Here is a 57671-nt window from a genome sequence, read left to right on the forward strand (position 1 = left end):
CCGCGCCGGTCGTCCAGGGCGATCTTCGCCGCGACGACCGCGCACAACAGACCGGTCGCCACCGCCGGAAGCTCGTAGCGGTAGTTGACGATCATGGCCAGGACGAACAACCCCAGCTGGTAGGTCCACGCGGTGACCGCCAGCCAGCCAACTACGGACGAGGCGCCGCCGCGACGAAGCAGGTACGCGGCTGCGAACATCGCGAGCAGCAGATACACGAACGGTCGGTGCGGCCACCGCCCGTCGAGCTGCTCGTTGGAGGTGAAGGCCTTCTGATAATCGAGGAGCGCGCGGTTCAGCGTCATGAAGGTCGGCGCATACCCCTTGGTGTTGGGATCGATCCCCGGGTGATAGATGAACGTGGGGGCGCGCGTCACGGCCAGTTGTCGCAGCCAGGCGTCCCAGCGCACGCCGAGGTACGTCCACGGGTGGTCCAGGATCGCCGTCCGCCATGCTTCCTGTATGTCCTCCAGTTGCTGCTCGTCGTGCGGGACCGGCGTGGCGGCTGTCGGACCGAAGAACATCGCGTTCGCGCCGTCGAGAGTAGACTGCGCTGCCAGCACCTCCACGTCGCCGGAGCGGAAGACCGAGCGGGGGATCAGCGACCTGCCTTCGCGCTCGGACATGAGCGCGAGGTCGAACAGGAACAGTTGCTGCTCCGGCGCATTCTGCTTGACCCCTGCCGCGCGGACGATGACGACCTGCGAGAGTGCGAGCGTTAGGGCGAGTCCACCTCCGACGGCGCTTACGATCACCAGTCGCATGACGGGGCCTCGTGACGCCAGCCGGGGCCCGAGCACCATCGCCGTGGCGATCGCGAAGGCGACTGCCACGCCCGTCAGGGCGTTCTGCCGGACGGCGAGGCAAAAGAACCCGACGACGAGGACCCCGATGAGCGACCTGCGTCGCAAAGGCTCGGGCCCGCGGTGTGCAAGCGCGAGAAGGCCGAAGGCGAGCACCGACAGCGACAGGTACCACGTGTCGCGACCCAGAAGACCCATTCCGCCCAGAACCGGCGGAGACAGCATGACCAGGCTCGAGGTCAACGACGCGCCGAGAGGCCCGAAGCCGACCCTGGCGATCAGATAAGCGCCGACGAGGAAGGTTCCGATCTGCAGTGCGAGGATCCATCCGACACCCACCCCCAACGGCCAGACGAGCTTCCAGAGCCAGAGCAGGATGGGAGCGTGCTGATCGTTGATGGGGATCTCGCCCTGCGCCTGCTGCAGCATGTAGAACGAGTCCGCGCTCATGTGGCTCGGCCAGAAAGCCAGGCAGGCAAGGAGCCAGGCGACGATCAGCGGCGAGCGCGACGCGAGATACCTGCCCGCCGTCGCGGTCATGGTGTGCCGCCCTTCAGCGGGCATGGCCAATCCGCTGCGGCCGGCGAGCGAGGACCAGGTACTGCGCGCCGACGGGCGTCCGTGCGAGCGGCGTCTCCAACCGCCGCAGGCCGCGCAGGGCGCTCGGGAACACGAACTGGAAGTCGGTGCGGACGATCTCGAGGCCGTTGCGTCGCAGGAGCTTCCTGGCCACCGGAGCGCTAAGCGTCTGGGCGTCACGGTCGAACGGGATCCGCCGCATGATCAGTCGTGTCCCGGGGTTCCACGGGTTGTTCTCCCAGAACGCGAAGAGGCCCCCGGGCCGCAGGGACCGACGCACATAGGTGACCGCCGAGTCTCGTTCCTCCGGGGGGGATGTGATGGAAGACCCCGTTGCAGTAGGCGAGGTCGAACATCTCCTCGAGAGGCTCTTCGAGCGGGATGAACGCTGTGCCCGGCGAGGCGAAGTCGCGGCGTGCCACGTCGAGCAGCCCTCGGGAGACATCGGTGCCAACGACCGACTCGACCCCGTCGAGTCCGAGCAGCAACGGGGTCGTCGATCCTGTCCCACAGCCGAAATCCAGCGCTGCGCTGGGATGGTGCCCGAGTTGGAGCAGGCGACGCGCCGTCCACGTGACCCGCGCCTGGGCGAAGTAAGCGCCATCTTCCCCGGACAGGCTGATCCCCTTTTCGAGGGCCGCCTCGTAGTCATCGGCGAACTCATCGAACTCCGCCGGGCGGTTCATCGACGGGAGAGGCCCAGGACGCTGATGAAGAAGCCCGACAGCACGGTCTGCAGGCCAAGCGCCGTCAGCGTGACGCCAGGCACCACCAGACGCATGGTGTCCGCGTAATTGAGCTGCCCGAAGTCCCCAAGTCGCCATTCGTTGACGGCGACGAGGAGCAGGCCGATCCCGATGACGATCGCGACTGCCCCGACGAGGAGCGCGCGCTCGAGGGTCAGGATGCGCCCGACCTGATCGATCCGGGGGTCAGGGGGCAGCAGGCGCTCGCTGATCGCGAACACCTTCGTGGACAGCGCGAACAGGATCGACTGATACCCGCAGATCAGAGCGAGGCTCGAGACGAGGAGGGTGTGCGCATCGAAGTCGACGCCGAACGCCTCCAAACGGGGGAGCGCGAGGGCGTATCCAAGAGTGCCGAGCAGCAGCAGAAGCAGGCCGGGGAGCAGGAACAGCCATCGCGGGCTGTACAGGAGGAAGAACCGCAGCGTGCGCCACCCGTCGCGGAACGTGCGCAGATGGGGAGCATGCGCCTTCCGTCCGTCGGGATGAAGGGTGATCGGGACCTCGGCGATGTCGGCGCGCGTAATGCTCGACTTGATGATCATCTCCGTCGCGAACTCCATGCCCGTGCACCGCTGCTCCAACGAGGTGTAGTGCTCCTTGGTGAACCCGCGCATCCCGCAGTAGATGTCGTTGATGGGTGCGCGGAACCAGGTCCGGGCCATCCAGGAGAACATTGGGTTCCCCCAGCGGCGGTGCAGCACGGGCATGGCCCCCGGGAGCACGGTGCCGCCGCCTCGCGGCAGGCGGCAGCCCTGTACGAGGTCGTGGCCGTTGCGGAGCGCGTCGACGAACTTCGGGAGCTCGAGGAAGTCGTAGCTGTCGTCGGCGTCTCCCATCAGCACAAACCGGCCGCGGGCTGCGGTGATCCCACCCATCAATGCGCTTCCATAGCCGCGTGCGTGCACGTCGACGACACGAGCGCCCAGCTCACGCGCGATGTCCTGGCTCCCGTCGGTGCTGCCGTTGTCCGCCACGATAATCTCGGCCACCACACCGTGCGACTCGACCGCCTGCTGGGCCTTGCGAATGCAGGTCTCAAGCGTGTCCGCCTCGTTGAGGCATGGCATGACGACTGATAGCTCCGGCGGGGCGGCGCCTTCCATCGCGGGCGCGAGTCGCTCGAGGCTTTCGCCTACGGTGAGGTTCTGATCTGGGTGGATTCAAGTGGTCGTCGCAACGCCTCGATGTGAGGAGTCGCGATGGGACGGCCGGCTGGGTGGATGACGGAATTGACGGGGCGATCACCGATGAAGTCGCCGGGGCATCCGTCGCATCGTCGCGAGGTAGAGCTGTGGTTCTGGCGTGAGATCGCCAAGGGGCTGAGCAGCGAGGACGCCGCGGCGGCGGTTGGGGTCTCTTCGGCTGCTGGCAGCCGGTGGTTCCGAGAACGTGGCGGGATGGCCACGCTGCTGCGCGACCCGGCGACATGCCGGTACCTGTGTTTCGCTGAGCGCGAGGAGATCGCGTTGCTGCGTGCCGAGGGCCGCGGGGTGCGCGAGATCGCCAGGGAGATCGGTCGGTCGCCGTCGACGATCTCCAGGGAGCTGCGCCGCAACGCCGCGACCCGGGGCGGCAAGCTGGAGTACCGCGCGTCGGTGGCTCAGTGGAAGGCTGAGCTCTTGGCCGCCCGGCCTAAGACCGCGAAGCTCGCCGCCAACGAGCCGCTGCGTGAGTACGTGCAGCAGCGGCTCGCTGGAGAGATCTGCCGGCCCGACGGTGCCGTGTGCGGACCGCAGACTGCGCCGTGGAAGGGCCGCAACAAGCCGCATCGTGGAGACCGTCGGTGGGCGCATGCGTGGAGTCCTGAGCAGATCGCCGCGCGGCTGCGCGTGGACTTCCCGGATGATCCGAGCATGCGCATCTCGCACGAGGCGATCTACCAGTCGCTGTTCGTGCAGAGCCGAGGCGCGCTGAAGCGCGAGCTCGTCGCGTGTCTGCGTACCGGCCGCGCGCTCAGGGTTCCTCGCGCCCGTGTCGGTCAGCGCAGCAAGGGCCACATCACCGACGAGGTGATGATCACCGAGCGCCCGGCCGAAGCCGATGATCGGGCAGTACCCGGGCACTGGGAAGGCGACTTGATTATCGGCACCGGCCGCTCGGCGATCGGCACCCTGGTCGAGCGCAGCAGCCGCTTCACGATGCTGTTGCACTTGCCTGCCCCTGAGGGGGCGGGCAAGCGGCTCAAGCACGGGCCGGCCGTCACGGGCGCCGGCGCCGAGCAAGTCCGGGACGCGATCGCGGCCCAGCTCGCTGGGCTGCCCGAGCAGCTGCGCCGCTCGTTGACCTGGGACCAGGGCAAGGAGCTCGCGCAGCACGCTCGCCTGAAGATCGACACCGGCCTTCAGGTGTACTTCTGCGACCCGCAGAGCCCGTGGCAGCGCGGAACCAACGAGAACACCAACGGGCTGCTCAGGCAGTACTTCCCGCGGGGCACCGATCTCGCCCGGCACAGCCTCGAAGACCTCGCCGCGGTCGCCGACGCGCTCAACAGCCGGCCCCGAAAGACACTCGGCTGGAAGACCCCAGCCGAGGTCCTCGACGAGCACCTCGCCGCCGCAGAGTCAAGTCGCGTGTTGTGGTGTAGCTCGCTCGTCGGGTACATCGCGGCGTGTCAGGCCGTGTGGAGGGGGCTCTTCTCCTCTCGGATCGCGTTGGGGGTGTCGCTGAGGTGAGCCCGGAGGGCGAGCCGAGGCGAGACCCCCAACGCGTGCAGCCTCCAGCGGAGGGGGTCAGGCCGCAAGGCTCGCGACCTCCAGGTCGTGGACCTCGTCGGCGTCCTCGATGGGGCCCGCCAGGACGACCGCCATCGACTCTTCGGAGAGGTAGCGCCGGCAGGTCAGCCACTCGTCGTTCTGCTCGATCAGGACGGCGCCGCAGAGCCGGATCGCGGACGCGTCGTTGGGGAAGATCCCGACGACATCCGAACGCCTGCCGATCTCCTTGTTGACCCGTTCCAGCGGGTTGGTCGAGCGCAGCTTGCTCCAGTGCGCTTTCGGGAACGCGTAGAACGCCAGGAGGTCCTCTTCGGCAGCATCGAGCAGCTCGCAGACCTTCGGAGCGACCGGTGCGAGGCGATCGAGCAGTTCGCCGACGCGGCGGCGCGCCTCGGTGCCGTCGGCGGCCTGGAAGACCTCGCGCAGGCCAGCGCTGATCAGGCCGCGCTCGTTGCGGCGGCAGTGGCCGTGCATGTTGCGGACGAAGTGCACGGTGCAGCGCTGCCACGGCGCGTCCAGGACCTGCGCGATCGCCGCCTTCAGGCCTTCGTGGTGGTCGCTGATCGCGAGCTGCACCCCGTGCAGCCCACGGGCTTTCAGCGAGCGCAGGAACGCCACCCAGAACGGGCCCGACTCGACCTGGCCGATATCCAGGCCGATCACCTCCCGCACCCCGTCCTGATTGACCGCGTAGGCGACCACCAGCGCCTTCGAGACAACCCGGCCGCGCTCGCGGACCTTGACGTGCTTGGCATCCAGCCACAGGTACGGATAGGCGTCCGTGAGCTCGCGCTCACGGAACTCGGCCACCAGCTCGTCCAGATCACGACAGAGCCGGCTGACGCGGTCCTTGCTCATCGCCCCGATCCCCAGCTGCTCCACCAGCCGATCGACCTTGCGGGTGCTGACGCCGTTGACGTAGGCCTCCATCACCACGCTCACGATCGCCTGCTCACACCGGCTCCGAGGCTCCAGGAAGCTCGGGAAGTACGACGGCCCGGACCGCGTCCTGGGGATCGCCAGCTCGATGCTCCCCACCCGGGTGTCCCACGCCCGCTGGCGGTACCCGTTGAGATTCGCGACGCGGTCCTCGGACCGCTCACCGCGGCCCGCCCCGGTCAGCTGCGCGACCTCGGCCTCCATCAACTCACGCACGACCAGCGCGACCGCGTCGCGCAACAGATCTCCGTGCTCGCCGCTCATCGCTCGCGCAACGACATCGGCAGGGGTCATCATCCGGTCCTCGGCCATCGTGGTGCTCCATTCATCGATCCTGTGGAAGGGACCGACGAGCATGGACACCACGGTGGTCGGACTACGTCCGGACCCGGTGTCCTCCTACACCACTTCTACCGACGTGACCCGCCGCAGCCTGACGCGCCCCGCCTTCTCTGAGCAAGGAGGGGGGCCGTCACGGGCCGCGCGCGTGGCTATCGCCGCTGCGGCCTCGCCCTACGGGCTCGGCCTCCGCGACGACAGCCACGCGATGCGCTTCCAGCAGGACGCGGGGGCGCTACGGTTCGTTCACCAAAAGCCTGGTGTTGCGACGACCCCTTGAGTCCGGGCTGTCATTCCCATTCGCTTCGTCGAGCGTCCCCGGTTGTGAGTGTCACATACTCTTCCGGCGAAAGGTCGGCTGCATGATCCCCGCGGAAGTCATCTCGCTCGACCGCTTCCGGAGGCTCGGCGGACCCCGATGATGCACGCGCGTGCCAAGCGCCTCGCCCTCCTCGCGTGCATCCTCGGCTCGGCGGTCGTGTTCGTGGACTCGACGGTGGTGAACGTCGCGCTGCCCGCGTTGCAGGAGGATCTCGACGCGTCGCTCGCCGGGCAGCAGTGGGTCGTGGAGTCCTACCTGCTGACGTTGAGCGCGCTCATCCTCACCGGCGGCTCGCTGGGCGACCTGTTCGGCCGACGTCGCGTCTTCGCGCTCGGCATCGGCGGGTTCGGCGTCACGAGCGTCCTGTGCGCGATCGCGCCGACGGTGGAGACGCTCATCGCCGCGCGCACGCTGCAGGGCGTGGCGGGGGCGCTGCTGGTGCCGAGCACGCTGGCGATCCTCACCGAGATCCATCGCGACCCGCACGAGCGTGGTGCGGCGATCGGGTCGTGGACGGCGTGGACGAGTGGCGCGATCGCGCTCGGCCCGCCGCTCGGCGGCCTGCTGGTCGATGCGGTGTCCTGGCGGCTGATCTTCGCCATCAACGTGCCGGTGGTGGCGGTCACGCTGTGGTTGACGTTGCGGCACGTCCCGGCGCTGGCCCCGCGCACGACGGACGGTCGGCACGTCGACGTGGTCGGCTCGGCGCTCGCCGCGTTCGGCCTCGGCGGGGTGGTGCTGGGGATGATCGAGCAGCCGGTGCACGGCTGGGGCGACCCGCTGGTGTGGGCACCGCTCGGGCTCGGTGTCGCGCTGCTCGCCGGCTTCGTGGCGTACGAGCGTCGCACGCCGAACCCGATGCTGCCGCTGTCGCTGTTCGCCGAGCGGGGCTTCGCGGCCGCGAACGCCACGACGCTGACGGTGTACGCCGGCCTCGGGGCGGCGACGTTCTTCGTCGCGTTGTTCCTGCAGCAGGTGGCGGGCTACGACGCGGTGGAGGGCGGACTCGCCCTGACGCCCGTGACGCTGATGATGGTGACGTTGTCGCGCCGCTGGGGGGCGCTCGCGGAGCGGGTCGGCGCGCGGCTGCTGATGACGGCGGGCCCGGCGATCATGGCCGCGGGGATGCTCCTCTACCTGCGGGTCGACGAGCGCGGCGACTACCTGGCGGACGTGCTGCCCGCGGTCCTCGTCTTCGGCCTCGGGCTGTCGATGACCGTCGCGCCGCTGACGGCGGCGGTCCTCGGGGCGGTCGACGACCGGCACGCCGGGGTCGCCAGCGGGGTGAACAACGCGATCGCGCGGGTCGCGGGACTGCTCGCGATCGCGGGCGTCGGTGCGGTCGTGTCGGGCCGGCTCGGGGCGGCGACCTTCGGGGACGCGGCGCCCGCCGACGCGCTCGACGCCTTCCACGCAGGGATGGTGGTGAGCGCCGCGTTGCTGGTGCTGGGCGCGCTGACCGCCCTGCTGGCGCTGCGGCCGGGCGCCGCCGCGCGCTGAGGTCCGGCACAATCCGTGGTCGTGCGCGACCGTCTTCTCGCCTTCCAGGAACGCCATCCGATCACGCCCGAGCGCTACACGAGGATCGCGTTCGCGGCGCTCGTGCTGCTGTCGCTCATCGTGTTCACGGGCGCGGCGGTGCGGCTCACCGGCTCCGGCCTGGGCTGCCCGACGTGGCCGAAGTGCACGGAGACCTCGGTCCACTCGTCGCTCGACACGCACGGCGTGATCGAGTTCGGCAACCGGCTGCTGACGTTCGTGGTGTCCGCCGGGACGGTCGCCGCCTGGCTGGGCGTGTTCCTCGTGAAGCCCGCCCGCCCGGACCTGAAGTACCTGGCGCTGTCGCTCCCGCTCGGCGTGGTGCTGCAGGCGGTCATCGGCGGCCTGTCGGTCCTGTTCCAGCTCGCGCCGGGCTGGGTCATGACCCACTACCTCGTCTCGATGGTCCTGCTGATCTGGGCGTTCGACCTGTGGTGGCGCTCCTCGCGCTCGCCGGAGGAGGTCCGGGCCGCGGGCACCGACCGCACGCTCGTGATCGGGATGCGCGTCCTGTACGTGATGGCGTTCGTCGCGATCGCGCTGGGGACCATCTCGACGGCGGCCGGCCCGCACGCGGGCGCCTCGGGCACCGGGGAGTTCGTCGGCCGCTTCGACTGGTTCGGCGACGACACGCTGCGGCTGATCATCCACGTGCACGGCGTCGTCGTGACCGTGCTCGGCCTGCTCACGATCGCCGCGTGGTTCCGCGCCCGCACGCACGGCTCGCAGGAGCTGCGTACGACGCTGCTGCTCACGCTCGCGCTGATGGCCGCGCAGGGCGTCCTGGGCATCGTGCAGTACCAGCTCGAGCTGCCGGCCGAGCTCGTCTGGGTCCACGTGGCGCTCGCGACGCTCACCTGGGTGGGATTCGTGCACGGGCGTGCCGCCGCCGGCCGGCTGCCGGAGCGCGCGCCCGCGGCGCGCGAGATGGTCGGCCAGACCGCCTGACCACAAGAGCGTCTATGCGCCCACTTGCGGGCGGGGACCCCAACTCTTCGCCCGTTCGTGCGTTGGTGCTGCCGGGACCGGATGAACGACCTCCTGACGTTGACCGAGCGCCATGACGGCGACACCGTGGTCCTCGCCCTGCGCGGCGAGGCCGATCTGCTGACCGCGCCGCCGGTCGGCGACCGCGTGCGCGAGCTCGTCGAGGCGGGGGAGGAGCACCTCCAGGTCGACCTCACGGAGCTGAGCTTCCTGGACTCCACCGCGGTCGGCGTGCTGCTGCGCGCCCGGCGCGAGTCGGTCGACGCCGGGGCCTCGTTCGACCTCGTCTGCCCCGAGGGCCCGGCGCACCGCGTGCTCGACCTGCTCGGGCTGCTCCCCGCCTTCGGGCTCGCCGTCTAGGACGACCAGCCCCGCGCGCGGTCCTGTGCCAGCGCCCGCCAGAGCGCGAGGATCTCGCCGAGCGCGCGCGCCATCTCCCACGGGATGAGCCGGCCGCCGGCCACGTCGGCCCACGCGCGCAGCGGCTCCTCGACGATCTCCTCGCTGCGGAACCCCGGCGTCGCCAGCAGCCGCCCGAGCAGCTCGACGTCGAACGCCCAGCGGGTGCGGAACGGCCGGGCGAGCGCCGCCTCGAGCGCCGGGGTGCGGCGCAGCGCCTTGGCGCCGCACTGCGTGTCGTAGACCGGCAGGTCGAGCGCGAGCGACGCGACCGTCGCGTACACCCGCCCGAGGTAGTGGCGGCTGGCGGAGCGGCGGATGTCGCGGCCGAGCAGCGCGACGCGCGAGGCCAGCAGCACCGAGGTGTCCGGGCTGCGGTCCAGCAGGTCGAGCAGGCGCAGCATCTCCTCTCCGGGGGTGGCGAAGTCCGCGTCGAAGTAGGCGAGCCGCTGCGCGCCCGTGTCGAGTGCGGCGAGCAGTCCGTGGCGGACCGCCTCGCCCTTCCCGCGGTTGCGCGCGAGCGTCAGCGCGCGGACGTGCGGGCTGTCGGCGGCCAGCTCGGCGAGCAGTGCGGGGGTGCCGTCGGTGCTGCCGCTGTCCACGAGCAGGACGTCCGCGCTGTGGGTGAGCGCGAGGACGCCGTCGCGGGGCAGCCGTCGCGCCTCGTCGAAGCAGGGGATGACGATGGTCGCCCGGGCGGGGTCCGCCGGGGGCACGCCCTAGAGGACCGCGCCGACGATCGACGGCGCCAGCTGGACGGCCGCGAGGAGCAGCGCTCCGGTGAGCCCTCCGAGGACGACCGGGATCATCGCGGTGCGGCGCCGTCTCCAGGCGCGACGAGACCGCTCTCGGCGAGAGAAGGCGCTTGCGTAGATGTGCATGGGCCTGGCCATGGACGACACCCTCGTGCGCGATGAAACGTAGGGCGGCCCGCGGACGCAAGGATCGTTCGGCCCCGACCCCGCAAACTCCGCGGTACCGTTGACCGGGAAGACGACCACCGTCAGTGCTTGGGGGCAGGCATGGACAGCAGCAGGACCGGCGACGGCACCGACCGTCGACCGAGCGAGACCGCGCGGACGACCGTCGCCGCCCGCGTCCTCGGGGTGAGCCCGAACACGCTGCGCTCCTGGGAGCGGCGCTTCGGCGTCCCGGTCGCGCGGCGCAGCCCCGGCGGGCACCGCGTCTACGACCTCGGGGAGCTCGAGGCGCTGGCCGTCGGCCTCCAGGAAACCGGGGACATCCGGGCCGCGGTCGCCCGCACCCGCGCGATGGCGAGCACCACGCCGGCCCGCCAGGTGCTGACCGCGGCGCTGCGACGGTTCGCCGACGACGCGATCATCGACCAGCTCGAGCGCCAGAGCGTGCTGCGCGGGGTGGAGGCGACGCTCGACGAGCTGGTGGTGCCGGCGGTCGAGGCGCTCGAGGACGGGTCGGCGGAGCTCGAGCACGCCGGGCGGGTGGTCCGCCGCTGGTGCGAGCTCGTCGCGCGGCTCCAGCCGCCGGTGCGCCCGGACGCGCCGCGAGTGCTCGTGCAGGAGGGCGCCCCGGCGACGGTCGCGGTCGCCACCTCGGCGGTGCTGGCCCTCGCGGTGCGCCGGGTCGGGCTGCAGCCGCTCGTGCTGACCGTGGCGACCGGGCCGGAGGGCTGGGCGCGCGCGGTGCGCGTCACGCAGGCCCGGGCGGTCGTCCTCGGCGGACGCGACCGCGGCCGCCTCACGGCGATCGCGGAGCGCCTCGCGTCGGCGGCGCGCCCGCCCGCCCTGTGCCTGACGCACGGGGCGGTGCTGGACGCGGACCTCGATGTCGTCCGGCTGCCGCCCGGGACGGCGGCGGCGGCCCAGGCGCTCGCGGCGCTGCCGGGGCCGCCGACCGCGACGTCCCCGGGGGACGCCGCGGTCGCCTGACCGGGAGCCGTTCCCCGCCTACGCCTCGGCGCGGACCGGGGCCGTGGCGGGCTCGAGCGCGACCTCGAGCACCTCGCCGATCGTCATGACCGGGTGGAACGTCATCTGCTCGCGAACGTCCTGCGGCACGTCGTCGAGGTCGCCGCGGTTGCGCTCGGGCAGGATCACGTCGGTGATGCCGGCCGCGTGCGCGGCGAGCACCTTCTGCTTGAGCCCGCCGATCGGCAGCACCCGGCCCTGCAGCGTCACCTCGCCGGTCATGCCGACCGTGTGCTTCACCGGCCGGCCGCTGAGCAGCGACGCCAGCGCGGTCACCATCGTGACGCCCGCGCTCGGCCCGTCCTTGGGGATCGCGCCGGCCGGGACGTGCACGTGGAACTCGCGGTCCACGAACGCGTCGTCGGAGATGCCGAGCTCGTCGGCGTGCCCGCGCACGTAGGTGAGCGCGATCCGCGCGGACTCCTTCATCACGTCACCGAGCTGCCCGGTCAGCGTCAGCCCGCCGAGGCCCTTGCCGGCCATCTCCGTCGCCTCGACGAACAGCACGTCGCCGCCGACACCGGTGACCGCCAGGCCGGTCGCGACGCCCGGCACCGCGGTGCGGGCGGCCGCCTCCTGGAAGACCTTCTGGCGGCCCAGCGCCTCCCGGATCTGCTCGAGGTCGATCGTGATCGCGTCGGCCTCCTCCTGCTCCTGCGCGGTGCGGGAGGCGATCCGCGTGGCGGTCTTGCGCAGCAGCGTGCCGAGCTCGCGCTCGAGCTGCCGGACCCCGGCCTCGCGGGTGTACTCGGCGACGATCGTCCGCAGCAGGTCCTCGGTGATCGCGACCTCGCCCTCGCGCAGCCCGTTGCGCTCCCGCTGGCGCGGGAACAGGTAGTCGCGGGCGATCGCGGTCTTCTCCATGACGGTATAGCCGTCGAAGCGGATGACCTCCATGCGGTCCAGGAGCGGACCGGGGATGGTCTCCGCCTGGTTGGCGGTGGCGACGAACAGGACCTGGGAGAGGTCGAGCTCGAGGTCGAGGTAGTGGTCGCGGAAGGTCGAGTTCTGCGCCGGGTCGAGCACCTCGAGCAGCGCCGCGGTCGGGTCGCCGCGGTAGTCGGCGCCGACCTTGTCGATCTCGTCGAGCAGGATCACCGGGTTCATCGTCTTCGCGTCGCGCAGGGCGCGGACCAGCCGGCCCGGCAGGGCGCCGATGTACGTCCGGCGGTGGCCGCGGATCTCGGCCTCGTCCCGCACGCCGCCCAGCGACATGCGGACGAACTCGCGGCCCGTGGCCTTGGCGATCGACTCGCCGATCGACGTCTTGCCCGTGCCGGGGGGCCGATCAGGGTGAGGATCGCGCCCGACTTCTTGTCGGACTCGATCCCGCGTTCCCGCCGGAGCTTCTCGATCGCCACGTACTCGACGATGCGGTCCTTGACGTCGTCGAGCCCGAAGTGGTCGCCGTCGAGCGTCTCGCGCGTGAACTGCGGGTCGAGCTTCTCCTCGCTGGTGACGCCCCACGGGACGGCGATGAGCCAGTCGAGGTAGGTGCGGATCATCTGCGCCTCGGAGCCGCCGCCCTCACCGGCGCGCTCGAGCCGGGCGAGCTCCTTCTCGGCCTGCTCGCGGACGTGCTCGGGCATGTCGGACTCGTCGATCTTGCGCCGGTACTCGTCGACGAACGACGCGTCGTCCTCGCCGAGCTCGCGGCGGATCGACTCCATCTGCTTGCGCAGCAGGTACTCGCGCTGCTGCTTCTGGGCGCCGGACTCGACGTCCTCGCGGATGCGCCGACGGATCTGCAGCTGCGTGAGCCGCTCGCGCTGGTACTCGAGCGCCAGCTCGAGCCGCTCGGTGACGTCGGTGGTCTCGAGCAGCTTCACCTTCTGCTCGAAGGTCAGGTCGGGCGCGTAGCCGGAGGTGTCGGCCAGGGCGCCGGGCTCGGCGATCGAGCGGACGAAGCCGGCGATGCGGCCGTCGTCGCCGCGCAGCTCGAGCAGCTCGTCGACGACGGCGCGGTACTCGCGCTCGAGGTCGCGGGTCCTGCCGTCGACGGGCGTGGCGTCGGGGGACTCGGTGACCTCGGCGCGCAGCTTGCCCATCGGGTCGTTGTGCGCGGCGCCGATGATGCCGCGGGAGATGCCCTCGAGGACCGCGCCGCGCGCGCCTCCGGGGAGCCGGACGCTGTCGCGGACGGCGGCGATGGTGCCGACGGAGGCGTACTCGCCCTCGTGGCGGGGGACGAGCAGGACGCGGTCCTCGTCGCCGACGTCGACCGGGAGGGTGACGTCCATCGTCGGGAAGATGACCGTGTCGTCGAGCGGGATGAGCAGAAGAGACGCCATGTTGTACGGATCCTTTGAGGAGTTCAACCGTTGCTTGCGCAAACGGTACCACAGTGCGTATAGTGATCTGCGTCGAACGGACTGAGATCGTCTGCTTGCTGCGCTGAAGGTAGCAGGGAGGGGTGACCGGCTCCGCGACAGGATTCCCGCGCCGCTCGCGGAACGTGTGTCGAGCCTCACGGAGTCCTCACGTAACGCGACGCACGTACCGACGTTGAATGAGAGCCATGCACGCCTTCCACGCCCACGAGACCCTCAAGGAGCTGCGCGCCGAGCGCGACGCCGTGGTCGCGGGCGCCGTGACCCTGGACGGCCCGACCCTCGCGGAGCTCGACGAGATGATCCGCGAGGCCGAGGTCCACTGGGTCGGTGCCGCGGTCACCGAGATCGCCACGCTCCGCGCGCAGCTGTCCGGCCCGCAGGTCGGCTGACGCCGACCCAGGCCCGACCGACCGGTCGGTCGCCCTCAGCGCGCGGCGACGCGCGTCACGCCCGTGATCGTCCCCTGGTAGAGGACGCGTCCGGGCACGATCGTCGGCGCCAGCTGCAGGGTGTCCGCCGCCGCGCCCCGCCCGATCGTGCGACGCGCCGCGACCTCGCCCGTCTCGGCGTCCAGCGCCACCGCGTCGTAGGAGTCGAGCAGCCCCGGTGCGCCTCCGGGCACGAACGGCCGACGGTCGATCGTGTACAGCAGGCCGTCCCCTGTGCTCAGGCGCGGCACGGCCGAGGAGCGCACGCGGTTCTGCCACCGCACGTCGCACCCCACGCCACCCGGGCGCAGGTCCACCCGCGTCATCCCGCCGGTGAAGTCGGCGGTCGCGGGCCGCGCGGGCTCGACGCCCGAAGGCTGCGCGGGGTACGGGTAGCCGTAGGTCGAGGCGACGAAGATCGACCGGCCCGAGCCGACCGGCGAGTTCTCCGTGCCTGACAGGCCGCCGGTGAGCACGGGGATGTCGCACACGATCCGCGGCCGCTTGGCGCCGCGCCGCCCCCGGGCGGTCGGCCGGGCGCGCGCGGCCGTGTCGAAGACCAGCAGCCGCTCGTTCGGGGCGCCGTTGTCCGTGATCGCCAGGTAGCGGGCGCCGTCGCGCGGGCCGAAGAAGGTCGGCGTGGCGCCGGTCCCGCGGCTCAGCTGCCCCGGCTTGCGCGCCGGGCCCCGGTCGTAGGCGGCGCGCCACACGATCTTCGCGCGCCCGTCGCGCGTCGCGGTCAGCAGGTACAGCGCGTGGTCGGTCGCGATCGCGGTCGCCCCGGGGGCCGTCGCGATCGAGTTCGCGACGATCTCGCCCTCGCCCAGGCGCAGGGTCTGGACCTCCTCGGTCCGCGGGTCGACGAAGCCGACGACGCCCCGCGCCGTGGCGAACCACACCCGCCCGCGCCAGTCCGGCGCCGAGCCGACCACGCCGCCGCACGCCTCCGGGCACAGCCGCTCGAGCGTCCGGCCCACCGGGATCGAGGATGCGATCCGCAGCCCCGGTCCGTCGTGCGCGACGCGCAGGAGGTTCGCCTGCCCGTCGAAGACCACGACCCGGTCCTCGTGGTCGAGGTACGGGTAGACGCCGCCGAAGACGTTCCCCGAGGCCGACAGCGCCAGGGACGCCACGGGCGCGCCGGTCGCCGGGTCGAGCTCGTACACCGTCGGGCGCCGGGTCGTGATCGCGGTGCACAGCGCCAGCGGGACCCCGTCGCGGCCCTGCAGCACGGTCGGGCACGCGGCGCCGAGCGTCTGCGCCCGGACGTCCAACGGCCCCGTCCCGGGTCCCGGGAAGGGCGTGGCGTCGGACTGCGCGCTGTCGCCGTGCATCGTCGCCGCGCCGGTCGGGGCGGTGAACGGGTTCGGTGGAGCGAACGGGCCGAAGGCGGCCGAGGCGCCGGGGGCGCAGACGAGTAGGCCGAGCGTCGCGAGCAGGGCCGGAGTCAGGAGCAGGAAGCGCACCCCTCCATGAATACAACAAAACCGATCTGAATTACTGGTAAGCGGGCTCAGCCGCCGCGGCGCCGGCGCAGCGCGCGCCAGCCGTTGCCCACGATCGCGTGGGCCAGGGTGACGGGCGCCGGCTCGCGCAGGTCGGGGTTGCGACCCGCGCCGATGCGGTGCAGCTGCCGGGTGTGCCAGTAGAGGTCGACCAGCCCGTCGAGCTGCTTGTGCCCGAGCTTCTTGTCACCGGCCCGGATGCTCGTGCGTGACCCGTCCAGCAGCCCGGCGGGACCGTCCGTGTCGACCGCGAGCGGGCGTCCGATCCCCACGACGTCGATCGCCCCGGAGGCCAGCGCGTCGCGCATCGCCCCGACGTTGCGGAAGCCGCCCGTGAGCATCAGCGGGATCGCCGTGCGCTCGCGGACCTGCTCGGCGTAGTCGAGGAAGTACGCCTCGCGCTGCTGCGTCGAGGTCGCCGCCTCCAGCCCGACCATGGCGGGTGCCTCGTAGGTGCCGCCGCTGATCTCCAGCAGGTCGATGCCCTCCGCGCCGAGCGCCTCGACGACCGCCATCGACTCCTCCTGCGTGAACCCCCCGCGCTGGAAGTCCGCCGAGTTGAGCTTCACGCCGACCGCGAAGCCCGGCGAGACCGCCGCGCGGATCGCGCGCACCACCTCGAGCAGGAAGCGCATCCGCTTCTCCGGCGTGCCGCCCCAGTCGTCCGTGCGCTGGTTGGCCAGCGGCGAGAGGAACTGGCTGACGAGGTAGCCGTGCGCGCCGTGCACCTGCATCCCGTCGAAGCCCGCGCGCTCCAGCACCGCCGAGGTCGTCGCGAACCGCGCCACGACGTCCTCGATCTCCGCGCCGGTCAGCTCGCGCGGGGTGACCGAGCCCGGCACCTTCGGGCGCACCGGGGACGGGCCGACCGGGTGCTTGCCGGCGATCCGCAGCGCCTGCCGGCCCGGATGGTTGACCTGCGCCCAGACCTTCGCGCCCCCGGAACGCGCCGCCGTCGCCCAGCGCGTCAGCGCTGCGAGGTCGCGGTCGTCGTCGATCACGACGTTGTGCGGCTCGCCGAGGTGGTCGCGGTGCACCATCACGTTGCCGGTGATCAGCAGCCCGGTGCCGCGGCGACCCCAGCGCTCGTAGAGCCGCTCCAGCGCGGGCGTGGGGCGGTTGCGACGGTCGCCGAGCTGCTCGCTCATCGCCGCCTTCGCGAAGCGGTTCGCGAGCTCCTGGCCGTTGGGGAGCCGCAGCGGCGCGGCGAGCGGGTCGGCGCTCCCGGTGCTCGCGGGATCGTGCGCGGTGTCGGTCATGGGTGTGGACCATCGCACACGACGCGTCCGGCGAACGGCACGCGGGTAGGGTCGCGACATGAGCACGACGAACCGCCAGATCCGCCTCGCGTCCCGCCCGGTCGGCCTCCCGACCGACGAGAACTGGACGCTGACCGAGGAGCCGGTCGGCGAGCCGGGCGACGGCGAGATCCTCGTCCGGATCTCGCACATCTCCCTGGACCCGGCGATGCGCGGCTGGATGAACGAGGGCCGCTCCTACATCGCACCCGTCGGGATCGGCGACGTCATGCGCGCCGGGACGGTCGGTGAGGTCGTCGCCTCGCACCACGACGCCTTCCCCGTCGGCTCGCACGTCGTCGGGGCGCTCGGCGTGCAGGAGTACGCGATCAGCGACGGTCAGGGCCTCACCCGCGTCGACCCGTCGCTCGCGGCGCTCCCGACCTACCTGGGCGTGCTCGGGATGACCGGCATGACCGCGTACTTCGGTCTCCTCACCGAGGGGCGCCCCCAGGAGGGCGACACGGTCGTCGTCTCCGGTGCCGCGGGAGCGGTCGGCTCGGTCGTCGGGCAGATCGCGAAGATCAAGGGCTGCCGCACCGTCGGGATCGCCGGCGGGGAGGACAAGTGCCGGCTGCTGATCGAGGAGTTCGGCTACGACGCCGCAATCGACTACAAGGCCGCGGACGTGCCGAAGGCCCTGCGCGAGCTGGCCCCGAAGATCGACGTGTACTTCGACAACGTCGGCGGCGAGATCCTCGACGCGGCGCTCGCCCGGCTGAACCTCGGTGCGCGCGTCGTCATCTGCGGCGCGATCAGCCAGTACAACGCCACCGAGGCCGTCGCCGGTCCCGCGAACTACCTGTCGCTGCTCGTCAACCGCGCGTCGATGAAGGGCATGGTCGTCTTCGACTACGCCGACCGCTACGCCGAGGCCGCCAAGGAGATGGCCGGGTGGCTCGCCGAGGGATCGCTCGTGGCCCGCGAGGACGTCGTCGATGGCGGCGTCCCCGCCTTCCCCGACGCGCTGCTACGCCTCTTCCGCGGCGAGAACACCGGGAAGCTCGTGCTCGCCGTCTGACGATTCGGACAACGCCCGGCGCGGATCTTGTCCGAGTTGCAGCGGACCGTTCCGGCGTGGGAGGCGTACGGTTCCCCGACGGCCAGAGTCCAGTTCCGGCCGACGGTCAGCCAGCATGCAGCTCCCCCAGTCGCGGTCACCGATTCCCGGGCCGGATCCGGCGCCCCCTCCCCGGGTGGCCGTCGTCGCCCTGCCCACAGCGCCCCTGGCAGAGGGGTTCCTCGCCCGCGTCGAGGCGGCGGTCGCGAGTGGGGTGAGCGGCGTGGTCCTCGAGGGCGCGCCCGGGTCCCTGTCCTACGGTCACGGGCTCGCCGCGCGCTCGGCCCACGAGCAGCTCGCGCGGCAGGGGCTGCGCACGGTCGTGGTGGCCGACCCGCACGGGGACGCGCGAGCGCTCGACGCCGCCGCCTACCAGGGGGAGCGCGCCACCACGCTCGCCGCCGCCCTCGCGCTCGTCACCGACAGCGGGCCTCGTCCCGCGGACGACACCGCCACCGGCGCGGCTCCCGTTCCGCTGCCCGGCGCCGGGCGCTTCCCGGCCGCCCGGCCGGTCCCGGCGCAGCCCGAGCCGCTGGCCGACGAGACGCTCCGCGCACTCGCCGAGCTCGGCATCGCGCTGCGCACCGGGATCGTGCTCGCCGCCCGCGCGGGCGGCCTCGGGGTCGTCGAGTTCCTCGTGCTGGCCGATCTCGCGCTTGCTCCCTCGCGGGTCGGGCCGCTCGCCGAGCGGTTCGCGCTCAGCGAGGGCGAGACGCTCGACCTGCTGACCCGCCTGCGGGACCTGCGGCTCGTCGAGACCGCCGACGGTCACCACGACCTCACCGCGGTCGGCCGGGAGGTGCTCTACGCCCCGGCGCGCGAGCTCGTGAGCGACCTGGCGGCCGCGAACGCGCAGCTGCCGTCACAGGCCCGCCGGGACACCGTCGCGCTGCTCGGCCGCTGGCGCGCCGCGCACGAGGCGCACAACCGGCGCCTGCGGTCCTGGCTGCGCGGCGCCCGTCCCTCCCGCTGAGCGGGGCCCCGGCGTCCCGCCCGGCGCGGGCAGGACGACCGGTGCGCGAGCGCTTCGGGCTCAGGCGAACGGCGACCGGCGACGGTCCGCGAGCAGGTCGTCGACCGCGACCCGCAGCGCCTGCTCGACCTCCACGTCCGGCCGGGCGCGGACGGCGTCCGCGGCGCGCGTGAACGCTGCCGTCGTGAGCGCGTGCTGGCGGCTGCGCCGCACCGTCGCGCGAGCCACCCGGCGGTGCACGTCGGTGAAGTGCCGCAGCCACAGGTCCTCGAGCGCCCGCTCGTCCCCGGCGGCCAGACGCTGCGCGTCGGCGCGGTCGTCGCCCCGCGCGAGCTCCGGCTCACGGGCGACCGGACGCTGCACCCAGGCAAGGCGGTCCGCGTACGCCGTGGCGATCCGCGGCAGCTCCGGGATCCGGGCCGGCGCCGTGCCACCGGCGGCGCGTCGGTCGACCGCGGGCACGTTCGCCGGGTCGGGGCTGGCGGAGCGCCGGTCCAGGACGACCTCGACACCCGGCCAGTGCGCGAACCAGCTGCGCAGCGGGTGGTAGAGCTTCGCGAGGTCGGCGGGGACGACGCAGTAGACGACGGTGCGATGGCTGCGAGGAGCCACGACGGCGGTGTGCATGCTGAACCCTCTCCGTGGGTGTGTGTGCTGACCGGGCCGCGGTCCGTGCGGCCCTGCCCGTCGATCGGGTCCCGCGCGGTGCGCCTTGACGGGTCCCGGGCGACCGTGGACGACCGCCCGGGCGGCGCATCCCCGAAAAGGAGGAGGTCCAGGGCCCCTGGACGACGGAGGCCCCGCCCGGTGATCCGGACGGGGCCTCGGAGGTCATTGGGGCCGGAGGGCGACGCCTACTGGTGGCGCAGGTAGCCGCCGCAGTGCGGGCAGCTCGCTCGATCCGACACGCGTGCCGCAGGCCAGAGCCGCAGGCACTTCGCACAGAGGACTTTCATGGTCCTCCTTCCTTCGTCATGGGTGATTCCGTTCCTACGTTCATCGGCACGCACCGGCCGTCGCTGAAGGCCCGGGCGTGCTGAGGGAGGGATACCCGGGACGGGACCCTCCAACCGTCCTACGGCCCGGCGCGGGCGCCCGATCGCGCGGGCGCGCGCCGCGCTCAGCGACAGGCCGCCAGACGGCGCGTGGTGGTGCGCGTGCGGCCGCGGTCGTCCCGGGTGGTGATGCGGACCGTGACGGTGCCGCGCGCCGGGCGGCGCACCCGCACCCGTTGCAGGTCCCGGCCGCGGACGACCTGCGCCCGTCGCGCACCGACCCGGATCACGGCGCGCACGATCCGCCGCCCGGGGCGGGCGCGCAGCGCGAGCGCCGGGCGCGCCGTGCACGCCCGCGGCGGGGCGCCGACCGCGGTCGGCGCGGGCGGGCACGAGGCGGTGACGTAGCAGCGCAGGGCCGGCTCGGCCTCGACCTGCCCGGTCAGCAGGCGTGGCCCGACGTTCGACGCGATCCGCGCCTCCTCGGTCAGGAACTCGTTCGCGGCCACGCCGGGCATCAGCGCGGGCAGGCACACCGCCGGCGGGGCGGAGCGTCGCAGGTCCGCGGGCGCTCCCGGATGGCGGATCGCGTCGATGGCGACCGCGTAGGCACCCGGCGAGGCGATGATCGCCAGGTGCTCGGAGACGTCGGTCGGGCACACGTCCTGGACGGCGACGTTCGTGACGTTCGGGCCCGCGGGCAGCACCGACAGCGCCCCGTCCACGTTCGGGGTCACGACCTCGTCGGTGCGCGTGAAGATTGCCGTGTACGCGATCTCCGGGAAGGTCTGCTGCCGGGAGTTCAGGGCGGCCATGAACGCCGAGTCGCGTCGCTGCTGCCACGCGGCGGGCACGCAGCGACCGATCGCGCACGCCCCGGTCGCGACGGCCGAGCCGATGTTGTTGAGCGGCGCGAGCCCGACCAGCGACGAGATCATCGGGCGGATGTCCGGCCAGAAGCGGATCGCCCACCGCGGCAGCGTGCTCGCCCCCTGGCTCCAGCCCAGCAGCACGACCCGACGCCCGCTGCGGGCGTGGATCCGACGCACCGCGTCGACGACGTACTCGGCGGCCACCTGGATGTCCCCGTTGGTGTGCTCGGGCAGCGTCACGTCGCAGGCCGGAATGCCCTGCGCGGTCAGCACCTTGCGGTAGTTCCAGTCGAACGCCTCGCCCGGGTCGACCGTCGTGCCCGGGATCAGCAGCACGACGTCGCGCGACGCCCCGGTGATCTCCGGGCAGCGCAGCGACGCGTCCAGGGCCGCACGCGGCACCGACAGCGCCGGACCGGGCGCATCGACCGGCGCGTAGGGCGCCGCCACCGCCGACCCGGCCGCCGTCGTCATCGCCACCGCGAGCCCCAGCAGGACCCCTCGCCTCCCCGCGCTCCTCCGCATGGCCGCGAGCCTAACGAGGGTGGGGGGCGCGCGTGTCTGGTCGGGTGCGGGTGTCGGTGCGGGTGTGGGTGGTCCGCCTCGCTGCGGTGGGCCGCCTCCGGCGGCCCACCGGATGTCGCTCGGCGGACCACCCACACCCGCGCGGACACCCGACCGGTGCGGGCGGCGGCTTGGGGAGCAGGCGGGGCAGGCGCCTGCTGCTCGTCGGGAGCGTCGTGGGCGGGGCGCCGTGCGCCACGGTCGTCTGGTGCGTGATGCGCAGCTGCCGTCTTGCGAGCACGCCGATCCCGAGCACGCTGCGGGAGGCCTGGGTGGGACGGGATGCCGAGCGGCATCCGGTGCGCCGCCGGAGGCGGCGTGCCGCAGCGAGGCATTCCGTGCCACCCAGGCCTCCCGGAGGCGGCGTGCCGCAGCGAGGCATCCCGACCCGCGCGGGCCGATCGGACCCGACCCGGGAACGAGAAAGGGCGGCCAGTAGGCCGCCCCTCCCGTCAGGTCAGAACCTCCGTCCGAGGATCAGCCGCAGCCGGTGTTGTAGCCGCAGCTGGCGCAGGTGTGGCAGGCGCCGGTGCGCTGCATCGTCGCGTTGCCGCACTGCGGGCACATCTCGCCCGTCGGGCTCGCCTTGGCGACGGCGGGCACGACGCTGATCGGCGGCAGCTCGAGGCCGGTCGCCGACGCGGCGGCCTGCGCGGCCTGGTTCGGCGGCGTCTGGCCGTCGGTGTCCGGGCGGTACGCCATGTCGTTGACGGCCTGCTCGGCACGCACCGCCGGGGTCAGGATCCCGAGCTCGCGCTGCACGTCGACGTCGCAGAACCGCGACGCCAGCCAGCGCATGATGTAGTCGGGCAGCGACTTCGCGAACGGGATCTCCGCGTTGCCGGTGATGCCCTCCGGCTCGAAGCGCATGTAGGCGAACTTCTCGACCAGGGTCTCGAGCGGGACGCCGTACTGCAGCGCGATCGAGATCGAGGTCGCGAACGAGTTCATCATGCCGCGGAGGGTCGAGCCCTCCTTGCCGATGTCGGTGAGGAAGATCTCCCCGACCGTGCCGTCCTCGTACATGCCGGCGGTGATGTAGCCGTCGTGCCCGGCGATCGAGAACTTGTGGGTGAGCGACTGGCGCTCGCGCGGCATCCGCCGGCGGGCGGGCGCCTCCTTGGCGGCGGCGATGAGGCCGGCGGCCTTCGTCTCGACGAGCGCGTCGAGCTCGGCCTGCGTGACGACGAGGGAGCCCTCCGGCACCTGGATCGTCTCGCCGGTCGTCGCGTCGACCGCGGTGGACTCGGAGGTCGAGTGCACCTGGATGTTCTTCGAGCCGTCGCGGTAGATCGCGAGCGCCTTGATGCCGAGCTTCCAGGCCTGGACGTAGGCGTCCTCGATGTCCTCGACCGTGGTCTCCTCCGGCATGTTCACCGTCTTGGAGATCGCGCCCGAGATGAACGGCTGCACCGCGCCCATCATCTTGATGTGGCCCATGTGGCTGATGGCGCGCTCGCCGACGGCCACGTCGAACACGGGCAGGTGCTCGGCCTTGATGCCGGGCGCCCCGACGATCGTGTTGTGCTCGGCGACGTACGCCTCGATCTGCTCGATCTCGTGGTCGGCGTAGCCGAGCGTCTCGAGCGCGAGCGGGACGGTGCGGTTGGCGATCGTCATCGAGCCGCCACCGACGAGCGTCTTGTACATGACCAGCGAGAACGCCGGCTCGACGCCGGTGGTGTCGCAGTCCATGAGGAACGAGATCGTGCCGGTCGGCGCGAGCACCGTCGCCTGCGCGTTGCGGTACCCGTGGACCTCGCCGAGCGCCACCGCCTCCTCCCAGGAGCTGCGCGCGGCCGCGAGCAGGCCCTGGTCCTCGCAGGTGCCCTCGGGGATCTGGTACGAGGCGTCGCGGTGCATCCGCATGACCGCGTTGTGCGGCTCGCGGTTCTCGTCGTAGCGCTCGTACGGGCCGATCGCGGCCGCGATCTTCGCGGACTGCGCGTACGCACGGCCGGTCATCAGCGCGGTCAGCGCCGCAGCGGTGCCCCGGCCCTCGTCGGAGTCGTACGGCATGCCGTTGGCCATCAGGTAGGCGCCGAGGTTGGCGTAGCCCATGCCGAGCTGGCGGAACGCGCGGGCGTTGACGCCGATCTCCTCGGTCGGGTAGCTCGACGGGCCGACGATGATCTCCTGCGCGAGGAACACGACGTCGATCGCGTGCTGGTAGGCGGCGACGTCGAGCGAGCCGTCCTCCTTGCGGAACTTCATGAGGTTCAGCGACGCGAGGTTGCAGGCGGAGTCGTCGACGTGCATGTACTCCGAGCACGGGTTCGACGCGTTGATGCGCCCCGAGTTCGGGCACGTGTGCCACTCGTTGATGACCGTGTCGTACTGGACGCCCGGGTCGGCGCAGCGCCACGCCGCGTCCGCGATCTCGCGCATGAGCTCGCGCGCGTCCATCGCCTCGCCGATCGGCTCACCGGTCAGGCGGGCCTTCGTGCGCCACTCGCGACCGTCCTCGACGGCCTCCATGAACTCGTCGGTGACGCGCACCGAGTTGTTGGCGTTCTGGTACTGGATCGACAGCATGCCGTCGCCGTCGAGCGACATGTCGAAGCCGGCCTTGGCCAGGGCGCGGGCCTTGTCCTCCTCCTTGGCCTTGCACCAGATGAACTCGCGGATGTCCGGGTGGTCGACGTCGAGGACGACCATCTTCGCGGCGCGCCGCGTCTTGCCGCCGGACTTGATCGTGCCCGCCCACGAGTCGGCGCCGCGCATGAACGAGACCGGGCCGGACGCGGTGCCGCCCTTGCTCAGCTGCTCGCTGCTGCCGCGGATGTTCGAGAGGTTGATGCCCGAGCCGGAGCCGCCGCGGAAGATGCGACCCTCGCGCGTGTTCCAGTCGAGGATCGAGTCCATGGTGTCGTCGACCGAGAGGATGAAGCAGGCGGAGCACTGCGGCTGCTCCTCGAACCCGACGTTGAACCAGACGGGCGAGTTGAACGCCGCCATCTGGTTGAGCAGGATGAACGAGAGCTCGGCCTCGAACGCGTCGCCGTCCTCGGCGGTCGCGAAGTAGCCGCGCTGGCGGCCCCAGTCGGCGATCGTGCCCGCGACGCGGGTGATCATCTGCTTGACCGAGCGCTCGCGCGCGGGCGAGTCGAGCTGGCCGCGGAAGTACTTCTGGGCGACGATGTTCGTCGCGTTGAGCGACCAGGACTTCGGGAACTCGACGTCCTTCTGCTCGAACGACCCGACCGAGGCGGTGCGCAGCTCCCACTCGACCTGGTCGAACGGGTGGACGCCGGGGGTCGTGAAGAAGCGCCGGACGGCCAGCGGCTCGCCGCTCCGGACGTCGGTCGAGAGTGCCGTCTGCGGGGTGGTGTCCATCAAGCCTGCTCCTCTTCCGGCCACCTGATCCCTGGCGGGGCGGCCACATGGGGGTCTGTTCGTCGGGCTGAGGAGTATCCGACAGGGGTCGGACGGCAACCGGGGGGTCGGAGACGAAAAGCCCGGACCTTGCGGACAAAGAAATTCTACCGCGGGGGGAGCGCCGACCAGACGACGTAGCGCCCGTCGCGGAACAGCTCGGGCTCCCCCTGCATGCAGGCCACCAGGGCCCGCCCGCGGGGGTGTCGGGCTGGATCTGGGCGATCACCCAGCCGCGCGCGCGGCGCGCCCGCGTGGTCGCGCAGGGCTCGTCCGCCGGGATCAGCAGGACCCGGTGCTGCAGGCGCTCGCCGACGAGCGAGCCGAGCACCGCGGGGGCCATCGCGACCTCGCGGCCCTCCCCGATCGTGAACGTCGGGTCGCGCAGCAGCGCTCCGAGCACCGGCCGGTCGAACAGCTGCAGGCCCGCGTGGCGCAGCAGGTAGCCCTCCGCCTGACCGGCCATCACGAGCGTCGCGAAGCCCGCCGCGACCACCGGCGTGAGCCGGCGCACGGGCACTCGTCCCTCGAGCGCGGCGACCCGCGGGGCCGCCCCGACGACGGCGGCGCCGAGCAGCCCGCCCGCGACGATCGTCGCGACCGACGGCGTGTACGGGAAGCCCAGCTCGGCCATCCGCAGCAGTGACGCGACGAGCGACAGCATCAGCACGCCGGTGCCGACCCGGCGCGTCCACGTCCCCGCGCCGGAGGTGGCGACCGCGACCGCGACGGTCGCGCAGGCCAGGGCCGGGAGCAGGTAGCGCGTCGCGCCGACCGCGAGCTCGTCGGACTGGATGCCCGTGTAGGGCGCGTTCATCCAGAAGAAGACCCCGAGGACCGTGGCAGCGGCGAGCAGCAGCGCGGCGCGCGTGCGGCGCAGCAGCGGCACGAGCAGCGCCCCGACGAGCAGCCAGAAGCCGCCGGAGACCGTCTCGAGGTAGAGGTCGGCGCGGCCCGAGAGCATGCCGGACGGGTCGTCGAGGAACGAGGCGTCGAAGCCCCGCAGCGCGGGCGGCAGCGGATCGCTCCCCGGGCCCTCGACGAACGGCCACAGCGGCGAGCCGTGGTCGACGAGGTTGCGGGTCATCCACGCCAGGCCGACGACGGCGCCGAGCGCGACGCACGGCGCGAGCGTCCGCGCGGCGAGCGGCAGCAGCGACGCGCGGGCGTGCCACGCCGCGGTCCCGAGGGCCAGCAGCAGCAGCGGGGCGGGCGTCGTCTTCGTGCCGACGGCCAGCCCGGCGGCGACGATCGCGGGACCCAGCAGCGACGGTCGCCGGGTCGACGCCGCGCAGAGCGCCGCGCACACGACCGCCCAGGTCAGGGCGGGCAGGTCGGTCAGCGGGCCGCCGAGCTGCACGGCGACGAGCGGCATCGTCAGCAGCGCGGCGGTCGCCACCCCGGTCACGAGCCGGTCGACGCCCAGCGCACGCAGCCCGCAGACGGCGGCGAGGGCGGCGAGCGCCCAGAGCATCGGCGACCACACCGACATCGGGACGAGGCTGTGGGTGATCCCGGTCATCCACGCGAGCGCCACCTCGTTGGTCAGCGGGTAGTTGCCGACCGGCAGCCCCTCGATCAGCGGCGTCGCCGCGCCGGTGTCCCCGTCGGGCATCCACGACGCGACGAGCGGCAGGTGGTAGATCAGCCCGTCGACGTCGAGGTGCGGGAAGCGCAGCTGCCACGACGTCCACGCGACCCACGCGCCCGCCGCCGCCCCGATCGCGAACCGCGCGGCCTGCGGCTGGGCGGGCCACCAGGCGCGCCAGGCGCCGAGCAGCGGCGCGGCCGGTGCGGGGAGCACCTCGCGCGCGAGGACCCAGGCGAGCACCGCGCCGGCGAGCAGCAGCACCGGCGAGGCGGCGAGGTCGACCCGGCCGAGCGCCAGCGCCTGGGCGACCGCGACCGCGACCGCCAGCGGCGCGGCGGCGACGAGACGCAGCAGCCCGTCCGCCCCGCAGGCGGCGGCCGCGCGCAGGCCCGCGGCGCCGAGGGCGAGGCACGCCGCGACGAGCGCGGCGTGGTGGATCAGCGGCGACACGCGCCGGATCGTATGGCGCACCGGCGCGCGGTGGCGCCGCGGGCCCGCTTGCGGGGACCGGCGACGGGCGCGCGCGCACTATCGTGCGCGGCCCGTGACGACCGAGGCGACAGCCGACCCGACCGCGTGCGCCTGGTGCGGCGTCGGCTTCCCGATCGGGGCGCGCCGCGTGCCCGGCGGGCTGCGCTGCGAGGCCTGCGGCGTCGTGACGACGGCGCCGTGGCCGACCGACGACGAGCTCGACGCCGCGTACGCCGGCTTCTACCGCCCGGAGTCCGGGCGGTTCTCCGGGCCGCTGGATCGGCTGCTGGCCCTGAGCCGCGGACGCCTCGCGACGCACCTCGACGCGGTCGCACCCGCGGGACCGGTGCTCGACGTCGGGGCGGGGGACGGCACGCTGGTCCGCGCGATCCGCCGCACCGGCCGGGACGCGATCGGTCTCGAGCGGGCACGGCCCGACATGCGCGACGCCGCCCCCAGCGACCTCGAGGCGGAGGACACCCGCTACGCGGCGGTCGTCTTCTGGCACGTGCTCGAGCACCTGCGCGACCCGGCCGACCAGCTCGCCGCCGCCGCACGGCTGCTGCGGCCCGGCGGGATCCTCGTCGTCGCGGTCCCCAACGCGGCGAGCCTGCAGGCCCGCCTCTTCGGCCACGACTGGCTCGCCCTCGACCTCCCGCGCCACCTCACGCACCTGCACCCGCGGGCGCTCGAGACGCGCGCGCACGAGCTGTCCCTGACCGTGCTGCGGCGCAGCCAGCTGCGCGGCGGGCAGGTGCTCTTCGGCTGGATCCACGGGCTCACCCGGCGCCTCACCGGCCTGGACCTCTACGACGCGATCCGCCGCGCGGAGGCCCAGCAGACGCCGCACACCGGTCCGCGCCGGGCGCTCACGCTGCTCGCCGGGACGGCGCTCGCGCCGCTCGCGCTGCTCGGCGTCGCGGTCGAGGTCGCAACACGGCGCAGCGGCACCATCTACCTTGAGCTGCAGCGATGAGCCGCGAGGGCAAGAAGATCACGGTCGTCATGCCCGCGCGCAACGCGGCGACGACGCTCGAGAACACGGTCGGCGCGATCCCGCCGGACTGGGTCGACGAGATCCTGCTGGTCGACGACCACAGCTCCGACGACACCGTCGACGTCGCGACGCGTCTGGGCCTGCGCGTCATCTGGCACCCCCACAACACCGGCTACGGCGGCAACCAGAAGACCTGCTACCTCGACGCGCTCAACCGCGGCGCCGACGTCGTGGTGATGCTCCACCCCGACGGCCAGTACGAGCCGCACCTGATCCCCGACATCGTCCGCCCGATCCTCGACGGCGAGGCCGACCTCGTCCTCGGCTCTCGCCTGCTCGACCCCGACGGGGCGATCGCCGGGGGATGCCGCGCTGGAAGTACGCGGCCAACCGCTTCCTCACCGTCGTCGAGTGCCGCGCGCTGGGCGTCGAGTTCGCCGAGCTGCACACCGGCTACCGCGCCTACAGCCGCGACATGCTCCTCGGCGTCCCGTTCCTGCGCAACGCGCTGGACTTCAGCTTCGACAGCGAGATGCTGTTCCAGGCGATCTCGCTGGGCTTCCGCGTCACCGAGGTGCCGGTCCGCACGATCTACCACGACGACGCGTCCTCGGTGGACTTCCGCAACGGCGTGATCTACGGGACGAAGACGCTCGTGGCGCTCGCGCGCGTGAAGCTCCACCAGGCCGGCGTGTGGCGGTCGCGCAAGTACGAGCGGGTCGTCAAGCACGAGAAGCCCGAGGTGGCCGCATGAGCGGGAAGGTCGTCACCGGCGAGCGGGTCACCACGCCCGAGGGCGGGTTCAACCCGACCTGGCAGCGGCACGTCGCCGCCTACCGCGGCGCGGCCACGCTGCTCGACGCGGCCGGCGTCCCCGCGGACGCGACCGTGCTCGACGTCGGCTGCGGCATCGGGCACAGCTTCACCGAGCTCGCGCCGCGCCCGACGATCGGCGTGGACCTCGACGCCGGGGCGCTGGCCGGCCAGGACCGCGAGACGCACGTCGCGGACATGCGGGCGCTGCCGTTCGCCGACGGGTCCTTCGACGCGCTGGTGGCGATCCAGTCGATCGAGCACGTCCCCGACGCCGACCGGGCGCTGGCGGAGTTCGCGCGCGTCCTGCGCCCGGGCGGCACGGCGGTGCTCGTGACCCCGAACCGGCTGACGTTCGCGCGGCCCGACGAGATCATCGACCCGTACCACTACGTCGAGTACGACGCGCAGCAGCTGCACGCGGCGTGCGCGCCGTTCTTCGGCGGCGGGGTGGAGGTCGTCGGTCTGTTCGGCAGCGACCGCTACCGGGCGCTCGTCGACGCGGAGAAGGCGAAGCTCGACCGGCTGCTGGCGAAGGATCCGCTGCGGCTGCGGCGGCTCGTCCCGCGCCGCGCGAAGATGGTCCTCTACGACCGGCGGCTGACCGCCGAGCGGCGCCGCGACCCGGATCCGCGGGCCGCCGAGATCACCCCGCAGGACTTCCACGTCGGGCGCGAGGACGTCGACGCGGCGCTCGACGTCGTGGCGATCTGCCGCCGCGCCTGAGCGCTCAGGGCGCGGTCAGCGCGAGCACGATCAGCCGGGCCGCCTCGTCGGCGACCGCGGGCACGCGGGCGTCCCACGCGGTGTCGGTCCGCCAGGTGTTGACGAGCCCGAGCAGGGCGCCGGCGAGCGCGACCGCGGTGAGGTGGTGGTCGCGGTCGGGCAGCAGCCCGGCCTCCACGAGCCGTGCGGCCTCGAGCTCGATCAGCGCGACGAAGCGGTCGATCGCCGCCTGGCGGGCGGCCTCGGCCTCGGGGCTGACGCCGACGGTCTCGACGAGCGCGACGCGCGCCCAGCGCCGGTCGGAGGTCATGACCTCGAGGTAGGCGGAGCAGGCGGCGTGCGCGCGGGCGTGGAGGTCGAGGGGTTCGACCGCGGCGAGCGCCGTGACGACGGCGGCGGTGGCGCGCTCGTTGAGCTCGTCGTGCAGCGCGACGAGCAGGGCCTCGCGGGAGCCGAACTCCTCGTAGAAGTTGCGCGTCGAGACGCCCGCGGCGGTGCAGAGCGCCTCGATCGTGGTGCCGCGGAAGCCCTGCGGACCGCCGAACGCGTCGAGCCCGGCCTCGAGCATCCGCGCGCGCCGGGCGGCGCGCCGCTCGTCGGCGCTCTGCTTCCCGTACTGCCGTCCCGCGGTCGCCATCCCGCACAGCCTATCTGGTCAGCGAGCTTGCCAAACGCGCCGGGGGCGGGTAGCGTCGCATCTGGTCATGACCCCGACCAGATGATCGGGGTCGCAACAACGAGGCAGGAGAGAGCCCGTGCGTCCCACCGTCCCCGCCGTCGTCCTCGCGCTCGCCGCGGTCGTCCCCGCGACCGCCGGCGCCGCCACCCCGACGTTCGCCCCCTACGTCAGCACCCCCGACCGGGAGCGGCCTCGGTCCGGGCCCGGCACCGCTGGCCACCGTCGCCGCCGACCTCGACGCCGACGGTCGGCCCGACGTGGTCACCGCCGGGGACTTCGGGCAGGGCGAGCTCATCGCCCTGCGCAACCGCGGCGGCGGCGACTTCGGCGCGCCCGCCCGCGTCCCCGGCACGACCGGCGCCCAGGCCGTCACCGCCGGCGACGTCGACGGCGACGGCGACGGCGACGACGACGTCGTCGCCATGACCGCCACCCAGCTCGTCGTCCTGCGCGCCCAGGACGGCACGCTCACCGCCGGCGCGCGCCTCGGCGTCCAGCTCGGCGCCCAGCTGCAGGTCGTCCTCACCGACCAGGACGGCGACGGCGACCTCGACCTCGCCGTCCCGAGCTTCACCACCGTCCAGACGTTCCGCAACGACGGCACCGGGAGCTTCACCGCCGGACCCCGCGTCCCCGTGCCCGGGGCCACGTCGCTCTCCGCGGTCAGCCCCGCCGACCTCGACGGCGACGCCGCCCGGGACCTCCTCGCCGCCGACGGCGGCACGGGCGTCGTCCACGCGCTGCGCGGCCGCCCCGACGGCGGCTACCTGTCAGCGGCCGGGTCGCCGCAGCGGGCTTCGGCCTCGAGGACGTCGCCGCGATCGACCTCGACGACGACGGCCGCGACGACGCCGCCGCGATCGGCTCGTTCAGCTTCACGCTCGCGACGGCCCTCGGGGACGGCCGCGGCGGCTTCCGCTCCCCGCTCGCGACCCTGCGTCCCGGCGGCTCCGGGCCAACGAGCGCCGGCGTCGGCGACCTCGACGGCGACGGCCGCGAGGACCTCGTCGTCTCCACGATCGCCACGCCCGCGCCCGTGCTGCGCGTCCACGCCGGCGACGGCACCGTCCGCCCGCCGCTCGTCGCGTCGCTGCCGACCGGGATCGCCCCGCAGAACCCGGTGATCGCCGACTTCACCGGCGACGGGCGGCCCGACATCGTCGTCGCCGGCCCCGACCGCATCGACCTCCTGCGGAACACCACGCCGTGACCCGCCGGTGCCTCGCGGCCCTCGTCGCCGTCGCCGCGCTCGCCCCCGCGACGAGCGCGCCCGCCGCGACGCACCGCACCTGGCACGTCGACGCCGACGCGGCCCGTCCCGGCGACGGGACGGCCGCGCGGCCGTTCGCGACCCTCGCCGCGGTGGAGGCGGCCTCCCGGCCCGGTGACCGCATCGTCGTCGGGCCCTCGCTCACCGCCCTGGACGGTGGCCTGCGCCTGCAGCGCGGGCAGCGCGTCCAGGGTCTCGGCGACCCCCACGGCGGTCCCGGGGTCCCCGCCGCCCGGATCACGAACACCGCCGCGGCGCGGCTCGACGGGGACGCGGTGCGCCTCGCCGACCAGACCGCGGTCCGCGGCCTGCGGATCGAGGCCCCGCGGCGCGGCGGCATCTACGGGCTCGACGTCGCGCGCGCGACCGTCACCGGCAACGACGTCAGCGGCCACAACGTCTCCTGCACGCGTGGCTTCCTGATCCCGCCGTTCGCCGTCCCCACCACCGTTCCCGGGGTCGGGGTGCCGATCCGCGACGGGCTCCACAACGGCTGGGCCGCGATCATGGTCGACGCGGCGCGCGGCACCACGAACGTCACCGTCGACCGCAACCGCGTCCACGACGCCGACTGCGGCGACGGGATCGACGTGCGGATCTCGGGGGACGCGCTGGGCCGCGTCCGGATCCGCGGCAACGACGTGCGCGAGCTGCGCGAGGGTCCCGACTTCGAGTCCGTGCTGGCCATCGGCCTGCAGACCCGCGACCGGGCGCGGCTCGTCGCCGTGCTCGACGACAACCGCCAGCGCGGACTGGGCAACGACGAGGACCTCGGCGTCGGGCCGACCGGTGCCGACAGCGAAGGGGTGTTCGTGAACCCCGTCGGGGCCTCCCGCCTGCGCGCGACGATCACCCGCAACGACTACCGCCACACCCCCGGTCGCGGCGGCTTCTCCGCCAACGGCCTGGAGGTCGTCGCCATGGGAGAGGGCTCGCGCGGCCTCGTGACCGTCCGCGACAGCCACTTCTCCGGCACCCCCGGGGACGTGCTCGAGCTGCTCGCGCTCGGGACCGGCGCCCGCCTCGCGCTGCGCCTGGAGCGCGTCAGCGCCACCGGATCGACGGGCTTCGCGGGCTCCGGGTTCGGCGACACCGTCGCGATCCCCGGCAACAACGGCGACTGCCTCATCGCCGCCAGCGGCGGTGCGCGCAACGCGATCGACCTGCGCGTCCGCGACAGCGTCCTGCGCGGCTGCGCGAACAACGGCCTCACCTTCGGCGCCGCCGTGGCCAACGGGCGCGGGCCGAGCGCGTCGCTCGACGGCGAGATCACCGGCACCACGATCCGCGCCAACCGCGGCGCCGGGCTGCGCGTCGGCAACGTCGCCGGGCTCGACCGGCTCGCGCTGAAGGTGCAGGACAGCGACCTGTCGGGCAACCGCGGCGCGACCTCCTCACCGGCGAACGTCGTCGCCGAGGACCTCGGCACCACCGGCCGGGCGACGATCGACCTCGGCGGCGGACCGCTGGGCTCCACCGGCGGCGTCTGCCTCGGCGGCGGCCCGCTCGACGTCGCGCTCGTGCGCTACGACGTGCACCTGCGTCACGCCTGGTGGGGGCGGCGCGGAGGGCCCGCGCCCGGCCGCACGCTCGCGGTCGGCGGCCGCCTCGACGCCCGACAGCCGCTGGACGCCGCCCCGGCCCACTGCGGCCGGGACGCGCCGCTCAGCGGCCGAGCCGCACCCAGTCGGTGAAGTCCGCCCACGTGCCCGACATGCGCCAGCCCGCCTCCTGGCAGGCGTGCCGCAGCCGCGGCCACGACGCGGGCTCCCACGCCAGCGCGCGCGCGATCAGCCAGACGAGGCCGAGCAGCGCCAGGAACGCGCTCAGCACGCCCAGGCCCACGACCGCGGCGGGCAGCCCGTCCGAGTTGCCGGACGCCGGGTCGGCCTGGGCCGCCTGCTTGATCGCCCCGTCCGCAGCCGCCTGCGGCGGCGCCGGCGCCGGGTCGGGCTGCGGCGTCGCGCCCTGCGGCGTGGCGGTAGGCGCCGGGGTCGCCGCCGCGGGCGGCTGCTCGCCGCCGGTCGCGGGCGCGGCGCCGCTGCCGCCCGACCCGCTCGAGCCGCCGCCCGAGGTCGCCGGGGCGGCCGCTCCGGCACCGGCATCGCTGCCGCCGCCGGAGCTCGGCTTCTTCGCGCAGTTGCCGTTGGCGCGGCTCTCGATCGCGAGCGTCACCGCCGCCGGGAAGTCCGGGGCGTACTGCTCGATGTCCGGCGTGACGTTGTCGCGCGCCTCCTTCAACTCGGCGGCCGAGAAGCTGCACGGGTTGATCGCGCCGTCCTTCTGGAAGTCCTTGTAGACGTCCTCGAACGCGTCCGCGTGCGCGGGCGCCACGGGCGCGAGCAGCACCAGGGCGCCGAGCACCAGGGCGACGGCGCTGCGCGCACGGCGCAGGGGGCGGACGGGGGACGGCGAGCCGCTCACCTCCCCGATGCTACCGTCGTGCGCCGGTGCAGGCCGTCGCTTCCCAGCCCACCCGCGCCGTCGGCGCGACCACTCCCGCGCTGTCCGACGCGCACCGCGACGGCCGCCGCGTGCAGATCGGGCTCCTGCTCGTCGTCCTCTACGGCATCTTCCGCAACGGCGCTACCGGTCTCGACGCCGCCGCCTGGACGATCACGCTGGCGGCCCTCCTCGGGCTCGCGGTCGTGGCGGTCTCGCTGCGTCCCGGCGGCCCGCGACCGCGCACCGCGCGGGGTGGGCGCGTCGGCCTCGCGCTGCTCGCCGCGTTCGCGCTGTGGAGCGGCCTGACGTTCCTGTGGACCGTCGAGCCGTCCGGCACCTGGCGCGAGCTCAACCGCGCGGTGCTCTACGCGATCGTCGCCGCCACCGCGATGGCGGCCGCGTCCCTCGCCGGGGACCGCGCGATCGAGCGCACCGCGCTCGGCCTGCTCGCCGTCGCGACGCTGACCGCCCTGTGGGCGATTGCCGGGAAGCTCATCCCCGGGGTCACGCTGTTCGGGCTCGTCGACCTCGACCACACCCGCGACCTCGCCCGCCTGCGCGCGCCGCTGGGCTACTGGAACGCGCTGGCGCTCATCTGCGTGCTCGGCATCCCGATCGGGCTGCGGCTCACGACCGACCGGGCGCGCAGCCCGCGCGTGCGACTCGGGGCGCTCGCCATCCTCTTCCTGCTCGCCACGACGCAGCTGATGACGTACTCGCGCGGCGGGATCCTCGCGCTCGTCGTCTCGATCGGACTGCTCACCGCGCTCGGCCCGCACCGCCTGCGCACCCTCATCGTCGTCGCGGTCGTCGCCGCCTGCGCCGCCCCCGGGCTCGTCTACGCGTTTGAGACCGACGCGCTCGTCGGCAACGGCGTCCCGCTCGACACGCGCGAGAGCGCCGGGCTGAAGCTCCTCGCGATCCTCGTGCCGTGCCTGCTCGCACTGCTCGCGATCGGCTGGGGGCTGCTGCGCTCGGAGGACCGCGTGCGCTGGACCGCCGCGCAGAGCCGCCGGGTCTGGCGGATCGTCGGGGTGCTCGCCGTGTCCGCCGCGTTCGTCGGCGCGTGCGTCGCGATGGCCGAGCACGGCGGCCCGCGCGGCGCGCTCGACTGGGCGACCTCGTCGTTCACCGAGGAGGCCAAGGACGAGCAGTTCGACCCCAGCCGTGTCGTCACCGCGAACTCCGGCAACCGCTGGACGTGGTGGAAGGAGGCCGCGGGTGGGCTGCGCGACCGGCCGCTCGGCGGCTGGGGCGCCGGCTCGTTCCCGGTCGTCCACAAGCTCTACCGCGACGACCAGCTGAGCGTCGTGCAGCCGCACTCCGTGCCGCTGCAGTTCCTCGTCGAGACCGGGGTCGTCGGTGGGCTGCTCGCGCTCGGGGCGATCTTCACCCTGCTCGGCGTCGGGTACCTGCGCGTGCGCGACATGCGCCCCGGCCGCGAGCGGGAGCTCGGCGTGACCCTGCTCGCCGCCGGCGTGGCCTGGACCGTGCACGGCATCTTCGACTGGGACTGGTCGCTGCCCGGCGCGACGCTCCCGATGATGGTCGCGATGGGCACGCTCGTCGCGCTGCCCGCCCGCGCCGTGCCCCCGCGCGAGCGCAGCGTCGAGGCGCTGCTCGGCTCCTCCGCGTCCCCCGGCCGCTGGGGCCTCGTCGCGCTCGCCGCGCTGCTGGCGGCGGCGGCGATCGGGTCGGCGCAGCTCCCCGCGCGCGCCGAGAGCGTCGCCGCGGAGGCCGAGACGATCGCCGGCGACCGGCAGGACCCGGTCGCGCTCGAGCAGGCCGCCGCCCGCGCCGACCTCGCCGCCCGCCTCGATCCCGTGTCGGTGCGGCCGCTGTTCGTGGCGGCCGCGATCGCGCAGGGCCGCGGCCGGCTGATCGAGGCGCGCCGGCTGCTGCTCGACGCGGTCGACCGCCAGCCCTACAGCGCGGAGGCCTGGTACCGCCTGGCGCTCGTCGCGCTCGCGCTCGCCGACTTCGAGGGCTTCCAGGACGCCGCCACCCGCGCGCTGCGCAACGACCCGTCCAGCGGGACGGCGCTCGGGCTCGCGCGGCGCGCCGAGCTCGCGCGCACCCCGACGTCCGCGTCCGCGACCGCGACCGGCACGCCGCTCGCCGCCGCCGGCGCGGTGGCGCCCGTGGGCGTCGCCCCGGCGCCGACCGACCCGACCGGCGCCGCCGCGCCGACCGGCGCGGCCGGTGTCGCGCCGACCCCGGTCCCGACGCCGACGCCCGCGCCGACCGTGACCCCGGACGCGGTCGCGACGCCGGGCCTGCCCGCCTCGCCGTAGCCCGCCCGGCGGGTCCGCCGGTCGGGCGGACGCCGGTCCCCGGGGCCGCTCAGGAGTCGGGCGCGACGAGGATCGGGACGATCCCCTTCAGCAGCGCGTAGCCCGCGCCGATCGCCACGAGGACGAGCAGAACGCCGATCACCCGCTCGCTCGGCAGCCACCGCGACGTCGCCGTGCGCGTCGCCGGCCGTCGGCGCTGCGGGCGCTGCGCGCGGCGTCCCCGGCCCGGGCGCGCGTTGTCGCGCAGCGCGAGCAGCTCGGCCCGACGCGCCGCGCTGATCTGGACCGGGGCGGCCACCGGGGCCTGCGCCTCGTCGTCCTCGGGGAAGACGAGCTCCTCCTCCAGCTCCCGCGTCGGCCGCGCCGAGCGCGTCCTGCTCGAGCGTCGGCCCGTCCACGTCGAGGTCGCCGTCCCCGTCGCCGTGGGGGAAGAGCTCCTCCTTGGACGGGACCGGCTTCCCGGCGCGGCGGGCCGCGCGACGGGCGTGCTTGGCGGCCTTCTTCTGGCGCTTGCGCTCCTGGGCGGCGGCCTGCTCGCGCGCCCGCTCGGCCCGCTCGCGCGCCTCCTCCTCGCGGGCGAGCTCCTCCTCCGCCAGCTCGGCACGCTCCTGCGCGTCCCGCTCGGCCTGCTCGAGCTCGGCGGCGTGCGCCTGCGCGGCCGCGAGCTCGGCGTCGGCCGCCGCCTGCCGCTCCGCCTCCACGCGCGCCGTCTCGGCGGCGGCCAGCGCCTGCTCCTGCGCCGCGTCGCGCGCCTCCTGGGCCTGCTGCTCGGCGACCTCGCGCTCGTGGGCCTGCCGGTCGGCGAGCTCCTGGGCGGCCTGGGCCTGCTGCTCGGCCAGCGCGCGCTCGTGCGCCTCGCGCTCCGCGGCCTCGCGGGCGGCCTGCGCCTCCTGCTCGGCGAGCTCGCGCTCGCGCGCCTCCCGCTCGGCCTCGAGCTGCGCGGCGCGCGCCTCCCGCTCCGCCGCGGCGCGCTCCTGCGCCGCCGCGGCCGCCTGCGCCTCGGCCTCCGCCGCGGCGGCCCGGGCGACCTCCGCGGCCGCGGCCGCCTCGTCGGAGGCCGCCGACAGCTCCTCGACCCGTGCCTCGAGCACGGCGCGCGCCGCCGCCTCCGCGTCGGCGCGGCCCGCCTGCTCGCGCGCCGCCTCCAGGGCCACCTCGAGCTCCTGCTCGGTGCTCTCGCGCGCCCGCAGCTCGACCTCGGCCCGCTCCTGCGCCGTGAGCGCGGCGGCCTGTGCCGCCTCCAGGGCGCGCGCGACCCGGTCGCGCTCCTGCGCCGCCGCGGTCGCCTGCGCCTCGGTCTGCTCGACGAGCGCCTGGATCTCGCCGGCCTCGCGGTCCGCGGCGTCGGCGTCCCGCTCGGCCTGCAGGCGCAGCTCGGCCTGCTCGCGCGCCCGCCGCTCGGCGTCGGCGGCCTCGTCACGGGCCGCGCGCGCGGCGACCTCGAGCTGCTCGACCCGCTCCAGCGCGGCCGCCGTCTCCGCGTTCGCGGCGGCCACCGCGGCCTCGAGCTCCTCGATCTGCCGGTCGGCGAGCTCCTGCGCCTCGGTCCGGGCGGCGAGCGCCGCCGCCTCGGTCTCCTGCACGCGCCGCTCGGCCGCGGCGAGCGCCTCGGTCGCGCGGCCCAGCTCGGCCGCGAGCGTCTCGGCCGCCTCGTCGGACTCCTCGCGCACGGCGACGAGGTCGGACGCGAGCGACGCCGCCGTCTCCCGCTGGCGCGTGGCGGTCTCGCGCAGCTGCTCGACCTCCGCGGTCAGCGCGGCGATCCGCTCCTGGGCCTCGCGCTCCTGCGCCGCTGCAGTCGCCTGCGCCTCGGCGAGCTGGCCGGACACGTCGGCGACGTGCTCGGCGTCCGCGCGCGCCTGCTCGTCGCGGGCGCGACCGGTCGCCTCCAGCTGCTCCTCGAGCGCCTGGATCCGGGCGCGCGCCTCGTCGAGCTCGCGCGCACGGTCGGCCGCCTCCTGCTCGGTCGCCGCGACGACGGCGGTCGTCCGCTCCACCTCGGCGACCGCCTCCGTGCGGGCCTGGCGCGCGGCGTCGGCGGCCTGCTCCAGCTCGTCGACGCGGGCCTGCAGCGGCGCGACCTGCGCGGCCTGCGGCTCGAGCTCGGCGACCCGGGCCTCCAGCGGGGACAGCTCGTCCAGCCGCGCGCGGAGCGCCGGCAGCGCCAGCGCGTCGGGCTCCAGCTGCTCGATCCGCCGCTCGGCGTCGGCCGCGCGGGCGGTCGCCGCGGCGAGCGCGGTGCGCGCGTCCTCGAGCTCGGCCTGCACGGCGCCCGCGCGGAGCGCGTCGGGGCGCAGCGTCTCGACCTGGGCGACGAGCTCGTCGACGCGCCGCCCGGCCTCCTGGGCGCGCCGCTCGGCCTCGTCCAGCGCGGTCCGGGCCAGCGTGAGGTCCTCGCGCGTGGCGTCGACCTCCTGTGCCGCCTCGCGCTCGCGCTCCTGCAGCGAGGCGCGCGTCGCCTCGAGCTCGGTCCGCAGGGCGGTGCGCTCACCGGTCGCCGCGTCGAGTGCCGTGCGCAGCTCGGTCGCCTGCGCCTGCGCGGCGTCGAGCGCCTCGCGGACGGTCGCCGCCTCGCCGCCGGCGGTGTCGAGCTGGGTCCGCAGCTCGGCGGCCCGTCCGTCGGCCGCCTCGAGCCGGGCGCGCAGCTCGGTCGTCTCCGCGGTCGAGCGCTCGAGCGTCTCCCGCGCGGTCGCGGCGTCCGCGGTCGCCGCGTCCAGGCGCCCGCGCAGCTCGGTCGCCTGCACGTCCGCGGCGTCGAGCGCCTCGCGGACCTCGGCGGTCTGCGCCGTCGCGGCGTCGCGCTGCTCTCGCACGGACCGCGCCTCGTCCTCCAGCGCGGCGAGCCGGGCGCGCGCCTCCTGCAGCTCGGCCGCGGTCGCGGCGGCCTGCTCCTGCGCCGCACGCAGCTCCTCCTGGGCGGCCTCGGTCTCGGCGCGGGCCGCGGTGAGGTCCGCGTCGGTCTCCTGCGCGTCGCTGCGGACCTCGTCCGCGCGGCGCTCGGCGTCCTGCGCGGCCTGCCGGGCGGCGGCGAGGTCGGCGCGCGCCGCCTCCTCGCGCTCGCGCGCCTCGCGGGCCTGCTGCTGCGCGGCCGCGGTCTCCTCCTGGGCGCGGGCGAGGTCGGTCGCGGAGACCTCCGCGGCCTCGCGCGCGGCCTGCGCCTCCGTGTCCGCCTCCTGCGCGCGGGCGAGCGCCGCGGCCGCCTCGAGCGTCGCGCTCTCCGCGGCGGCGCGCGCGTCGGCCAGCGACGCGTCGCGCTCCGCCACCGTGCGGGTCAGGGCGTCGCGCTCGGTCCGCAGCTCCTCGAGCTCCGCGGTCAGCTGCTCGCGCTCGTCGCCGAGATCGTCCAAGCGCGCCGCGGTCTGCTCGCGCGCGCGGTCGAGCTCCGCCGCCCGCGCCTGCGCGGCCTCCTGCGCCTCGCGCAGCGCCGCCACCTGCGCGTCGCGGTCCGCGGTCAGCTCCGCGACCGCCGCCTCCGCCGCGGCGAGTCGGGCCGTCAGCCGGTCGCGCTCCGCGGCCGTCGCCTCCTGCTGGGCGGCGAGCGCCTCCTGCGCCTCGCGGGCCTCCGTCGCGCGCGCGTCGAGTGCGGCGCGCACGCGGTCGTGCTCGTCGCGCAGGGTCGCGAGCTCCCCGGTCGCGCGATCGTGCTCCTCGCGCAGGTCGGTCAGCTGCGCCAGCGCGGCCGCCTCCTGGTCCCGCAGGTCGGACAGCTCCGCGTCGGCGGTCGCGATCCGCTCCTGCGCCCCGTCGCGCTCCTCGCGCGCCCGGGCGAGCGCCTCCTGCGCGGACCGCAGCTCGTCGGTGAGCTCCTGCAGCCGCGCGGATGAGGCGTCCTGCTCGGCCGCGAGCGCGGCAAGCTCCGCGGCGGTCCGGTCCCGCTCCCCGGAGACCGCGACCAGCCGCGCCTGCAGCTCTTCGCCGCGCGCGCCCAGCTCCTGCTCCAGCGCGGAGCGCGCGTCGGCCGCCTCGGTCGCGAGCCGCTCCGCCGCGACACGGCGATCCGCCTCCTCGACGGCGCGCTGCTCGGCCGCCCGGAGGCGCTCCTCGGCCTCCTGGGCCTGCGCGATCGCCGCCGCGGCCCGCTCGGTGGCCAGCGCCGCCTCGCGCTCGGCCTCGCGGGCCTCCTCGCGCGCGTCCTGCGCGCCGACCCGCAGCTCCTGGGCCTCCTCGAGCGCCTGCGCCGCCCGCTCCTGCGCGGCCTCGCGCGCGGCGGTCTCGTCGTCCAGGCGCTCCCCGGCGTCCTGCGCGGCCGACCGGGCGGCCTGGAGCGCCGACCGCGCCTCCTCGAGCTCCCCGGTCAGCCGGGTGACCTGCGCCTCCAGGGCGGGCACGGCCTCACCGCGCTCCTGCGCCTCCTGCGCGGCGGTCCGGGCGGCGGCGAGCGCCGTCTCGGCGTCCTCGGAGCGGGACTGCAGGGTCGCGAGGCGGTCCTGCGCCTCGGTCAGCTGCCGCTGCAGCGACTCGCGCAGGTCCCCGGCCCCGACGAGCTCGCCAGTCAGGTCACGGATCTGGGCCTGGGCGTCGGCGAGCTCGCGCGTCGCGGTCGCCGCGCGCTCGCGCAGCTGCTCCGCGGAGGTTCGCTCCGCCGCCAGCGCACCCTCGAGATCGCGCGCGTGGGAGACCGCGCTCTCCGCCTCGCGCGCGGCCTGCTCGGCCCGCTCGGTCGAGCTCGCCAGCGACGCCTCGGCCTCGTCCGCGCGCTGCTCGAGCTCCTCGACGCGGCGCAGCAGCTCGACCTCGCGCTCGGCCAGGCCGTCCGCCTCCGCCGCGCGCTCCCGCAGCCCCGCGATGCTCTCCTGCGCCTCGCGGGCGTCGCGCTCGGCCCGCTCGGCCCGGATCTCCGCCTCGGCGGCCCGCTCGGCCGCCTCCTCGGCGGCCTGCTCCAGCTGGGCGGCCCGCTCGCGCGCGTCGGTGGTCCGCTGCTCGAGCGCCAGCAGCCGGCTCTGCGCCTCTGCGACCTGCGCGTCGAGCACCGTCGCCCGCTGCGCCTGGGCGGCCGCCTTCTCCCGCAGCTCGGTCTGCGCGGCGTTCGCGCCCTCGAGATCCCGGGCCAGCGAGGTCGCCTGCCGCTCGAGCTCGGCGGCGCGCCGCTCCGCCTGCTCGGCGCGCTCCGTCAGCTGGGCGGCGACCGACCGGGCGAGCTGCGCCTCCTCGTCCAGGGCGGCGGACCGGGCCTCGGAGCGCTCCGCGCGCGCGACCGCCTCCTGGGCGGCGCGGGCGGTCTGCTCCTCCAGGCGCGCGGCGCGACCGCGCTCCTCCTCGAGCGCCGCGCGGACCTCGGCGAGGGTCGTCTCGAGCTCCTGCGCCTGCGCGGTGCGCTCGCGCGCCTCGTCGCCGAGCGCCGCCAGGCGCTGCTCCGCGTCGCGGGCGCGGGCCGCCGCCGCGTCCAGCTCCTGCGCCAGCCGGGTCGCCGCCGCCGCGTCCTCCTCACGGCGGGCGAGCGAGTCCTCGAGCTGGGCGATCTGCTCGGCGGTCACCGCCGAGCGCTCCGCGGCCTCCCGCGCGCGGGCCTGCTCGCCCTCCTGCGAGCGCGCGAGCTCGGCCCGCAGCGCGCGCAGCTCGTCCCCGCGCGCGACGACCTGCGCCTCGAGCTCCTGCACCCGCGTCGCGGTCTCGCCCGAGCGCTCCAGGGCCTCCGCCAGCTGCTCCTCCAGCGCGCGGGCGCGCTCCTGCGCGGTGAGCGCCTGCTCCCGTGACCGGGCGGCGAGCTCCTCGGCGTCCTCGAGCGCCGCGACCCGCTCCCGGGCCCCGGCCAGCTCGACCTGCAGCTCGCGCAGCTCGGCCTGCACGCGGTGCGCGGTCGCCTCCGCCTCCTGCCGCGCCCCGCCCTGCGCACGCAGCCGCTCGCGCGCCTCGTCGAGCTCGGCGGCCGCCGCCTCGGCCGCGGTGCGGCGCAGCCGCTCCTGGTCCAGGGCGCCCTGCAGCGCCTCGGTGCGCGCCGCCTGCGCGCGCGTCTCCTCGAGCTCGCGCTCCAGCGCGGCGACCGCCTGCTGCGTCCGGGTCGCGGTCTCGTCGGCCTCGGCCGCCCGCTGCTGCGCGGTCTGCGCGGCGCGCTGCAGCTCCTCCAGGCGGCGCTGCGCCTCGTCGGCGCGCGCGTCGGCCGCCTGCCGGGCCTCGTGCGTGGCGGCGAGCCGGCCCTCCAGGGACCGCTGCGCGTCGTCGCGACGACGCAGCTCGGCCGCGGCGGCCGCCGCCTCCTCACGGGCGCGGGCGGCCTCCTCGATCGCCTCGCGCGCCCGCTCGGCGAGCCGCTCGTTCTCGGTCTGCGTGCCCTCGGCCTCCGCGAGCGCCTCCGTCGCGGTCTCGCGCGCCCGCAGGGCCTCCGCCTCCGCGGCGGCCGCCTCCTGCCGGGCGAGCTCGCGGGCGCTCGTCGCGGCGGCGGTCGCCTCCGCGGCGGCCCGGCGCTCGCGCTCCAGCGCGTCCTGCGCGGCCGCGCGCGCCTGCTCGAGCTCCTCCCGGACGGCGGCGACCTGCGCGAGCGCGTCGGCCGCCTCCTGCTCCTTCGCCGCGAGCGCGTCGGCGAGGCGCTGCTGCTCGACGCGCACCTCCTCCTCGCGGGCCTGCTGCTCCTCCAGCGTGCGCGCGACCTGCTGCTCGCGCGCGCTCGCCTCCTCGGCGGCGCGCGCCTGGGCCTGCGCCGCGACCCGCGCGCGGGCCGCCTCGTCCTCGATCTCGGCGAGCTCGCGCTCCGCCCGCGCCCGCTCCTGCTCGCGCGCCGCCTCGACCTCGGCCGCCGCCCGCGCCACCAGGGCGCTCACCTCGGCCTGGCCCGCCTCGCGCACCCGGGCGATCTCCTGGTCCAGCGCCAGACGCGTCGACTGCGCCTGCCGCTGCACGCGCGCCGATGCGTCCTCCACCCGGCGGCGCGCCTCGCGCTCCTCCGCGGCGGTCCGCTCGGCGTCCTCCCGGGCACGCTGCAGCTGCTCCAGCCGCTCCTGCGCGTCGCGCAGCGCCTGGCGGCGCTCCTCCGCGGTCCGCTCCGCCTCCTCGCGGCGCCGGCGCTCGTCGCGCAGCGCCGACCGCAGACCGCCCTGCTCGCCGTCGGCCGGCGCGCTCGCGCGCTCGCCGCGGGCCGCCGGACGCGGCAGGTCGACGAGCACGCCGCGCCCCGCGTCCAGCGCGTACGCCAGGCGGCCGCTGGCCAGCAGCTGGGCGGGCGCGGAGAACGCCGCCCGCCAGAACGGGCCGTCCGGGGCCGCGAGCGGCGCCACGTCGTCCGGGCCGGGGAGCGTCGCGAGGCGGTGGCTGCGCCGCCCGTCGTCGATCACGAGGACCGGCGGGGAGAGCCGCTCACGGCCGTCGGCGCGCCAGCGCCCGGCGATCCGCAGCAGGACGGTGTCCGCCCCGGCGGCGACGTGCTCGAAGGTCTCGACCTCGAAGGCGGGGTGGCGTGGGCTCATGACGACGCGCCCGATCCGTCGGGCGAGGACGTGAGTCTAGGCGCGCGGACGGTCACGTCCGCAGGTCCGCCAGCGCGTCGAGGGCGGCGGCGAGCACCGCGTCGGGTCCCGCGGTCGCGTCGAGCACCCGGAAGCGGTCGGGCTCCGCGGCCGCGAGATCGTCGTACGCGGCCGCGATCGTCGCGAAGAAGTCGTCCCCCTCGCGCTCCAGCCGGTCGGCCTCCTCGCCGCGCACGCCCTGGCGCGCCCGGCCCGTCGCCGCGTCCAGCCGCAGCAGCAGCGTGCGGTCCGGGGCCAGCCCACCGGTCGCCAGCGCGTTCACCGCCCGCACCGTGTCGACCCCCAGGCCACGACCCGCGCCCTGGTAGGCCAGCGAGGAGTCGACGAACCGGTCGAGCAGCACCCAGCGTCCCTCGTCGAGCAGCGGCCGCAGCCGCTCGGCGACCAGCTGGGCGCGCGCCGCCGCGTAGATCAGCGCCTCGGCCGCCGGGTCGACCCGCAGCGCCGGGTCCTTCACGACCGTGCGCAGCCGCTCGCTCAGCGCCACCCCGCCAGGCTCGCGCAGCAGCACCACCGGCGTGCCCGCGCGCGCGAGCGACGCCTCGAGGGCGGCGGCGAGGGTCGACTTGCCCGCCCCGTCGATCCCCTCGATCGTGATGAGGCGTCCGGCCATCGCCCCGGAACCTACCGGCGTGACGGGCCTCGCGGGTCCCGGTCGACTCTCACGTTCGGTGCGTCGACTACCCTCGCGAGCCGTGTCCCTCCCGTCGCTCGAGCAGCACCCGCACGCGCAGGCCGTCCTCGGGCCCGCGCTCACCGGCGGACGGGCGTCGCACGCCTACCTCTTCCACGGGCCGCCCGGCGCCGGCAAGCGCGACGCCGCGCTCGGCCTCGCCGCCGCGCTGATCGCCGACGGGTCCCCGGACGCGGCCGGGGCCGCGCGCCGCGTGCGCGAGGGCGTGCACCCGGACTTCACGCACGTGCGCCCCAGCGGCGCCGGGGCGATGATCAAGGAGGACATCGAGGAGCCCGTCGTCATGGGCGCCACGCGCACGCCGTTCGAGGCGCGACGCCGCGTCTTCCTGCTCGAGCAGGCGGACACGATGAACGACACGGTCGCCAACCGGCTGCTCAAGACGCTCGAGGAGCCGCCGGACTACGTGCACCTGATCCTCGTCACCGACCGCTTCGGCGACGTGCTGCCGACGATCGTCTCGCGCTGCCAGCCGGTCCGCTTCGAGGCGCCGACGCCGCAGCAGCTGCGCGACGTCCTCGGCCGGGCGGGAGCGAGCCCGGAGGTCGCGGACGCCTGCGCCCGGCTCGGGCTCGGCGACGCGGAGCGCGCCCGGCGGCTCGCGCTCGGCGACGGGCCGGCGCTGCGCCACGGGGCCGAGCGGCTCGCCCGCGCGATCGTCCGCGGCGACCTCGTCGACCGGCCCTGGGAGAGCGTCCTGAAGGTCATGGGCGACCGCGCGCACGCCGAGTACGACGTGCGCATCGCCGCCACGGAGGAGGCGGTCGCGCTGCTCCCCAAGAAGGAGCAGAAGCGCGCGCAGAAGGAGGGGGAGACCGCGGCCAAGCGGATGATGCGCCGGACGATGAACGAGGCGCTCGACCACGGCCTGCAGCTCACCGGCCTGTGGTTCCGCGACCTCGCGTGCGTCGTCGACGGGGTCCCCGAGCTCGCCCACAACGCCGACCGTCGCGCCGAGCTGACCGCCGACGCGGAGCTCGTGCCGGACGCCCGCGCGCTGCGGGACGCGGTGGCGCTGGTCGACGAGACCCGCGCGCGGTTCCAGCTGAACGTGACCGAGGAGCTCGCGCTCGAGGCGCTCGCCTCCCGCGTCGAGCGCCGCCTGGCCGCCGTCCGCGACGCGTAGCGACCCGGCCCGGCGCCGAGCCGGTCCGGTCCGGTCTCCGGACGGTCACCGCGGGGTCACAGCCGCTTCACGCGATCCCCGCGCACGCAGGGGGAATCTCGGGGTCATGACGGTCCGTCACGCGGTCTCCGGGCTCCTCGTCCTCGCGGCGGCCGGCGCGGTCGCGACGCTCTGCGTGCAGCGCTCGGACGAGCTCGCGGACGCCCTGCGGGCGGTCACCCCGGTGACGTTCGCGGTGCTCGTGGCGCTGCACCTCGCCACGCTCGTCGCGCGGTCCGAGGCGTGGCGGCTGTCGCTCGGAGCGGTGGACGCGCGCGCGGTCGCGCGCCGCGACGTGCACGGCGCCAACGCGGGCGCTTTCCTGGCCGGGTCGCTGCAGGCGCACGTCGGGCTGCCCGTCCGCGTCGCGCTGCTGCGCCGCCTCAGCGGCGGCCGGGCGCCCCGGCCCGCGCAGATCGCGGTCGCCGACGTGCCGATCTTCGTCCTGGAGGTGGCGGGCGCCTGCCTGCTCCTCGTCGCCGCCGTCGTGCTCGCGGGCGGCGCCTGGTGGGTGGCGCCGGGAGCGCTCGCGCTCGGGGTCGGCCTGCCGCTGGCGGGCCGCGGGCTGCTGCTGCGGTTCGGGGCGACGCGCCCGTGCACGCGCGGCCTCGCGGTCCTCGGCGAGCCAGGGCTGCGCGGTCGGCTCGCGGCCATCGTCGGCGTGATCTGCGCCCTCGGCGCCGTCCGCGCCGGCGTCGCCCTCTGGGCGGTCGGGCTGCCGCACGGGCTCGCGGAGGTCGCGCAGCTGTTCGCGGCGCTCGGGGTGCTCGGCCTGCTGCCGCTGGGACCGAGCGCGTCCCCGGCCGCCACGGTCGCGACCGCCGGCGCGGGGGCGGGGACCGCGGCGGTCACGGGCGCGCTCGCGGCGGGCCTGGTGATCAGCGCGACGTCGATCGCCGCGGTGCTGCTCTACGCGCTGCTCGTCGGGGCCGTCGTGGCGCTACGGGCGCACCGGCGGGATCTCGCCGATCGGGCCGAGCCGCGGCGCGCGCCCGTGCAGGCCGAACGCGCGGAAGGTGTGGAAGCGCGCGTGGTCGGGGCCGTGGAAGTCCGCGGAGCCGGTGGTCAGCAGGTCGAGGCCCGCGCAGTGGTCGACGATGAGCCGCGTCTGCTCGGGGGTGTGCGTGACGTAGAACGCCTCGACGCCGTCGAGTCCGGCGGCGGCGAACCGGTCGATCGCCCCGAGGACCTCGTCGGGGTCCGACAGGTCCCAGAACGGGTGCGCCCACACGGCCAGGCCGCCGGCCTCGTGGATGATCTCGATGCAGCCCTCGACGGTCGGGGCGGCCCGGGGACGGAACGCGGCCCCGCCCGGGATCAGGTAGCGCACGAGGACGGCGTCGGCGATCTGCATGACCGTGTCCCCCGGCCGGGCGAGACCCTCCGCCGCCAGGCGCTTCGCGTTGCCGGGGTGCGACGCGACCGCGCGCGCCAGGTGCGGCCGCCCGACCGCCCCGCCGGCGGCGCGGCGGGCCGCCAGCTCCGTGCGGTCCACGATCAGGCCCTCCTGCTCGAGCGCGTCCGCCATCCGCGCGGCCCGCGTGCCCCGGTCCGCCCGGCAGAGTCCGAGCACCTCGAGGAGCCGCGGTGAGTGGTGGTCGACGCAGTAGGCGAGCATGTGCAGGTCGTCGTGCTCGCCGTCCAGGACGCTGATCTCGACCGCCGGGACGATCCGCACCCCGTGCTCGCGGCCGGCGGCGATCGCCTCGTCGACGCCCTCGACCGTGTCGTGGTCGGAGAGCGCGAGCAGCTCGACGCCGGCGGCGGCGGCGCGCGCGACGACCTCGCGCGGGGGCAGGGCCCCGTCCGAGCAGGTCGAGTGCGACTGCAGGTCGAACGTGGGCGCCTCGGGCGGCGGGACGGCCATCCCGGGACCCTACCCGGCGCCCGGACGCCTGCACCTGCCGCTCACAGCTCGACGCGCGAGCCGACGATCACCGTGCGGTCGCGGGGCAGCCGGAAGTACTCGGCGGCGTCCGCGGTCATCCGGGCCGTGGCGAGGAACAGGCGCGTGCGCAGACGGCCGAGCGGATGCGCGCTGCCCCAGCGCAGGTCGACGGTCGACAGGTAGAAGGAGACCTTCGCGTTCGGGGCGCCGAGGACGGGCAGGCCGGTCTCGAGCTCGTCGAGCCGGCGCAGGAGCGCGGGCACGTCGGCGTCGTCGCGGTATCCCAGCCGCACCGACAGGTGCCAGATCCCGTCGTCGGCGTGCCCGAGGTCGTCGAGCGCGATCCGCGCCCCGGGCGGCACGTGCGGCACCGGGAGCGTCTCGATCGACGTGATCACGACGACCTGCGGCAGCACGCCGAGGTGCTCGACGGTCGCGCGCAACGCCAGCGGCGCCCGGTCCTTCGTGCGGTTGAGGAAGACCGCGCTGCCGGGGACGCGCGGCAGCGCCCGGCCGGGCGCGTGGAGCTCCGCCACGAGGTCGGTCAGCGGTCCCTCCGCCCGCTCGCGCTGGGCGGTCACCAGCCGCCGTCCCTGCTGCCAGGTGGTGAGGACGACGAACGTGACCGTCGCGATCAGCAGCGGCAGCCAGGCGCCGTGCGGGATCTTCGTCGTGTTCGCGGCGAGGAACAGCAGGTCGAGCGTGATCAGCGCGCCGCCGACCGGCAGGACGAACCACCAGGAGCGCCGCCACAGCTGCCGGGCGAGCGCGAAGTACATGATCGTCGTGATCGTGATCGTGCCGGTGACCGCCATGCCGAACGCGAACGCGAGGCTCGCCGAGGTCCGGAACGTCAGCACGAGCGCGAGCACCGCCACCATCAGCGTCCAGTTGACCCACGGCACGTACACCTGCCCGACGGTGTCGCTGCTGGTGTGCAGGATCCGCAGGCGCGGCAGGTACCCGAGCTGCGCGGCCTGGCGGGCGACGGAGAACGCGCCGGTGATGACGGCCTGGGAGGCGATGACGGTGGCGGCGGTCGCCAGCACGATCATCGGCCAGCGCGCCCAGTCGGGGACGAGCAGGAAGAACGGTGCGGAGGTCGCGCCGGGGTCCTCGAGGATCAGCGCGCCCTGCCCCAGGTAGCTGAGGACGCAGGCGGGGAAGACGACCGCGAACCAGGCGCGGACGATCGGGCGGCGCCCGAAGTGCCCCATGTCCGCGTAGAGCGCCTCCGCGCCGGTGACCGCGAGCACGACGGCGGCGAGGGCGAAGAACGCGCTGGACGGGTTCGCGCCGGCGAAGTCGAGCGCGTAGGTGGGGGAGAGCGCGCGCAGGATGTCGGGGTGGTCGGCGATCCCGCCGATCCCGCAGGCGCCGATCGCCAGGAACCAGACGAGCATCACCGGCCCGAACAGCCGGCCGACGGAGTGGGTGCCGAGCCGCTGGGCGAGGAACAGCGCGACGATGATCCCGGCGGCCACCGGAACGATCAGCGACTCGAGCGACGGGGCGGCGACCTTCACCCCCTCCACGGCGGAGAGGACCGAGATCGCCGGCGTGATCATGCTGTCGCCGAGGAAGAGCGCCGCCCCGAAGACGCCGAGCCCGGCGAGGACGGTGGCGGCCCGCCGGGCGGTGCGGCCGTCGCCGGCGGCGCGGCGGCGCAGCAGCGTCAGCAGGGCCATGATGCCGCCCTCGCCGTCGTTGTCGGCGCGCATGACGAGCGCCACGTAGGTGACGCTGACGATCAGGACGACCGACCAGAAGATCATCGACACGACCCCGAACACGCTCTGCGTCGAGACCGCCACGGGGTGCGGGTCGTCGGGGTTGAAGACCGTCTGCATCGTGTAGAGCGGGCTGGTGCCGAGGTCGCCGAAGACCACGCCGAGCGCCCCGAGGACCAGGGCGCTGCGGGCGGCGGTGCGGGCGGCGGGGGCGCGCAGGGCCGGGGCCTGGATGGCGGTGGCGGCAGCAGGGGGGACCATGCGACCCATGCTGCGCCCGCGTCCGTGAAGCCGACGTGCAGATCGGTCGGCCCGCCGTCAAGAAGCCGTGAAGCCCGGCGCGGCTCAGGCGGCGGCCGCGCCGGCGGCGGCCTCGGCGGCCGTCTCGGCGTCGCTGCGCGCCGGCCGGCCGCCGTGGAACACGGTCAGCGCGACGCCGAGCAGCGCCCAGACGGCGAGGACGGCGATCGGCCCGCCGATCCGCGCGCCGTCGAACGCGGTGACGCCGCGCAGCAGGTCCATGCCCGCCCCGGGCGGCAGCAGCCCGCCGATCGCGCTCCAGAAGTCCGGGAGCAGCGGCCGCGCGTACGGTCCGCCCGCCGCCGGGTTGCCGAGGATCACGAACAGGAGGATCACCAGTCCGGTGCCGGCCGGGCCGGCGAGCGCCTGCAGTCCGACCGTCGCCGCGCCGGACGCGCCGATCACGAGGATGCCCGCCGCCCACGTCGCGAGCAGGTCGGTGTCGAGCACCCCGAAGCTCCAGCGCGCGATCAGCACCGTGAGCAGGCTGCCGAGCGTCGCGAACGCGAGCACCCCGAGCAGCCGGTCGACCGCCAGCCGCCGCGTCGAGCTGCGCGGCCCCGCCAGCAGACCGAGGACCGTCGCGGCGAAGTACCCACCGAACACCCAGGCGACGACGAGGTAGAAGAGCGTCGTGCCGTTGGGATCCCAGTCGGGCAGCGGTGCCACGTCCTGGACCGCCGCGGCGGGGAGCGCCTGCGCGGCCAGCGCCCGACCGAGCGTCAGCTCCAGCGCCGTGGCCGTCGCGCGGTTGGCCGCGGACGCGACGTACAGGCGGTTCGCGCCCGCGTCGTAGGCGCCGTAGACCTCGCGGTCGCGCACGAGCGCCAGCGCAGCGGCGCGATCCCGCGCCACGCGGACGTCCAGCGGCGAGCCCGGCAGCGCGTCGAGGCGGTCGGCGAGCTGCGTCGCTCGGCCCTCCGGCGCCACCACCGCGAACGGCACGTCGCGCGGCGACGGGTCGTGGAACGCCCCGATGTACGACGTCGAGAACGCCGTCATCAGCACCAGCGCCGCCACCAGCAGCAGCACCGCGCGGCGCCGCGTGTCCCCGAGCCGATCATGCCCGCAACCCTCCCACACCGTCGGCGGGCACCGCAGCGGAGGTGTCGCTAGGATTCAGCGCCCCCTGCCGCCGTAGCTCAGCTGGTAGAGCACTTCACTCGTAATGAAGGGGTCAGCGGTTCGAATCCGCTCGGCGGCTCTCTCAATCTCGCTGCAAGCGCCTCACTTTTCGCGACTTGCCACGTCGAACGACCCTTCGCGTTGGGTCCGAAATGGGGCCAAAACCCCAGTCACGCTGAGTCCACTCGTGTCCACTCTGGACCTGCCCGAAGGAACTCGGGGGGCAGTAGAAGGCTGCTGCCGCGAGGTAGAGAGCAGGTGCACGATTCTGCTCCCGACACGCTGACGCAGCTCGATCTCTTCGTCGACGAAGCCGGCGAGTACCTCACGATCGCCGAAGCGGCCCGTCGTGTCCGATGCTGCGAGCGGACCATCAGGCGAGCGGTCGACAGCGGGGCCCTGCGTGCCGGACGGGTTCGAGCGACGCGCTTCTCACGTGGCGCGATCCGGATCCGCCCGGACGATCTCGACGACTGGCTGTTCAGCGACCTCGAGGAGGTGCACGATGCCTCGGCCTAAGGGACGCGAGCCGCGCATCGAGGTCCGCCGCCACACCTTGAAGGACGGAACGGTCCGCGAGTACCCGTGCGTGCGGTACTTCGATCGCGACGGCGTGCGCCGTCGTCTGCGTTGCGGCACGGTTGCCGAAGCGGAGTTCGAGCGCGCGCGGATCGCGCTCGAGGGGGCGCCCGCGCCGCCTGTCGAAGCCCAGGGCCGGATGCTCGTCTCGGAGTTCTGGCCAGTCTGGTTGGCAGACGCTCGCGGGCGCCTGGAGGAGAACACGCTGAACGCGTACGAGTTCTACTGGGCCGGGCAGCTCGAGCCGCGCTTCGGCGACGTCGCTTTTCGCGACATCACACCGCGTGCCGTGTCGCAGTGGCGAGTCGAACTCGCCGACAAGGGCGTCGGCGAAGAGAGCATCCGGAAGTGCATGGTGCTGCTCCAGGCGGTCTTCAGCGTGGCCGTCGAATGGGGCGAGGCAACCCAGAACCCCGTCAGCGTCGTTCGCAAACCACGACAAGGCCGGCGCCGCGCGATCACGGTGACAGAGCCATCGCGCGTGGAGCGTCTCCGAGCGACGATGCTCGAGGCGGACGACCTGCTCTGCGCGACCTTGACCGTGACGCTCGCCTACTCCGGAGTGAGGCCGGCCGAGGCTCTCGCGCTCGAGCGTCGGCATATTCGAGACGAGACGCTGCTCGTCGAGCAGGCCGTTTCGTGCGGGAAGCTCAAGCTGCAGAAGACGGGTCGCGTGTATCGGACCGTCGATCTTCTCCGTCCGCTTGCTGTCGACCTCGCGATCTGGATGGAGGACAAGGGGATCGTGCGCGACGATGCTCTGCTGTTTCCCAGGCCTGACGGGGGTTGGTGGACCAAGGACGACTGGGACAACTGGCGCAAGCGCCACTTCCACCGACACACGAAGACCTTGGGCCTCGGGACGCCGCGGCCCTACGACCTCAGGCATTCCTTCGCTTCGCTCCTGATCCGCGAACAGCGTGCCTCCATTGTCGACATCGCAGATCAGCTAGGACACGCGCCGACGGAGACGCTCAACACCTACTCCCACGTTGTTCGCGAGCACCGCCGCAAGACCCCGATCGATGCTGCGGACGCGATCCTGGCGGCTCGCGAGGGCAGCACGGTCAACGGCGTCGGACGAGGTCGAGAAGCATGAGTCGCATCGCCTCGGGCGCCTCCGGGAGCACCTCCACCAGCGCCAGCGCTCGCCTGGATTGGTCCACGCTGAGTCCGAGCTCGGAGGTCGCGCGCGCTGCCCACCGAGCTGCGGCGCGCGGGTAGCGCGGGTCGCGCTTCTCCGCCAGGACAATGAGGATCGAGAGGGCGTCGTCGAGGCTGACCGTCGGAAGCTGTCGGGCGGCGGCCTCGATCTGCGAAACGCTCTTCGTGAGAAGTGCGCGGCGGAACAGCGCGTAGTCGGAGCCGGCGTTCCCCATCCGAACCGCACCATAGCGAACATACGTTCGCTCGGGACGGACTCGTATCGGACCGGGAGTGGCCGGACGACCCGCCACAATCTGCGGGAATAGCCGCACGGACGCGGCGCTAGTCGGAGCCAGCTGATCGGCCCACAGGGACAAACACCCAGGGCTTCCGGGTCACCATTCGCCTTCTCATCGACACCAATGTCTTCGTCAGCAGTGAGCCAGGATCGCTCATGGCTGCTGATCGTGCGACCGAACTCAGCCTTGCTCTGGCTCAGGCGGTGTCCGGTGACTACCACCAGCTTCTCGTTCACCCCAACGTCGATACGGAGATCGCGAACGACAAAGACGAGCCGAGGCGAGCTCTGAGACAGCTCGTACGTGGCCGATACAAGACGCTCGAGGATGCGCCGGCCCTGGACCGAGACTTGCGTGCGGCTCTCAAGGACCCCGAGCCAGGGACCCACGATTGGTATGACGCGGAGCTGCTCGCAGCGGTGCACGCGGACGCAGTCCACGGCTTGGTCACTGAGGATGCAGGCATCCACCGACGAGCCCGTTGGCTCGGACTCGAGGACCGCGTGCACAAGGTCGAGGACGCCGTCGCGCTCCTTGGTCAGCTGTCTTTCTCCCGGCCGTCCCTCTTCGTTCCGAGCGTCGACGATCGACCCTTGCACTCGCTCGATCTGGCCGATGAGTTCTTCGACTCCCTGCGGGGCGACTACCCGGGCTTCGATGACTGGTTCCGAGAGGCTGCACGGAACGGCCGCAGAGCGTTCGTGGTGAGCGATCCTGAAGGCGAACTCGCCGGGATCTGCGTCTTCAAAGGCCCCGACTCCGAGATCGGACTAGGTCGTAGGCCGGGAAAGATCTCGACCTTCAAGGTCGCGGGCGAGTTCCGGGGCAGTCGCTATGGCGAGCTTTTGCTGAAGGTCGTGTTCCTCGTGGCCCAAGGCGAGTACGACTCGCTGTGGCTCACGGTGTACGAGCGTCAGCACGAGCTGATCGCGCTGCTGGAGCGCTTCGGGTTCTTCCATTACGACGACCACGCCGGAGAGCGCCGATACGTGAAGCAGCTCGTGCCGGGAGATGCCGGGCATACCGACCTCAGTCCGTTGGACTACCACATCAGGTTCGGACCCCCGGCGGTCCGCCTCGTCGACGGCCAGGTCTTCGTCATCCCGATTCAGCCTGGGTTTCACGAGGGGCTCTTCCCTGACGCGCCGAGCCAGCAGATGAGCATGATCACGCCACGACCTTTCGGCAACGCTCTCCGGAAGGCGTATCTCTCCCGAGCGAACATCCGGTCAGCGCGGCCGGGAGCGACGTTGCTCTTCTATCGATCCGAGGACCATCAAGCGGTGACCGCGGTCGGCGTTCTCGAGGATTCGATGGTTTCGGCGGACGCGGATCAGATCCTGGCCTTTGTCGGGAGCCGCACCGTCTATTCCGCCGAGGAGGTCGGCATCATGGCTCGACAGGGCGACGTCCTGGCGTTCCTGTTCCGACAGGACCGTTTCCTCGAGATCCCGATCCGTCTTCATGAACTCACCGCGAACGGACTCCTGGCCGGCGTCCCGCAGACAACTGTCACGGCAAAGTCTTCCGGTCTCGAATGGCTGAGCTCGCGGTTGGACGCGTAGCGCTGCTTTCAATTCACCCGCGGCACGCCGAGGCGATCCTCGCCGGAGACAAACGGGTCGAACTGCGACGCGTCCCGTTGGCAGCGGAAACCACACATGCAGTGATCTACGCCACGGCGCCGGTTCAGAAGGTCGTTGGCTGGTTCGAGATCGACGGGATAGACGAGGCAAGCCAGACGAGCATCTGGCGGCTTCACGGCGCGGTCTCCGGGATCACGCGGCAGGAGCACCGCGACTACTACGCCGGCTCGCCGCGGGCGTTTGCCATCCGGATAGCGAGAGCCCATCGCCTCGGCAAAGGCCTACCGCTGACAGAGCTTCCTGATGTCAAGCGCCCGCCCCAGAGCTTCCAGTACCTAGACCCGGAAACAGTCGGTTGGCTGTTCGGGAATGCGGTCTACGAGAATCGCGTCTCGTAGTTAGCGACCGCAGCTGAGGCGGGGTCGCGAAGCCGGGGCGCTGCCGCCGGAACGCGCGTCCGCAAGACTCCTCACGGTCGCGCCGCAACTCGGAGGGTAGTAGTCGGCCGCTCGCGCGAGATAGGAGGTATGGGAGCGCTTTCCAATCGACGTCACCAGCCATTCGGCGGGATGACGTACTGCAGGAGGGTTCGCAGATCTCTTCGACGGGGTATCGACGCTCCGCTCAAAGGAGACGCCCCGATGCAGCTGATCGCGAGGAACCGGGAGGTCTGAGGTGGCCACAGCACCTCACTCCGATCCGTGGGACGGCGACCTGCAACAGGCTTTCGCCGAGTGTCGCCCTGTGGTGCTCAGCATGCTGGCCGTGAAGTACCCAGGCGTGTCCGAGGACCACGAGGACATCTACCAAGAGACGTGGCTCGAGGCGCTCGAAAGCCGCGGGCCGGAGTTCGTCGCCGATGACCCGCGCCAGTTCCTGAAGACCATCGCGTGGCGGCGAGCCCGGGACCGCCTTCGCAACGGTCACACGATCGCGGCTGATCCGCACGGCCCGCTCTTTCTCGACGAGGTTGACGTCAGAGAGGCGCCGGACGACGTCGTCCAGGTGTCGGTGGATGCCGCCGTCGTGCTGCGTGTCGTCGAGGAACTCGACGAGCGGCGGGCCGCGGCGATCAAGATGCGGTTCGGACTCGGCATGAGCTCCGTGGAGATCGAGGAGGCGCTGGGCGTGAACCGCCGGCGGCTCGACAAGATCTTCCGCACCGCCTACCGCAGCGTCGAAAAGGAACTCACCGCCGACGGTTCCGGCGAGTCGCCGTGGAGCAGGCGCCAGCGGAGCCTCTTGCACTCCTGCCTCACCGGACTCGCCACGGGCGAGCAGCGCGCCCGCGCGCAGGAGCTCGTGGACAGCGACCCCGCGTGCCGGGCGATGCTCGCCGAGATGCGCGCGACCCTCGACAAGGTCGCGGCGGTTCTTCCGATGCCGGTTCTGGCGGAGTTCCAGGCAGAGCATTCGATCCCGCTGCTGGACCAGCTTCAGCAAGGCGGCGCCTCATTGCGAGACGCAGTGACAACTGGCGCCGGGCGTGCCGGCGGTCAAGCCGCAACCTTCGAGCCCGTCGCGTCAGGCGGTCTTGCGTCGGTGAGTGCGGCTGGTGCGGCGAAAGTCGTTCTCGTGTGCCTGAGTCTCGGAGGCGGTGCTGCCGCCTGCATCGAGGTGGGGGTACTCGGAACCGACCCAAAGCCGGAGAACGCGCAAGCCAAGGAGTACGTGCCGAAAAAGCCGGCGAAGGACGAGCGGGCAGCAGTTGTCGCGCCGCGACCGACGCCGACTCCGCGACCGACACCGGCGCCCAAAAAGCGAACTGTCGCGCCGAAGTCCAGCCCGGCATCGGCGTCCACGCAGCCGGTCCCGAAGACGAACGGCGCACCTCCACCGTCCCCGGCACCCGCCGGGAGCGTGGAGTTCGGGCCTGGCCCGGTCGGTTCGACCGGCGCCTCGAAGCAACCTGCAGCAGCGCCGGCCGATGGCGGCGGTGAGTTCACTCCATGAGCAAAGGACAGGGAAGAATGCGACGTGTACGGGCGGTCATCGTTCTCGGGCTCGCGGGATGGATTGCGGGAGCGGTCGTCGGATCCAACGCGCAGGCGGGGACCTACGACGTGCACGCGTGCAACCCCGCGGTAGCCGCCGGCGCGAACAACAGCTTCTACCCGGCGTACAGCGCCGGTTCGACGGCGTTCAGCGAGTGCCCGGCCGGCCAAGGAATGACCGTCCGCAACGGCTGGGACAACGGCAACAGCTCGTTCCTCGAGGGCGCGCACCTGATCTTTGACGCCCCTCCTGGGAACGCAGTCGAGAGCGTTGACTTTCAGGCAGGATTCGAGCGGCACGACTGCTCGTGGGGCCTCGGTGTCATCTCGTCCGGCTACGACCTCGGCGGTACGCGCGTGTGGGGCTTTGCGCCGGGTGCCGATTGTGGCGCAGGACAGACCCCCGGGCCGACGAACTTCTTCCCCCACCGCTGGAGCTTCGCCATCAACAACCCGCGCGTGCGATTCGAGGCGCGGTGTGGCGCTGGCTCCTGCCCCCGCACCGGCATCGCTGCGTTCCGGATACGGGACGTCCTGGTCCGTGTCCGTGACGAGACCGCACCGGGCCTCGCCAACGGCCGAGGCGCTCTGTGGACCGAGGACCGCTGGCTACGCGGGACACACTCGGTCGGCTTCGACTCCTCGGACGCGGCCGGTATTCGCGAGGGCGTCGTGTCCATCGATGGCCAGCGAGTCGGCGCACTCTCGTTCGAGTGCGACTACACCAGGCCCGCCCCCTGCCCCGGGGGCAGCATGGACCTCGAGCAGAACACCCGAGGCTGGGGCGGAGACGGCGAACACACCGTGACAATTACCGCGATCGACGCCGCCGGGAACCCGGGCTCCGCGAGCCGCAAGGTTCGAGTCGACAACACCGCGCCTGATGCGCCGAAGGATCTCGTCGTCGATGGCGGAGATGGCTGGCGGTCGCAGAACGAGTTCGACATCCGCTGGACGAACCCAGATCAGAGCGCCTCGCCGATTGCTGGCGTGCATTGGGAGATCTGCAAGCCGGACGGCAAGGACTGCTTGAAGGGGCAGAAGGACGGCGAGAGCATCAAATCTCTCCAGGACTTCAAGATCCCGGCGCCCGGCGAGTACACCCTGAAGCTCTGGTTGCGCGACGCCGCGGGCAACGTCGAGCAGCGCCTGTCGACCGCTCCGGCAACCCTTCGCTACGACGACGCGAGTCCCGACGTCGCGCTCGAGCCACTAACCGCGGACGATCCGACGCGCGTCATGGCGACCGCGAGCGACAAGGGGTCGGGAATCGCGTCTGGCGCCATCGAGATCAGGGCGAAGGGCAGCGAGACATGGACTCCGATGGCAAGCGCGACAGAGGGCGATCGGATCGTTGCTCGGATCGAGGACGAGAAGCTCGGCGACGGTGCCTACGAGTTGCGCGCTCGCGCCGTTGACGTGGCCGGAAACGAGCGGTCAACTACGACCCTGGCAGACGGGCGAGCCGCCGAGATCACACTGCCCCTGCGTCTCAAGACCGTGCTCCAAGCCGGGATCGTGCGGCGCAGCGGAAAGAAGACCAAGCTCGTCAGCTCGGCGCGGGTCAGCTACGGACAACTCGTCCGCGTCAGTGGCCGCCTGGTCTCGCCAGAAGGCAACCCGCTCGAGGGCCTCGAGGTTCAGGCTGTGTCGACGGTTCCCGACGGCATCACGCCTCCCACGGTGATCGCGACGGTGAAGAG

At 73.9% G+C, this 57671-nt stretch carries 41 protein-coding genes, 1 tRNA gene and 5 pseudogenes (2 of these 47 cut by a window edge); 26 read left to right on the forward strand and 21 right to left on the reverse strand.

What is annotated here, in order from left to right; genetic code table 11:
* The 4 genes in view from GKE82_RS18620 to GKE82_RS18635 are tightly spaced (at most 22 nt apart) and all read right to left on the reverse strand, a layout consistent with a single transcriptional unit that may run on beyond the window.
* Positions 1-1343 carry the 5' portion of a hypothetical protein gene (locus GKE82_RS18620; RefSeq protein WP_154734327.1) on the reverse strand. It extends 37 nt beyond the left edge of the window, so 1343 of the gene's 1380 nt are visible here — the first part of the coding sequence; the start codon lies at positions 1341-1343; its stop codon lies off the left edge, out of view.
* Between the two features lie 13 nt (positions 1344-1356).
* Positions 1357-1536, reverse strand: coding sequence for a hypothetical protein (locus tag GKE82_RS18625; protein WP_154734328.1), 180 nt, complete (start codon positions 1534-1536; stop codon positions 1357-1359).
* 22 nt (positions 1537-1558) lie between these two features.
* A complete protein-coding gene (locus GKE82_RS18630) occupies positions 1559-2068 on the reverse strand; it encodes a class I SAM-dependent methyltransferase (protein ID WP_154734329.1) in 510 nt (169 codons plus the stop codon).
* Positions 2065-3234 (reverse strand): glycosyltransferase family 2 protein, encoded by a 1170-nt coding sequence (locus GKE82_RS18635; RefSeq protein WP_154734330.1) that lies wholly within the window; start codon positions 3232-3234, stop codon positions 2065-2067. The genes GKE82_RS18630 and GKE82_RS18635 overlap by 4 nt, the downstream gene beginning before the upstream one ends.
* Before the next feature lie 117 nt (positions 3235-3351).
* Here GKE82_RS18635 and GKE82_RS18640 point away from each other — a divergent pair.
* Positions 3352-4704: pseudogene (locus tag GKE82_RS18640) on the forward strand (IS30 family transposase); the annotation flags it as partial.
* A gap of 156 nt (positions 4705-4860) precedes the next feature.
* Here GKE82_RS18640 and GKE82_RS18645 read toward each other — a convergent pair.
* A complete protein-coding gene (locus GKE82_RS18645) occupies positions 4861-6096 on the reverse strand; it encodes an IS256 family transposase (protein ID WP_154735015.1) in 1236 nt (411 codons plus the stop codon).
* Positions 6097-6541: 445 nt separating this feature from the next.
* Here GKE82_RS18645 and GKE82_RS18650 point away from each other — a divergent pair, with 445 nt between their 5' ends.
* The 3 genes from GKE82_RS18650 (at position 6542) to GKE82_RS18660 (ending at position 9331) form a co-directional block, all read left to right on the forward strand.
* Entirely contained in the window at positions 6542-7945 is a 1404-nt protein-coding gene (locus GKE82_RS18650) for a DHA2 family efflux MFS transporter permease subunit (RefSeq protein WP_230316222.1), read from the forward strand.
* A gap of 21 nt (positions 7946-7966) precedes the next feature.
* Positions 7967-8932, forward strand: coding sequence for a heme A synthase (locus tag GKE82_RS18655; protein WP_154734331.1), 966 nt, complete (start codon positions 7967-7969; stop codon positions 8930-8932).
* Positions 8933-9013: 81 nt separating this feature from the next.
* Positions 9014-9331, forward strand: a complete 318-nt coding sequence (locus GKE82_RS18660; RefSeq protein ID WP_154734332.1) for an STAS domain-containing protein — start codon at positions 9014-9016, stop codon at positions 9329-9331.
* Here the strand turns inward: GKE82_RS18660 and GKE82_RS18665 are convergent.
* Positions 9328-10086 (reverse strand): glycosyltransferase, encoded by a 759-nt coding sequence (locus GKE82_RS18665; protein WP_154734333.1) that lies wholly within the window; start codon positions 10084-10086, stop codon positions 9328-9330. The two genes, GKE82_RS18660 and GKE82_RS18665, sit on opposite strands and share 4 nt — an antisense overlap.
* Positions 10087-10392: 306 nt before the next feature.
* Between GKE82_RS18665 and GKE82_RS28995 the strand changes: the two genes are divergently transcribed.
* A complete protein-coding gene (locus GKE82_RS28995; protein WP_230316223.1) occupies positions 10393-11277 on the forward strand; it encodes a MerR family transcriptional regulator in 885 nt (294 codons plus the stop codon).
* A gap of 18 nt (positions 11278-11295) precedes the next feature.
* On the opposite strand, the pseudogene lon reads toward GKE82_RS28995, so the two are convergent.
* Positions 11296-13607: pseudogene (lon, locus tag GKE82_RS31590) on the reverse strand (endopeptidase La).
* A gap of 227 nt (positions 13608-13834) precedes the next feature.
* Here lon and GKE82_RS18680 point away from each other — a divergent pair.
* The gene (locus tag GKE82_RS18680; RefSeq protein ID WP_107568561.1) at positions 13835-14038 is read left to right on the forward strand and encodes a hypothetical protein; all 204 of its coding nucleotides are present in this window, start codon (positions 13835-13837) and stop codon (positions 14036-14038) included.
* A gap of 35 nt (positions 14039-14073) precedes the next feature.
* Here GKE82_RS18680 and GKE82_RS18685 read toward each other — a convergent pair whose 3' ends face one another.
* Entirely contained in the window at positions 14074-15543 is a 1470-nt protein-coding gene (locus GKE82_RS18685; RefSeq protein WP_154734334.1) for a hypothetical protein, read from the reverse strand.
* 47 nt (positions 15544-15590) lie between these two features.
* Positions 15591-16841: an NADH:flavin oxidoreductase/NADH oxidase family protein gene (locus tag GKE82_RS18690; protein ID WP_154734335.1), complete on the reverse strand. Its 1251-nt coding sequence runs from the start codon at positions 16839-16841 to the stop codon at positions 15591-15593.
* Between the two features lie 58 nt (positions 16842-16899).
* Here GKE82_RS18690 and GKE82_RS18695 point away from each other — a divergent pair, with 58 nt between their 5' ends.
* Both GKE82_RS18695 and GKE82_RS18700 read left to right on the forward strand, forming a co-directional pair.
* Positions 16900-17901 (forward strand): NADP-dependent oxidoreductase, encoded by a 1002-nt coding sequence (locus GKE82_RS18695; RefSeq protein ID WP_154734336.1) that lies wholly within the window; start codon positions 16900-16902, stop codon positions 17899-17901.
* Positions 17902-18076: 175 nt separating this feature from the next.
* Positions 18077-18913, forward strand: a complete 837-nt coding sequence (locus tag GKE82_RS18700) for a hypothetical protein (protein WP_154734337.1) — start codon at positions 18077-18079, stop codon at positions 18911-18913.
* Positions 18914-18973: 60 nt separating this feature from the next.
* Here the strand turns inward: GKE82_RS18700 and GKE82_RS18705 are convergent, their stop codons facing one another.
* The 3 genes from GKE82_RS18705 to GKE82_RS18715 all read right to left on the reverse strand — a co-directional run bounded on the left by GKE82_RS18705 (position 18974) and on the right by GKE82_RS18715 (position 24680).
* On the reverse strand, positions 18974-19540 hold the full coding sequence (locus tag GKE82_RS18705) for a hypothetical protein (protein WP_154734338.1): 567 nt from the start codon (positions 19538-19540) through the stop codon (positions 18974-18976).
* A gap of 493 nt (positions 19541-20033) precedes the next feature.
* Positions 20034-21305 (reverse strand): lipase, encoded by a 1272-nt coding sequence (locus GKE82_RS18710; RefSeq protein WP_196189311.1) that lies wholly within the window; start codon positions 21303-21305, stop codon positions 20034-20036.
* Positions 21306-21821: 516 nt separating this feature from the next.
* On the reverse strand, positions 21822-24680 hold the full coding sequence (locus GKE82_RS18715; protein WP_154734339.1) for a vitamin B12-dependent ribonucleotide reductase: 2859 nt from the start codon (positions 24678-24680) through the stop codon (positions 21822-21824).
* Between the two features lie 334 nt (positions 24681-25014).
* On the opposite strand from GKE82_RS18715, the gene GKE82_RS27285 reads away from it, so the two are divergent.
* The 6 genes and pseudogenes from GKE82_RS27285 to GKE82_RS29015 all read left to right on the forward strand — a co-directional run bounded on the left by GKE82_RS27285 (position 25015) and on the right by GKE82_RS29015 (position 29317).
* On the forward strand, positions 25015-25365 hold the full coding sequence (locus GKE82_RS27285) for a hypothetical protein (RefSeq protein WP_196189312.1): 351 nt from the start codon (positions 25015-25017) through the stop codon (positions 25363-25365).
* Positions 25366-25681: 316 nt separating this feature from the next.
* Positions 25682-26275, forward strand: a complete 594-nt coding sequence (locus GKE82_RS27290) for a hypothetical protein (protein WP_196189313.1) — start codon at positions 25682-25684, stop codon at positions 26273-26275.
* A 579-nt stretch (positions 26276-26854) separates the two neighbouring features.
* The gene (locus tag GKE82_RS18720) at positions 26855-27757 is read left to right on the forward strand and encodes a bifunctional 2-polyprenyl-6-hydroxyphenol methylase/3-demethylubiquinol 3-O-methyltransferase UbiG (RefSeq protein ID WP_154734340.1); all 903 of its coding nucleotides are present in this window, start codon (positions 26855-26857) and stop codon (positions 27755-27757) included.
* Positions 27758-27786: 29 nt separating this feature from the next.
* A pseudogene (locus GKE82_RS31595) lies at positions 27787-28056 on the forward strand (glycosyltransferase); the annotation flags it as partial.
* Positions 28057-28142: 86 nt separating this feature from the next.
* Entirely contained in the window at positions 28143-28532 is a 390-nt protein-coding gene (locus tag GKE82_RS29010) for a hypothetical protein (protein ID WP_230316225.1), read from the forward strand.
* Positions 28529-29317 carry a class I SAM-dependent methyltransferase gene (locus GKE82_RS29015; RefSeq protein ID WP_154734341.1) on the forward strand — a complete coding sequence of 263 codons (789 nt, stop codon included), beginning with the start codon at positions 28529-28531 and terminating at the stop codon, positions 29315-29317. Before GKE82_RS29010 ends, GKE82_RS29015 begins: the two co-directional genes overlap by 4 nt.
* Positions 29318-29321: 4 nt before the next feature.
* On the opposite strand, the gene GKE82_RS18735 is transcribed toward GKE82_RS29015, so the two are convergent.
* Positions 29322-29954, reverse strand: a complete 633-nt coding sequence (locus GKE82_RS18735; RefSeq protein WP_154734342.1) for a TetR/AcrR family transcriptional regulator — start codon at positions 29952-29954, stop codon at positions 29322-29324.
* 299 nt (positions 29955-30253) lie between these two features.
* Here GKE82_RS18735 and GKE82_RS31600 point away from each other — a divergent pair.
* The 4 genes and pseudogenes from GKE82_RS31600 to GKE82_RS18745 all read left to right on the forward strand — a co-directional run.
* Positions 30254-30643 (forward strand): annotated as a pseudogene (locus GKE82_RS31600) (FG-GAP-like repeat-containing protein); the annotation flags it as partial.
* A gap of 212 nt (positions 30644-30855) precedes the next feature.
* A pseudogene (locus tag GKE82_RS31605) lies at positions 30856-30948 on the forward strand (hypothetical protein); the annotation flags it as partial.
* An 84-nt stretch (positions 30949-31032) separates the two neighbouring features.
* Positions 31033-31206 (forward strand): VCBS repeat-containing protein, encoded by a 174-nt coding sequence (locus GKE82_RS29025; protein ID WP_230316227.1) that lies wholly within the window; start codon positions 31033-31035, stop codon positions 31204-31206.
* Complete coding sequence (locus GKE82_RS18745) at positions 31203-32960, forward strand: hypothetical protein (RefSeq protein ID WP_154734344.1); 1758 nt, start codon at positions 31203-31205, stop codon at positions 32958-32960. Before GKE82_RS29025 ends, GKE82_RS18745 begins: the two co-directional genes overlap by 4 nt.
* Here GKE82_RS18745 and GKE82_RS18750 read toward each other — a convergent pair.
* From GKE82_RS18750 to tmk, 3 genes are all read right to left on the reverse strand, one after another.
* On the reverse strand, positions 32932-33690 hold the full coding sequence (locus tag GKE82_RS18750) for a hypothetical protein (RefSeq protein ID WP_154734345.1): 759 nt from the start codon (positions 33688-33690) through the stop codon (positions 32932-32934). The two genes, GKE82_RS18745 and GKE82_RS18750, sit on opposite strands and share 29 nt — an antisense overlap.
* A 1945-nt stretch (positions 33691-35635) precedes the next feature.
* On the reverse strand, positions 35636-43402 hold the full coding sequence (locus GKE82_RS18755) for a hypothetical protein (protein ID WP_154734346.1): 7767 nt from the start codon (positions 43400-43402) through the stop codon (positions 35636-35638).
* Positions 43403-43454: 52 nt separating this feature from the next.
* Positions 43455-44075 carry a dTMP kinase gene (gene tmk / locus GKE82_RS18760; protein WP_154734347.1) on the reverse strand — a complete coding sequence of 207 codons (621 nt, stop codon included), beginning with the start codon at positions 44073-44075 and terminating at the stop codon, positions 43455-43457.
* Positions 44076-44157: 82 nt separating this feature from the next.
* Between tmk and GKE82_RS18765 the strand changes: the two genes are divergently transcribed.
* Complete coding sequence (locus tag GKE82_RS18765) at positions 44158-45282, forward strand: hypothetical protein (RefSeq protein ID WP_196189314.1); 1125 nt, start codon at positions 44158-44160, stop codon at positions 45280-45282.
* A gap of 67 nt (positions 45283-45349) precedes the next feature.
* On the opposite strand, the gene GKE82_RS18770 is transcribed toward GKE82_RS18765, so the two are convergent.
* The 4 genes from GKE82_RS18770 to GKE82_RS18785 form a co-directional block, all read right to left on the reverse strand.
* Positions 45350-46045, reverse strand: a complete 696-nt coding sequence (locus GKE82_RS18770; protein WP_154734349.1) for a hypothetical protein — start codon at positions 46043-46045, stop codon at positions 45350-45352.
* Positions 46046-46261: 216 nt separating this feature from the next.
* The gene (locus GKE82_RS18775; protein ID WP_107568578.1) at positions 46262-47188 is read right to left on the reverse strand and encodes a PHP domain-containing protein; all 927 of its coding nucleotides are present in this window, start codon (positions 47186-47188) and stop codon (positions 46262-46264) included.
* Positions 47189-47229: 41 nt separating this feature from the next.
* Positions 47230-49200, reverse strand: a complete 1971-nt coding sequence (locus GKE82_RS18780) for a potassium transporter Kup (RefSeq protein ID WP_230316228.1) — start codon at positions 49198-49200, stop codon at positions 47230-47232.
* Between the two features lie 84 nt (positions 49201-49284).
* Positions 49285-50271 carry an ABC transporter permease gene (locus GKE82_RS18785; protein ID WP_154734351.1) on the reverse strand — a complete coding sequence of 329 codons (987 nt, stop codon included), beginning with the start codon at positions 50269-50271 and terminating at the stop codon, positions 49285-49287.
* A gap of 99 nt (positions 50272-50370) precedes the next feature.
* On the opposite strand from GKE82_RS18785, the gene GKE82_RS18790 reads away from it, so the two are divergent.
* The 3 genes from GKE82_RS18790 to GKE82_RS18800 all read left to right on the forward strand — a co-directional run bounded on the left by GKE82_RS18790 (position 50371) and on the right by GKE82_RS18800 (position 52042).
* Positions 50371-50443: transfer RNA gene (locus GKE82_RS18790), tRNA-Thr, on the forward strand.
* 179 nt (positions 50444-50622) lie between these two features.
* Positions 50623-50883 (forward strand): helix-turn-helix domain-containing protein, encoded by a 261-nt coding sequence (locus tag GKE82_RS18795; protein WP_196189315.1) that lies wholly within the window; start codon positions 50623-50625, stop codon positions 50881-50883.
* Positions 50870-52042, forward strand: coding sequence for a tyrosine-type recombinase/integrase (locus GKE82_RS18800; RefSeq protein ID WP_154734353.1), 1173 nt, complete (start codon positions 50870-50872; stop codon positions 52040-52042). The genes GKE82_RS18795 and GKE82_RS18800 overlap by 14 nt, the downstream gene beginning before the upstream one ends.
* On the opposite strand, the gene GKE82_RS18805 is transcribed toward GKE82_RS18800, so the two are convergent.
* On the reverse strand, positions 52011-52322 hold the full coding sequence (locus tag GKE82_RS18805; protein ID WP_154734354.1) for a hypothetical protein: 312 nt from the start codon (positions 52320-52322) through the stop codon (positions 52011-52013). The genes GKE82_RS18800 and GKE82_RS18805 overlap by 32 nt on opposite strands.
* 221 nt (positions 52323-52543) lie before the next feature.
* On the opposite strand from GKE82_RS18805, the gene GKE82_RS18810 reads away from it, so the two are divergent.
* The 4 genes from GKE82_RS18810 to GKE82_RS18825 all read left to right on the forward strand — a co-directional run.
* Positions 52544-53953, forward strand: coding sequence for a GNAT family N-acetyltransferase (locus GKE82_RS18810; protein WP_154734355.1), 1410 nt, complete (start codon positions 52544-52546; stop codon positions 53951-53953).
* The gene (locus GKE82_RS18815) at positions 53926-54372 is read left to right on the forward strand and encodes an ASCH domain protein (protein WP_154734356.1); all 447 of its coding nucleotides are present in this window, start codon (positions 53926-53928) and stop codon (positions 54370-54372) included. Before GKE82_RS18810 ends, GKE82_RS18815 begins: the two co-directional genes overlap by 28 nt.
* Before the next feature lie 277 nt (positions 54373-54649).
* Positions 54650-55927, forward strand: coding sequence for a sigma-70 family RNA polymerase sigma factor (locus GKE82_RS18820; RefSeq protein WP_309233700.1), 1278 nt, complete (start codon positions 54650-54652; stop codon positions 55925-55927).
* A protein-coding gene (locus GKE82_RS18825) for a hypothetical protein (RefSeq protein WP_154734358.1) crosses the window boundary here: on the forward strand, positions 55924-57671 show its 5' portion. The gene runs 436 nt beyond the window's last position; 1748 of the gene's 2184 nt are visible here — the first part of the coding sequence; it begins with the start codon at positions 55924-55926; the stop codon falls past the right edge of the window. The genes GKE82_RS18820 and GKE82_RS18825 overlap by 4 nt, the downstream gene beginning before the upstream one ends.

Origin of the sequence: Conexibacter sp. W3-3-2, from assembly GCF_009707605.1 — a bacterium.
GTDB lineage: Bacteria > Actinomycetota > Thermoleophilia > Solirubrobacterales > Solirubrobacteraceae > Paraconexibacter > Paraconexibacter algicola.

Coding starts and splice junctions, on each gene's coding strand:
- GKE82_RS18805 (WP_154734354.1), bottom strand. CDS start 52,322: ATGGGGAACGCCGGCTCCGACTACGCGCTGTTCCGCCGCGCACTTCTC.
- GKE82_RS18710 (WP_196189311.1), bottom strand. CDS start 21,305: ATGCGGAGGAGCGCGGGGAGGCGAGGGGTCCTGCTGGGGCTCGCGGTG.
- GKE82_RS29010 (WP_230316225.1), top strand. CDS start 28,143: ATGCCGCGCTGGAAGTACGCGGCCAACCGCTTCCTCACCGTCGTCGAG.
- GKE82_RS18635 (WP_154734330.1), bottom strand. CDS start 3,234: ATGGAAGGCGCCGCCCCGCCGGAGCTATCAGTCGTCATGCCATGCCTC.
- GKE82_RS18755 (WP_154734346.1), bottom strand. CDS start 43,402: ATGAGCCCACGCCACCCCGCCTTCGAGGTCGAGACCTTCGAGCACGTC.
- GKE82_RS18780 (WP_230316228.1), bottom strand. CDS start 49,200: ATGGTCCCCCCTGCTGCCGCCACCGCCATCCAGGCCCCGGCCCTGCGC.
- GKE82_RS18695 (WP_154734336.1), top strand. CDS start 16,900: ATGAGCACGACGAACCGCCAGATCCGCCTCGCGTCCCGCCCGGTCGGC.
- GKE82_RS18630 (WP_154734329.1), bottom strand. CDS start 2,068: ATGAACCGCCCGGCGGAGTTCGATGAGTTCGCCGATGACTACGAGGCG.
- GKE82_RS18645 (WP_154735015.1), bottom strand. CDS start 6,096: ATGGCCGAGGACCGGATGATGACCCCTGCCGATGTCGTTGCGCGAGCG.
- GKE82_RS18800 (WP_154734353.1), top strand. CDS start 50,870: ATGCCTCGGCCTAAGGGACGCGAGCCGCGCATCGAGGTCCGCCGCCAC.
- GKE82_RS18715 (WP_154734339.1), bottom strand. CDS start 24,680: ATGGACACCACCCCGCAGACGGCACTCTCGACCGACGTCCGGAGCGGC.
- GKE82_RS18705 (WP_154734338.1), bottom strand. CDS start 19,540: ATGCACACCGCCGTCGTGGCTCCTCGCAGCCATCGCACCGTCGTCTAC.
- GKE82_RS18810 (WP_154734355.1), top strand. CDS start 52,544: ATGGCTGCTGATCGTGCGACCGAACTCAGCCTTGCTCTGGCTCAGGCG.
- GKE82_RS28995 (WP_230316223.1), top strand. CDS start 10,393: ATGGACAGCAGCAGGACCGGCGACGGCACCGACCGTCGACCGAGCGAG.
- GKE82_RS18735 (WP_154734342.1), bottom strand. CDS start 29,954: ATGGCGACCGCGGGACGGCAGTACGGGAAGCAGAGCGCCGACGAGCGG.
- GKE82_RS18775 (WP_107568578.1), bottom strand. CDS start 47,188: ATGGCCGTCCCGCCGCCCGAGGCGCCCACGTTCGACCTGCAGTCGCAC.
- tmk (WP_154734347.1), bottom strand. CDS start 44,075: ATGGCCGGACGCCTCATCACGATCGAGGGGATCGACGGGGCGGGCAAG.
- GKE82_RS18680 (WP_107568561.1), top strand. CDS start 13,835: ATGCACGCCTTCCACGCCCACGAGACCCTCAAGGAGCTGCGCGCCGAG.
- GKE82_RS18650 (WP_230316222.1), top strand. CDS start 6,542: ATGATGCACGCGCGTGCCAAGCGCCTCGCCCTCCTCGCGTGCATCCTC.
- GKE82_RS27290 (WP_196189313.1), top strand. CDS start 25,682: ATGCCGGACGGGTCGTCGAGGAACGAGGCGTCGAAGCCCCGCAGCGCG.
- GKE82_RS18690 (WP_154734335.1), bottom strand. CDS start 16,841: ATGACCGACACCGCGCACGATCCCGCGAGCACCGGGAGCGCCGACCCG.
- GKE82_RS18815 (WP_154734356.1), top strand. CDS start 53,926: ATGGCTGAGCTCGCGGTTGGACGCGTAGCGCTGCTTTCAATTCACCCG.
- GKE82_RS29015 (WP_154734341.1), top strand. CDS start 28,529: ATGAGCGGGAAGGTCGTCACCGGCGAGCGGGTCACCACGCCCGAGGGC.
- GKE82_RS18660 (WP_154734332.1), top strand. CDS start 9,014: ATGAACGACCTCCTGACGTTGACCGAGCGCCATGACGGCGACACCGTG.